At 36.4% G+C, this 57,671-nt stretch carries 47 protein-coding genes, 2 pseudogenes and 1 riboswitch (2 of these 50 cut by a window edge); of the genes and pseudogenes, 2 read left to right on the forward strand and 47 right to left on the reverse strand.

Annotated elements, in window-relative coordinates:
* A protein-coding gene (locus B5P42_RS27450) for a dynamin family protein (protein ID WP_113735717.1) crosses the window boundary here: on the reverse strand, positions 1 to 669 show its beginning. The gene continues 2,115 nt to the left of window position 1, outside the view; the window shows 669 of its 2,784 coding nt (coding positions 1-669); the start codon lies at positions 667 to 669; its stop codon lies off the left edge, out of view.
* Positions 670 to 1,154: 485 nt separating this feature from the next.
* On the opposite strand from B5P42_RS27450, the gene B5P42_RS27455 reads away from it, so the two are divergent.
* Positions 1,155 to 1,340: a hypothetical protein gene (locus B5P42_RS27455; RefSeq protein ID WP_000461142.1), complete on the forward strand. Its 186-nt coding sequence runs from the start codon at positions 1,155 to 1,157 to the stop codon at positions 1,338 to 1,340.
* 525 nt (positions 1,341 to 1,865) lie between these two features.
* Here B5P42_RS27455 and B5P42_RS27460 read toward each other — a convergent pair.
* The 34 genes and pseudogenes from B5P42_RS27460 to spoVFB form a co-directional block, all read right to left on the reverse strand.
* Entirely contained in the window at positions 1,866 to 2,852 is a 987-nt protein-coding gene (locus tag B5P42_RS27460; RefSeq protein ID WP_002185086.1) for a choloylglycine hydrolase family protein, read from the reverse strand.
* 342 nt (positions 2,853 to 3,194) lie between these two features.
* Positions 3,195 to 5,138, reverse strand: a complete 1,944-nt coding sequence (gene mutL / locus B5P42_RS27465; RefSeq protein ID WP_113735718.1) for a DNA mismatch repair endonuclease MutL — start codon at positions 5,136 to 5,138, stop codon at positions 3,195 to 3,197.
* Between the two features lie 8 nt (positions 5,139 to 5,146).
* Positions 5,147 to 7,819 carry a DNA mismatch repair protein MutS gene (gene mutS / locus B5P42_RS27470; protein WP_113735719.1) on the reverse strand — a complete coding sequence of 891 codons (2,673 nt, stop codon included), beginning with the start codon at positions 7,817 to 7,819 and terminating at the stop codon, positions 5,147 to 5,149.
* 180 nt (positions 7,820 to 7,999) lie between these two features.
* Entirely contained in the window at positions 8,000 to 8,542 is a 543-nt protein-coding gene (gene cotE, locus B5P42_RS27475; protein ID WP_002014610.1) for an outer spore coat protein CotE, read from the reverse strand.
* Positions 8,543 to 8,669: 127 nt separating this feature from the next.
* The gene (locus B5P42_RS27480; RefSeq protein ID WP_002033698.1) at positions 8,670 to 9,101 is read right to left on the reverse strand and encodes a YlbF/YmcA family competence regulator; all 432 of its coding nucleotides are present in this window, start codon (positions 9,099 to 9,101) and stop codon (positions 8,670 to 8,672) included.
* A 3-nt stretch (positions 9,102 to 9,104) separates the two neighbouring features.
* Entirely contained in the window at positions 9,105 to 10,634 is a 1,530-nt protein-coding gene (gene miaB / locus B5P42_RS27485; protein WP_113735720.1) for a tRNA (N6-isopentenyl adenosine(37)-C2)-methylthiotransferase MiaB, read from the reverse strand.
* A 434-nt stretch (positions 10,635 to 11,068) separates the two neighbouring features.
* Positions 11,069 to 11,935, reverse strand: coding sequence for a 2-oxoacid:ferredoxin oxidoreductase subunit beta (locus B5P42_RS27490; protein WP_002088040.1), 867 nt, complete (start codon positions 11,933 to 11,935; stop codon positions 11,069 to 11,071).
* Positions 11,922 to 13,679, reverse strand: coding sequence for a 2-oxoacid:acceptor oxidoreductase subunit alpha (locus tag B5P42_RS27495; protein WP_060751724.1), 1,758 nt, complete (start codon positions 13,677 to 13,679; stop codon positions 11,922 to 11,924). Before B5P42_RS27495 ends, B5P42_RS27490 begins: the two co-directional genes overlap by 14 nt.
* 227 nt (positions 13,680 to 13,906) lie before the next feature.
* Positions 13,907 to 14,830 (reverse strand): dipeptidase, encoded by a 924-nt coding sequence (locus B5P42_RS27500; protein ID WP_113735721.1) that lies wholly within the window; start codon positions 14,828 to 14,830, stop codon positions 13,907 to 13,909.
* 59 nt (positions 14,831 to 14,889) lie between these two features.
* Entirely contained in the window at positions 14,890 to 15,150 is a 261-nt protein-coding gene (gene spoVS / locus B5P42_RS27505) for a stage V sporulation protein SpoVS (protein ID WP_000404341.1), read from the reverse strand.
* 149 nt (positions 15,151 to 15,299) lie between these two features.
* A complete protein-coding gene (locus tag B5P42_RS27510) occupies positions 15,300 to 16,094 on the reverse strand; it encodes a TIGR00282 family metallophosphoesterase (protein ID WP_002014601.1) in 795 nt (264 codons plus the stop codon).
* Positions 16,095 to 16,273: 179 nt separating this feature from the next.
* Positions 16,274 to 17,839, reverse strand: coding sequence for a ribonuclease Y (rny, locus tag B5P42_RS27515; RefSeq protein ID WP_002014600.1), 1,566 nt, complete (start codon positions 17,837 to 17,839; stop codon positions 16,274 to 16,276).
* Positions 17,840 to 18,321: 482 nt separating this feature from the next.
* Positions 18,322 to 19,353, reverse strand: a complete 1,032-nt coding sequence (gene recA, locus B5P42_RS27520) for a recombinase RecA (protein ID WP_002014599.1) — start codon at positions 19,351 to 19,353, stop codon at positions 18,322 to 18,324.
* Positions 19,354 to 19,495: 142 nt separating this feature from the next.
* Positions 19,496 to 20,734 (reverse strand): competence/damage-inducible protein A, encoded by a 1,239-nt coding sequence (locus B5P42_RS27525; protein ID WP_113735722.1) that lies wholly within the window; start codon positions 20,732 to 20,734, stop codon positions 19,496 to 19,498.
* Between the two features lie 20 nt (positions 20,735 to 20,754).
* Positions 20,755 to 21,333, reverse strand: a complete 579-nt coding sequence (gene pgsA / locus B5P42_RS27530) for a CDP-diacylglycerol--glycerol-3-phosphate 3-phosphatidyltransferase (RefSeq protein WP_002014596.1) — start codon at positions 21,331 to 21,333, stop codon at positions 20,755 to 20,757.
* 63 nt (positions 21,334 to 21,396) lie between these two features.
* Positions 21,397 to 22,308: a helix-turn-helix domain-containing protein gene (locus tag B5P42_RS27535; RefSeq protein ID WP_113735723.1), complete on the reverse strand. Its 912-nt coding sequence runs from the start codon at positions 22,306 to 22,308 to the stop codon at positions 21,397 to 21,399.
* Between the two features lie 21 nt (positions 22,309 to 22,329).
* The gene (locus B5P42_RS27540; protein WP_000574107.1) at positions 22,330 to 23,115 is read right to left on the reverse strand and encodes a DUF3388 domain-containing protein; all 786 of its coding nucleotides are present in this window, start codon (positions 23,113 to 23,115) and stop codon (positions 22,330 to 22,332) included.
* A 139-nt stretch (positions 23,116 to 23,254) separates the two neighbouring features.
* Complete coding sequence (locus B5P42_RS27545) at positions 23,255 to 23,503, reverse strand: DUF3243 domain-containing protein (protein ID WP_000114449.1); 249 nt, start codon at positions 23,501 to 23,503, stop codon at positions 23,255 to 23,257.
* A 76-nt stretch (positions 23,504 to 23,579) separates the two neighbouring features.
* Complete coding sequence (gene ymfI / locus B5P42_RS27550) at positions 23,580 to 24,293, reverse strand: elongation factor P 5-aminopentanone reductase (protein ID WP_002014593.1); 714 nt, start codon at positions 24,291 to 24,293, stop codon at positions 23,580 to 23,582.
* A gap of 117 nt (positions 24,294 to 24,410) precedes the next feature.
* Positions 24,411 to 25,697, reverse strand: coding sequence for an EF-P 5-aminopentanol modification-associated protein YfmH (yfmH, locus tag B5P42_RS27555; RefSeq protein WP_044442924.1), 1,287 nt, complete (start codon positions 25,695 to 25,697; stop codon positions 24,411 to 24,413).
* Positions 25,698 to 26,972: an EF-P 5-aminopentanol modification-associated protein YfmF gene (gene yfmF, locus B5P42_RS27560; protein ID WP_002033691.1), complete on the reverse strand. Its 1,275-nt coding sequence runs from the start codon at positions 26,970 to 26,972 to the stop codon at positions 25,698 to 25,700.
* Between the two features lie 210 nt (positions 26,973 to 27,182).
* Positions 27,183 to 28,142 (reverse strand): ABC transporter permease, encoded by a 960-nt coding sequence (locus B5P42_RS27565; protein WP_113735724.1) that lies wholly within the window; start codon positions 28,140 to 28,142, stop codon positions 27,183 to 27,185.
* Positions 28,143 to 29,201 (reverse strand): ABC transporter permease, encoded by a 1,059-nt coding sequence (locus tag B5P42_RS27570; protein ID WP_002190491.1) that lies wholly within the window; start codon positions 29,199 to 29,201, stop codon positions 28,143 to 28,145. It lies immediately after the preceding gene.
* Positions 29,194 to 30,726 (reverse strand): ABC transporter ATP-binding protein, encoded by a 1,533-nt coding sequence (locus tag B5P42_RS27575; protein WP_002142848.1) that lies wholly within the window; start codon positions 30,724 to 30,726, stop codon positions 29,194 to 29,196. Before B5P42_RS27575 ends, B5P42_RS27570 begins: the two co-directional genes overlap by 8 nt.
* Positions 30,727 to 30,838: 112 nt before the next feature.
* Positions 30,839 to 31,915 carry a BMP family lipoprotein gene (locus tag B5P42_RS27580; protein ID WP_002190493.1) on the reverse strand — a complete coding sequence of 359 codons (1,077 nt, stop codon included), beginning with the start codon at positions 31,913 to 31,915 and terminating at the stop codon, positions 30,839 to 30,841.
* Positions 31,916 to 32,005: 90 nt separating this feature from the next.
* Complete coding sequence (locus B5P42_RS27585) at positions 32,006 to 32,731, reverse strand: GntR family transcriptional regulator (RefSeq protein WP_002088063.1); 726 nt, start codon at positions 32,729 to 32,731, stop codon at positions 32,006 to 32,008.
* Between the two features lie 233 nt (positions 32,732 to 32,964).
* Positions 32,965 to 33,066: riboswitch (purine riboswitch) on the reverse strand.
* A gap of 203 nt (positions 33,067 to 33,269) precedes the next feature.
* Positions 33,270 to 35,654 carry a DNA translocase FtsK gene (locus B5P42_RS27595; RefSeq protein WP_113735725.1) on the reverse strand — a complete coding sequence of 795 codons (2,385 nt, stop codon included), beginning with the start codon at positions 35,652 to 35,654 and terminating at the stop codon, positions 33,270 to 33,272.
* Between the two features lie 214 nt (positions 35,655 to 35,868).
* Positions 35,869 to 36,072, reverse strand: a complete 204-nt coding sequence (locus tag B5P42_RS27600) for a YlzJ-like family protein (RefSeq protein ID WP_002088064.1) — start codon at positions 36,070 to 36,072, stop codon at positions 35,869 to 35,871.
* Positions 36,069 to 36,818, reverse strand: a complete 750-nt coding sequence (gene tepA, locus B5P42_RS27605; protein ID WP_002014582.1) for a translocation-enhancing protein TepA — start codon at positions 36,816 to 36,818, stop codon at positions 36,069 to 36,071. The genes B5P42_RS27600 and tepA overlap by 4 nt, the downstream gene beginning before the upstream one ends.
* 102 nt (positions 36,819 to 36,920) lie before the next feature.
* Positions 36,921 to 38,591 carry a ribonuclease J gene (locus B5P42_RS27610; protein WP_002014581.1) on the reverse strand — a complete coding sequence of 557 codons (1,671 nt, stop codon included), beginning with the start codon at positions 38,589 to 38,591 and terminating at the stop codon, positions 36,921 to 36,923.
* Positions 38,592 to 39,199: 608 nt separating this feature from the next.
* Complete coding sequence (gene dapA, locus B5P42_RS27615) at positions 39,200 to 40,078, reverse strand: 4-hydroxy-tetrahydrodipicolinate synthase (protein ID WP_002014579.1); 879 nt, start codon at positions 40,076 to 40,078, stop codon at positions 39,200 to 39,202.
* A gap of 11 nt (positions 40,079 to 40,089) precedes the next feature.
* A complete protein-coding gene (dapG, locus tag B5P42_RS27620; protein ID WP_113735726.1) occupies positions 40,090 to 41,322 on the reverse strand; it encodes an aspartate kinase in 1,233 nt (410 codons plus the stop codon).
* A gap of 23 nt (positions 41,323 to 41,345) precedes the next feature.
* Positions 41,346 to 42,392 (reverse strand): aspartate-semialdehyde dehydrogenase, encoded by a 1,047-nt coding sequence (gene asd, locus B5P42_RS27625; protein ID WP_002014577.1) that lies wholly within the window; start codon positions 42,390 to 42,392, stop codon positions 41,346 to 41,348.
* Positions 42,393 to 42,541: 149 nt separating this feature from the next.
* Positions 42,542 to 42,730: pseudogene (gene spoVFB, locus B5P42_RS27630) on the reverse strand (dipicolinate synthase subunit B); the annotation flags it as partial.
* 191 nt (positions 42,731 to 42,921) lie between these two features.
* On the opposite strand from spoVFB, the gene B5P42_RS27635 reads away from it, so the two are divergent.
* Positions 42,922 to 43,641: an excalibur calcium-binding domain-containing protein gene (locus B5P42_RS27635; protein WP_113735727.1), complete on the forward strand. Its 720-nt coding sequence runs from the start codon at positions 42,922 to 42,924 to the stop codon at positions 43,639 to 43,641.
* A 460-nt stretch (positions 43,642 to 44,101) separates the two neighbouring features.
* Here B5P42_RS27635 and B5P42_RS27640 read toward each other — a convergent pair whose 3' ends face one another.
* The 12 genes and pseudogenes from B5P42_RS27640 to B5P42_RS27695 form a co-directional block, all read right to left on the reverse strand.
* A complete protein-coding gene (locus B5P42_RS27640; protein ID WP_113735728.1) occupies positions 44,102 to 44,908 on the reverse strand; it encodes a GH25 family lysozyme in 807 nt (268 codons plus the stop codon).
* On the reverse strand, positions 44,908 to 45,333 hold the full coding sequence (locus tag B5P42_RS27645; protein ID WP_113735729.1) for a phage holin family protein: 426 nt from the start codon (positions 45,331 to 45,333) through the stop codon (positions 44,908 to 44,910). The genes B5P42_RS27640 and B5P42_RS27645 overlap by 1 nt, the downstream gene beginning before the upstream one ends.
* Before the next feature lie 75 nt (positions 45,334 to 45,408).
* A complete protein-coding gene (locus B5P42_RS27650; RefSeq protein WP_113735730.1) occupies positions 45,409 to 45,633 on the reverse strand; it encodes a hypothetical protein in 225 nt (74 codons plus the stop codon).
* Positions 45,634 to 45,760: 127 nt separating this feature from the next.
* Positions 45,761 to 46,117 carry a hypothetical protein gene (locus B5P42_RS27655; RefSeq protein ID WP_113735749.1) on the reverse strand — a complete coding sequence of 119 codons (357 nt, stop codon included), beginning with the start codon at positions 46,115 to 46,117 and terminating at the stop codon, positions 45,761 to 45,763.
* Positions 46,118 to 46,154: 37 nt separating this feature from the next.
* Positions 46,155 to 50,513, reverse strand: a complete 4,359-nt coding sequence (locus B5P42_RS27660; RefSeq protein WP_113735731.1) for a phage tail spike protein — start codon at positions 50,511 to 50,513, stop codon at positions 46,155 to 46,157.
* Entirely contained in the window at positions 50,510 to 51,967 is a 1,458-nt protein-coding gene (locus B5P42_RS27665; RefSeq protein ID WP_113735732.1) for a distal tail protein Dit, read from the reverse strand. The genes B5P42_RS27660 and B5P42_RS27665 overlap by 4 nt, the downstream gene beginning before the upstream one ends.
* A 41-nt stretch (positions 51,968 to 52,008) precedes the next feature.
* Positions 52,009 to 54,405: a phage tail protein gene (locus B5P42_RS27670; protein WP_113735733.1), complete on the reverse strand. Its 2,397-nt coding sequence runs from the start codon at positions 54,403 to 54,405 to the stop codon at positions 52,009 to 52,011.
* A gap of 264 nt (positions 54,406 to 54,669) precedes the next feature.
* Positions 54,670 to 55,900, reverse strand: a pseudogene (locus tag B5P42_RS27675) (hypothetical protein).
* Between the two features lie 232 nt (positions 55,901 to 56,132).
* Positions 56,133 to 56,495: a hypothetical protein gene (locus tag B5P42_RS27680; RefSeq protein WP_113735734.1), complete on the reverse strand. Its 363-nt coding sequence runs from the start codon at positions 56,493 to 56,495 to the stop codon at positions 56,133 to 56,135.
* Positions 56,496 to 56,499: 4 nt separating this feature from the next.
* A complete protein-coding gene (locus B5P42_RS27685) occupies positions 56,500 to 57,093 on the reverse strand; it encodes a major tail protein (protein ID WP_113735735.1) in 594 nt (197 codons plus the stop codon).
* Positions 57,094 to 57,426 carry a hypothetical protein gene (locus B5P42_RS27690; RefSeq protein WP_113735736.1) on the reverse strand — a complete coding sequence of 111 codons (333 nt, stop codon included), beginning with the start codon at positions 57,424 to 57,426 and terminating at the stop codon, positions 57,094 to 57,096.
* Positions 57,423 to 57,671: the 3' portion of an HK97 gp10 family phage protein gene (locus B5P42_RS27695; RefSeq protein ID WP_113735737.1), read on the reverse strand. It continues 96 nt past the right edge of the window; only the last 249 of its 345 coding nucleotides appear in the window; its start codon lies beyond the right edge, outside the window; the stop codon is at positions 57,423 to 57,425. The genes B5P42_RS27690 and B5P42_RS27695 overlap by 4 nt, the downstream gene beginning before the upstream one ends.

The raw sequence follows: 57,671 nt of genomic DNA on the forward strand, positions 1-57,671 counted from the left end.
TGATGAAACAATTTGCGTAAATTGTACTTGATCTACATTATTTAATGTAACTAATACTTTATAAAAATAGTCTGGTGAAATATTTTTAGTAAATCCTTTATCGATATATTCTTTTAGAACCTCAAACCACGGATAAGATTCTGTTCGAATTAACTCGTTCACAGCAAGCTCTACTGCACTATCAAAATCTTGCTGTTCTTCATAAAAGGAACGGGCAATTGTTGTGACGTTTGGATAATCGGGATTTAAAGAAACCGCTTCTTTTATAACAGCGAAAGCTGAATCAAAATTATTTTGCTCGATGTAAAGAGACAGTAATTGCAGTACAATTTCAGTCATAAGTGTTTTGTTATCAGTAGTAATGGAAGTATACACATTTTCAGCAACTGATAATTGGTTAAGTTCGAAGTAAGCATCCGCAATATTTTTTTGTGCCCATGGTGCTAGTTCATTACTAACTTTCTCCCATTTAAAAATAGCTGCTTCAAAATCTTGATGGTGATAATAAAATTCACCTTGTGCAAAACGAATATAAGATCCATCAGAAATCTCATTTTTTTCTTCGTTTACATAAGCTTCTCCAAGTACTTGAAGAGGTGGGTGTGTTTCATTCTCCATTAGGAATGTTTCATAATACATCTTTTTTATTAATTGTTTTTCTAATCTCATTTTTTCCCCCACTATATCTCAAAATACATTTTTTGAGATATGTCAATACTTTTTTGTATGTATGCTTTTTATCTTAACAAAGAATTCCTTTTGAAAAATTTCATTTTCCTTTCATTTTTCAAGTAAGATTGAATTTTTATGAGAAAAGTTTCAGTTTTTTTTCAATTCCCTTTCAGTTGTGAAACAACATTAAATGTTCCTAATAACCTAATAACACTATAATATTCCACATTATATTATCAGGAAAACTATATATATATTACATTATAAAAACAATCTATAACGAATATATATGCAAGATTCCCTTCGCTAATAAATAAAAGAAATCCTTATAATATATTTCTCACATTGTTTTCCTTTGAAATATTTCAGTAGTTACGTAATTAAATTCCATTAACCTATATAAATAACTAGTCCAAAAAAAATCTATATGCATATCATGTTATAGTAAAGAATTCAGGAAATCCTAAAAAGGAGGCATTTTCATGTTTGAAGATAAATCTAAAATAAATTACCCATATGAATTTACTGAAACTACAACAGTCCCTCTAAAAAACCCCATCAATAAAACTTTCAAAAACGGCTCTGGTACACATAACTTCCCAATTAAAAAGCATTATAAAGAGCAGGTTTTATATACTGAAAAAATTAATAATAATAAAAATAAATAACCGTATAGATCCTTATAACAATTAACCAAATAAGAATCTATATTTGGCCATGCATAGTTATGTGTTTAATAATGTAGAAATCCTTATTATACAATTTACGTACCTTTAAAAAGTGCTGATATACGGCGCTTTTTTATACATAGATAATAGAAGCACAAAAAAGGTATGGATATTTTCCACACCTTTTTTGTGCTTTGCTATTTATAAATGGAGTAGTACGTCCATGTTTATTTTACCTAATAGCACTTTAATGGGCCTTCTAGAAGAAATAAAAGCTAGTTTAATGAAAAAATAAGTTTCTTAGCCAATGCCCCTGCCCCTACCAGCAGAATTTTACTGGTAGGAGTCATTGGATTGAATTTATATAATACCTTGAATATTTTGCGTCTATTTTTTCTTAAGGGGTATTTATTCGGGTTACTTATTAGATTATCAATTATATTCCTTCCGATTCCTACTTTTTATAGGTCATTATTGCTCTATTATATATATTTGAAAATTTACTAAGCGTTGTTTCAAAGCTACTTAGTTTTCATAAAATATTTTTTGTTTCCGTTGGAACGGATAGGCTTTAATCTCATCTGTATCTAAATTTTCATGAAATAAATGAATGGCTATAATTTGTCTACAATCGTAAGTATGATAATAATATGTTCCGGACTCCATACACATTACGCTTGTATAAATGGTATTATCTAATGCACCTTCTTCTGTTATTACTCCGCCTTTAGGAACCTCGCAATTTGATAAGATATGAAAAAGGGCCGATACTCCCTCTTCTTCACTATCTATACCTTGAATGTTTTGTTTGCCATATGCTGCTCGCACAAACCTTGATGGCGGGGTGAAATCCCCTGGAAGTCCCATTGAACCTGAGCCCTGACCAAAAGCACTTAATGGTACATTACTCCACTCTGTTGGCGCGAATGGCTGCGATTTAAGGCCAATATATTGTCTTAAATTTTGTAAATGCCAACTAAACTCCGGACTATTCGTCATCACTCCTAGTGGGTTGTCATACATTTTTAATCCTTCATTTGTTGGCTCCAGTACAATGCAATCTCCCCATTTATCCGCTAAAATCCAATGGAGTGGCGGCGTAAGTCCTAAATCCGGTAATGGTATATCCAAAAAGGTAATGCTATCTACAGATTTCTTTAACTCTTTGACAGAATTGAATTGTGTGAGACTCCAAGTCACAAAATCAAATGGAGCCAAATTCGTTTTGTTATTATCTATACTTTTACTATAAGTAGCGAATCCTGGAAAATAGAGTGTTGCACATGTCATACCTGCTTCATTTACTCCGTCCGCCATAATGACCCTTCCTTGATGATTAATCCCCATTCCGACCGTAGCATGTTTCGTATTAATGATTTCACCAGTTATATTATTCCACTGGTAATGTCGAGGAATGATTATTACTTCTTGATTCAAATCTAATGTAAAATCCATCGTTCTTGCAAAAAGGTGCTGACCGTTTTTTGTCTGTAATGTCAAACTAGTACACATAAAGAACACCCCATTTTATGGTTTTATATACACTTTACATAATTCTGATAAATCTGTAAATTAAAACCCCTTTCCTTACAAAAAAATGAGAAAGCACATATAAATTACAAATAGGTTATCTCTAGTTTATAAATGAATTTTTAAAATATAGTTGCAAAAGAATTATATTAAAAAGGAGCGACTTGTTACTATCGCTCCTTTTTATTTCTCTCAATATTTTATTAAAATAACTGTAGAGAACATTGCTATTACATATTTATTTTAACACATATAAATAATACTAGGCACTTTCAAACCGTTTCAAATAACTAGGAACGAACTTTTTCTCTTTGGACATTAATCCTACATAACCCTCTTAAACATCTTCTCCAACTCATAAGTAGAATGATGCACCAGAATCGGTCTTCCATGCGGACATGTATATGGGTTTGTTGTTGTACGCAGTTCTTCAAGTAAAGCGAATATTTGATCGTTCGTTAAATATTGATTTGCTTTAATCGATGCTTTACAGCTCATCATAATAGCTGCTTCTTCACGTAATTTTTTAATATCAACTTTTTTTAGTTTGACGACTTGCTCCATCATCTCATCAATGATTTCTGTTTCTTGTCCTTTCGGGAACCACGTTGGATGCGAACGAACGATAAAGGATTGATGGCCAAACTGCTCTAAAAATAGTCCGACTTTTTTTAATTCTTCTAACTGCTCTTCGACACGTAAAAATTCGGTAAGAGATAAATCGATGCGGTACGGTACAAGTAATTCTTGTACTTCTTGCGTAACTCGTCCCACTTTATCACGGAAATATTCATAATTGATGCGCTCCTGCGCAGCATGCTGATCAATCATATATAGCCCGTTATCATTTTGAGCGAAAATATATGTTCCGTGCATCTGTCCAATTGGATAAAGCGGCGGTAAGTCATTACCGTTCATTTCAATCTCTTCTATCTCCCCGACTTCTTCTTCCAATTCCTCTAATTCAAAATCGTCATCGTTGCTAGTCCGTTCCTTTTCCTCTCGAACCGTTTCTTCTATTACCGGCTTAGAGGATGGCTGCCAGCTTTGCTCTTCTCTTACGAGTGACTGTGGTGGTTGCCATTCTTGCTTCGGCGGTTGCCACAGTTGTGCTGGTTGTTTTACAGTCGTTGTTTCTTCTTGTTTCTCATCCATTCCTGTTGGTAAAACGATGTTAGGCATAGATGATTCTCTCGGTTTTGTATGCTCAAACTTGAACTGTTCTTGCACACTTTCATCTTTTTCTTTTTTCTTCGTTGTTACACCCGCATCTGGAATGAGTTGTATTTTTTTGAATGCAGCTTGCAATGTTTCTTCGATAAGCTTTAGCAATTCTTGTTCTTTACTAAAGCGTACTTCTAATTTTGCTGGATGTACGTTGACATCAACAAGCATTGGATCCATTTCAATTGATAAGAAGCCGATTGGGTATCGTCCGATTGGCAATAACGTATGATATCCTTGCTGAATTGCTTTCATTAATACGAAATTTCGAACGTAACGGCCATTTACAATCGTTGACATATAGTTACGCGACGCTCTCGTTACTTCTGGTAATGTTACATAACCTTTAATTGTAAAGTCTAGAGACTCAGCTTCAATCGGAATAAGCTTCTTCGCAACTTGAATGCTGTAAATCGATGCAAGTACTTGTCTTACATCACCGTTTCCTGATGTATGAAGCAATTTCTTTTCATTATGAAACAGTTTTAACGATACTTCTGGATGAGACATTGCAATACGATACACGATATCTGTAATGTTCCCAAGCTCTGTATGAATAGTTTTCATATATTTAAGACGCGCTGGTGTATTAAAGAATAAGTTTTGTACTGTAATATCTGTTCCTTTTCGGCTCGCCGTTTTCTCTTGTTTTATAATGTCTCCACCTTTAATAATAAGGTGTGTACCAGGCGCATCACCTGTGCTTGTGATTAATTCTAATTCACTTACAGAAGCAATACTCGGCAGGGCCTCTCCGCGGAAACCGAGCGTTCTTATACGAAATAAATCATTTTCATCTTTAATTTTACTCGTTGCGTGTCGTTCAAATGCAACGATACAATCTTCTTCAGCAATACCATCTCCATTATCGATGATGCGAATCTTCGATAATCCAGCTTCTTCTAAGTGGATTTCAATAGATGTACTATTCGCATCGATGGAATTTTCCACGAGTTCTTTTACAACTGAGGCAGGGCGCTCTACTACTTCCCCTGCCGCAATTAAGTTAGATAGTTGATCATCGAGTTTGCGAATTTTCCCCATCTACTTACTCATCCTTTCTTTAACTTTTTCTGCAAGCGATACAGTTCGTTCATCGCCTCTAAAGGTGTCATATCAAGTAAATCAATTTTTTTAATTTGCGCAAGTACTGCCGTTTCTTTTGCATCTAGAACTGACTTGTCTTGTTTTTTCGAAGACTGTTCTCCACCAAAGAATGATAATTGCGATTCTTCCTCAGTCTCTACTTTCGTCTCTTGTATTTCTGCTGGTTCTTCTTTTACAACAACTGGTTCTGGGGCGACTTCTGGCACTTTCACTTCTACTCGTTTCGGAATAACAATTTCTTCCTGTCCTTCTAGTTGTGCTAACACTTCTTTCGCGCGAGCGATTAAGCTCTCTGGAAGCTCGGCAAGTTGAGCAACGTGAATTCCGTAACTTTTATCAGCCGCTCCATCTTGAATTTTATGAAGGAAAACTACTTTTCCATTCTCTTCAATTGCTGAAACATGTACATTCTTTAGTTGGTCTAAACTTTCTTCTAACACTGTTAATTCATGATAATGTGTAGAGAATAATGTTTTCGCACCAATTTGGTCATGAATATGTTCAATGATTGCTTGCGCAAGTGCCATACCATCATACGTAGATGTACCGCGTCCAATTTCATCGAATAAAATTAAACTTCTCTCTGATGCATTTGCAATTGCATTTTTCGCTTCTAACATTTCAACCATAAATGTACTTTGACCTGAGATTAAATCATCCGCTGCACCAATTCTCGTAAAGATTTGATCGAAGACAGGTAATACTGCTTCTGTCGCTGGTACAAAACAACCAATTTGTGACATAACAGTAACAAGTGCTAATTGTCTCATATACGTACTTTTACCAGACATGTTCGGTCCTGTAATTAAAAAGACATCCATCTTCTCCGGCATAATACAATCATTCGGTACATACAATTTCCCGTTCAATACTTTTTCAACGACAGGATGACGACCATCTTTAATAAAGATTTCGCGCTTATTTGTTAAAACAGGTTTTACAAACTGCTCTTCTTCACTAACTGTCGCAAAGCTTTGCAGTACATCTAGTTCACTAATTACTTTCGCTAAATGCTGTAATTTCGGAATGAATACTTTGACTTCTTCGCGAAGTGCTGTAAATAAATCGTATTCTAATTGTACAATTTTCTCTTCTGCTTCTAAGATTAATGTTTCTTTTTCTTTTAATTCATCTGTTATGAAACGTTCAGCATTAGCAAGCGTTTGTTTACGCTCATAGCGCCCTCCTGGAAGTGCTGCAAGATTAGCCTTCGTCACTTCAATATAGTAGCCGAAAATACGGTTGTACCCGATTTTTAACGATTTAACTCCTGTAATATCACGCTCTCGTTTTTCAAGCTCAGCGATCCACGTTTTCCCGTTTTTACTAACGTAACGATATTGATCAAGCTTGTCATTATAACCGTCTTTAATAATATCTCCATCTTTAATAGAAAGCGGTGGGTTTTCTTGAATACTTCTTCCTAGTAATTCAGTTAAGCTCTCACATGGATCCGCACCTTGAATTAACCTTGCTGCATAAGCATTATCTAACAGACTAATCGCTTCTAAAATAGCTGGTACTTGCAGTAAAGAACGTCTTAATTGTAATAAGTCCCGTGCATTTACATTACCAAATGCAACTTTCCCTGCTAAACGCTCTAAATCATATACTTCTTTTAACTTTTCTTTTAAATCTTCACGTAAGAAGTAATCATTTACAAACGTTTCAACCATTTCTAAACGCTCTTCAACTTTTTCTTTCTGGATAAGTGGACGTTCCATCCACTGTTTTAACATACGCCCACCCATAGCCGTTTTTGTTTTGTCTAATAGCCATAATAATGAGCCTGTCTTTTCCTTCGTGCGAAGAGTCTCTGTTAACTCTAAATTACGTTTTGAATGCACATCAATTTTCATAAATTGATTCGTGTAATAAATTTCTACTGGTTGCAAGTGATCTAACGAACGTTTTTGTGTTCTTATCACATAGTTAAATAAGCGTCCAATTGCTTTAATTAATTTTGCTTGGGAAACACTTTTCACAAGATGTTCTAATCCTTCTGGAATAGTTGTTGCATCTTCATACGAAATCGTCATTTTTAATGTTTCAGTTAACTTATTTAATTCATCTTTTGAAAATGTAGAATCTACAACAATTTCTTTTGAACCAGTCGCATACACTTCTAATAAAATATCTTCTACTGAACCAGTTAATAACGTCACTGTATTTTGTCCAGTCGTTAAGTCATTACAAGCTAGCGCATAAGATCCATCTTCGAAATGTGTTAATGCTGCTAAGAAGTTATTCTCCTTCTCGTCTATTGTACGCCCTTCCATCATCGTTCCTGGCGTAATTAGTTGTACTACTTCACGACGTACTACACCTTTAGCTGTTTTTGGGTCTTCCACTTGCTCACAAACAGCTACTTTATATCCTTTTTCAACAAGTTGTTCAATATAATTTTTAGCTGCATGATGCGGTACACCACACATCGGTATACGTTCACTACTACCACCATCTCGGCTCGTTAATGTAATTTCAAGTTCATGAGCTGCTTTAACCGCATCTTCAAAGAACATTTCATAAAAATCACCTAATCGGAAAAATAAAAAGGCATCTTGATAGTCTGCCTTAACCTTTAAGTATTGCTGTATCATAGGGGTATATTGCGTCATGTCTTTCCTCCATAATTCTTACATAATAATCTATATTCATATATGTCACACTTCACGGACATCCATATCTCCTATTCCAGGAGTCTTTCCTCATTATAGCACATTTCATAAGGAATCATGTTCATGCAGAACCACTTATGTACTGTAAAAAGCTAGGAAGAACTTCTCCCTAGCTTTCTCTTACTCTTCTTCTGCATCGACGATAAAGTTCGGATCTAATTCTTCAAACTCATCATCATCGACTTGGAAATCCTCGTCTGATTCTACGCAACCTTCAGGATTTACACTTACACAAATTTTCGTTTCCCCAACTACTTCTGTTACAAATTCACGTTCTACCGTCACAACAATTTTATTACCATTTGGCGATACAAGAGCTTCTAAACAATTTGGCGGCTGAATTACACGAGCGATAATTTCTAAATCGTCACCAGAGAAGTTTTTATCACGATACCCAATACTTACTTCATCATTGTAGTTAACACGTTCTGTTACAACTTCAGTCTTTGTGTTTCCATCAAATGAATACCAAGTGTTTACATCATAGAAACCTTCAATTTCCACATGTTTTCCATTCTTTCTCGCTTCGTACGAATGGTTAATTACCCAGCACCCTAAAATACTTGTTGGCTCATTATTCGATTCACATGTATGCGTTGACTTTGTATACTTACGTCCTTTTCCAACCACTGCTTTTGTAATAATCTCTCTAAATTCGGACATTCGTAACCCTCCTCAATCACTATTCACTTAATCATATGCGTGACAATAGCGGAATGTGTCATTCTTTTTTTTGAGAAGAATTTCCGATATAACCCACTAAAAAAAGAGATGTCAATAAGACATCTCTTTAACAACCACAATTTCCTTTTTTACTTTCTACTGCTGCACCAGTTTCACCCTTCAACACATCGCCGCCAGTTGAAACTAATATCTCATCTGTTACATTGTTAGAAATGGTACTAGCAACTAGCTGTAGTAAGTCATTTACATACGTTTGTGAAGATTTAAACTCCTGTACAACTGGGATATTATCTAACTTATCTTGAAGTGCATCAATTTCAGCTTCTACTTTTTTCAAAGCTTCCCATTTCCCATAATGTTGCAAGTTTACTGCTTGTTTTTGCAAAGCTTTTATTTCATCAATTGCTCGCTTTACATTTTCATTTTTATGAATTTGTGCTTCTGCTCGCTTAAAGAAATCGACTTCTTCTGTTTCAGAGATCATTTTCGCTAATTCTTTCGCTTGCTCAACAATTTCATCTTTCGTATATACTTTCATCTATTATTTCACCTCAATCGGCTCCTTAACCAATTCCCCGTTAAGAGACCAAGTTTTTGCTTCCGTTATTTTTACTTTCACAAGCTGACCAATTAAAGATTTTGAAGCAACAAAGTTTACAAGTTTATTCGTACGTGTATATCCCGCAAGTACTTCAGGATTATTCTTACTTTCTCCCTCAACTAATACTTCTACAATTTGACCTATATAACGCTTATTCTTATTAACTGCATATTCATTCACTAGTGTATTTAAGCGTTGCAATCGCTCTTTCTTCACTTCCATCGGAACATTATCTTTCATTTTTGCAGCTGGTGTACCTTCACGCGGAGAATAAATAAATGTAAATGCCGTATCAAATCCTACTTCACGATATAACGACATCGTCTCTTCAAACTGCTCATCCGTTTCATTTGGGAAACCAACGATAATATCAGTCGTTAGCACTGCATTCGGAATTGTTTCTTTAATTTTTCGTACAAGCTCTAAATAGTGTTCTCGCGAATATTTACGCGCCATAATTTTAAGCATATCTGTACTACCAGATTGAACCGGTAAGTGGATATGTTCTACTAGGTTACCACCTTTTCCAAGAACATCAATTAAATGATTGTCAAAATCACGTGGATGGCTTGTTGTAAAACGAATACGCGCGATATCGATTTTACGAAGTTCATCCATTAAATCGCCAAGACCATATTGTATATCTTCAAAGTCTTTACCGTATGCGTTTACGTTTTGTCCAAGTAACGTAATTTCTTTATAACCGTTCGCAGCTAAATGGCGAATTTCTTTAATAATATCTTCTGGACGTCTGCTGCGCTCTTTTCCGCGTGTATACGGTACAATACAATATGTACAAAACTTATCACAGCCATACATAATATTTACCCAAGCTTTAATATCACCACGACGTACTTTCGGAAGGTTTTCAATTACATCCCCTTCTTTTGACCAAACTTCAACTACCGTCTCTTTTGAGAACATTGCGTCCTTTAGGATATACGGTAATCTATGAATATTGTGTGTACCAAACACCATATCTACATGCTGATTTTTTTGCATAATTTTATTTACAACAGATTCCTCTTGAGACATACAACCACATACACCAATTATAAGATCCGGATTTCTTCGCTTTAATGATTTTAAATGACCAAGTTCACCGAACACTTTATTTTCAGCATTTTCACGAATTGCACAAGTATTTAATAAAATTACATCTGCCTCTTCAGTTGAAAAGGTTGGCTCATATCCAAGTGTTGTAAAAATCCCAGCCATTACTTCTGTATCATGCTCATTCATTTGACAGCCATATGTACGAATGTAAAACTTTCTTCCTGCGCCAAAATCGCGAAACTCTTCAGGTAGGCCAAAATCTCTTTCAATTTTAACTTCTTCTTTCCCACGCTTTTTCGCCAATTTCAAGGAAGGTGGTTGGTATACACTTTCAAAGTATTTACTATAATCTTTCTCTTCTTTTTTCGTAGAGGAATTTGCTTGTCGACTTGCTAATCGTTGTTGCTCGTTCATCGGTAATCTCCTTTCACCCTTAACTATACACACACTCTGTAGTCCATTTTAATGCGCTTAGACCCATCTCAATGATGTTAGATAGCATGAGAGATAACTTGCCCTTTGAAACTTGAGTAATCGATCTAATCATCCGTAAGAATGAAGTCTTCCCCACACAAATAGACATTCCCTTTTTTTTTATTTCATCTTGTCCTACCCAAAAGCATATTGCTTTATCCCTATACACATTATCATAGTATAGAGCCTTTAGCCAACTTTAACGAAGAAGGCTTCTTATCCTATATTTCATTTCACAGTTATTGAACATGCTATTTTTATACAACGATTTATATATTATTTTATCATTCTGAATTTTCCAAGTAAACAAATCTATTAATTATTTTTATTCACTCAAAAAGAAGGTTACCAAGCGGCAACCTTCTCTCCGATCATTACATAAATTCAGCAACAAGCTCATCAAACATTTTCTGATCCATATTCAAATCAGCTTGCACTAAAGGTTTTTCACTATAGTCTTTTACAAGCTCTTGGTAAGAAGGCTGCTTTGTGTTTTGATAAATTAAACCTGTTACTAACCCGTTCTTTTCCATTAATGTTTGCATAGCCATCATGCGGTTAGATGGATCATATCCTTCTACTGTACTTAGTTTCGTTAAATTCTCTTTAAACCAATCATAAGTATTTACTTTATTATAAGTAACGCATGGACTAAATACATTAATTAATGAAAAGCCTTTATGGTTAATACCAGCTTCAATAATTTGCGTTAATTCTTTTAAATCACTTGAAAAGCTTTGCGCCACAAATGTCGCACCAGCTGTTAAAGCCATTTCCATAACATTTAGTGATGGTTCAATTGAACCTTGTGGTGTACTTTTCGTTTTAAATCCAGCTTCACTACGTGGTGAAGTTTGACCTTTTGTTAATCCGTAAATTTGGTTATCCATTACGATGTACGTAATATCAATGTTACGACGAATAGAATGGATTGTATGTCCCATACCAATCGCAAAACCATCACCGTCACCACCGGATGCAATAACTGTTAAATCACGATTTGCCATTTTCACACCTTGTGCAATCGGAAGAGCACGTCCGTGAATACTATGCAAACCATATGAATTAATATACCCTGAAATACGACCGGAACAGCCGATACCAGAAATAACAGCTAGCTCATCTGGATTTAAACCAACGTTAGCTGCCGCACGCTGAATCGCAGCCTGCACCGAGAAGTCTCCGCAACCTGGGCACCAGTTTGGTTTTACACTGTTACGAAAGTCCTTAAATGTTGCCATTTAATACAACCCCTTTTTTACATTCGTTGTAAATCTCTTTCGGCAAGAATGGATTTCCATCGTATTTTAAAAGACTAGAAATTTTCTCACCATTGCCAAGATTCATTTTCATAATGTTAGCAAGCTGACCAGTTGCATTGTTTTCTACTACTACAACACGCTTCGCTTTTTTCACAAGTGGATCGATTTCAGCTGTTGGGAACGGATGAATTAAACGTACATGGGCATGGTTTACTTTCATTCCTTCTTGTTCTAAACGCTGCATTGCCTCTTCGATCGCACCACGAGTTGAGTTAAAGCCTACTAACAATACGTCTGCGTCATCATGCTTAGCATTTTTGTAAATAGGGGTATTAAACTGTAAATTCGCCATTTTACGGAAACGTTTGTCCATTTGATCTTTACGATTTAACGCTGATTCAGATGGTTTACCCGTTTCATCATGTTCTACACCTGTAACATGGTGAATACCATTTTTCATACCAGGTAAAACACGTGGTGAAATCCCATCTTCTGTTACTTCATAACGCTTGAAGTATGCTTTATTTTCACGTTCTGGTAATTCTACTTCTAAATCAAGCTTACCACGACGAATTTCCACTTTATCTAACTTAAGTGGTTCTACTGTTTGCTTTCCTAAAGAAAGCTGTAAATCTGTTAAGAAAATAACAGGCACTTGATATTCTTCTGCTAAGTTAAACGCTTCTACAATATCATAGAAAGCTTCTTCAACTGTACTTGGCGCCATTACGATTTTTGGAATTTCACCATGTGTTCCGTAAATCATAGCCATTAAGTCAGACTGCTCTTGTTTTGTTGGTAAGCCCGTACTTGGACCACCGCGTTGTGTATCAATGATAACTAGCGGTGTTTCAGTAATACCTGCTAAACCAATTGCTTCCATCATTAAAGAAAGACCAGGACCAGCAGATGCTGTTAATGTACGAACACCAGCGTAGTTTGCACCGATCGCCATTGTACAAGCTGCGATTTCATCCTCAGTTTGGATTACTGTTCCGCCAACTTTCGGTAACTTTTTAATTAAGTATTCCATAATTTCAGATGCAGGTGTGATTGGATATGCAGACATAAAGCGAGCACCACCAGCTACTGCACCAAATGCGATTGCGTCGTTTCCAATCATAAACATGCGTTTCTTACCATCAGCTTTTTCAAGCTGCATCATGTTTACTTTCTCACCAAGCAATTCTTTCATGTATTGAGAGCCGCGTTTAATTGCTGCCATATTCTTTTGAACGACTTGCTCTCCTTTACGACCAAAGATTTCTTCAACAACCTCTAAATAAGCTGTTTCGTCTAATCCTAATACCGCACTTGACGCTCCAACAGCAACCATGTTTTTCATTAATGATGTGCCTAATTCTGAAGCAATATCTGTAAACGGTATCACATATAAATTCACATCTGTATTATCAGGTATAGTTGGATTGAATTTCGCATCCGCAACTACAATTCCGCCTGGACGTAGTTCGTGGAAGTTAAAATCAATTGTTTCTTGATCAAAAGCAATTAAAATATCTAAGTCATCTGAGATCGCACGTACTTCTGTTGTACTTACGCGAATTTTATTATTTGTATGGCCGCCTTTAATACGTGATGAGAAGTGGCGGTAACCGTATAGGTAATATCCTAATCGGTTTAATGCTATACAGAAGATTTCCCCTGTACTTTCAATTCCTTCACCTTGTTGGCCTCCAACTTTCCATGAAAGTTGACTAATCATCTCCTACACCCCTTTTGGCTGCATTCATTGTAGTGTATTTTTTTACAGTATTAGTTTAGCATTTTTTATGCAAATAAACTACAACGGACGCAAATTATGCCTCTTCTGATTTCCCTTAATCTTTAGTATAATGCTATTTCGTTTACCATTCTAGTATTAGGTCTTAAAAAAATCAATAAATCCAAGTGAATTTATTGATTTTTTTCTGAATTTTTAAAACATAATCTTTAGAACGTTATACAGTCAACAAAATTTTTATACAAAAATCGCTCTACAGTTGATTCACTATACTTTTTACACAGTTGATTAATTATACTTTCATAATCCCTATATGCCTCTACACCTACAACCGTTTCTAAAATCCCATCAAAATCAGAACCAAACCCTATATTTTTTTCTCCACCTAATGAACAAATATATTCCACATGCCTTAATATATCTGCTATATTCGCTTGTCTTTCATTCGTTAAAAACTGTGGTACGAAAGTAATACCAATAATGCTATTTTTCTTTATAAGAGCTCTTATTTGTTCATCGGTTAAATTTCGTGGATGCCCACAAAGTTGATAACAGTTTGAGTGAGATGCAATCGGATTTTGTGCAATTTCAATAACATCCCAAAAGCTTCTTTCATTTAAGTGAGACACATCGGTCCATAAATGTAACGTATTAAGTTCTTGTACAACTTGTCTACCAAATGTAGTTAAACCTACTCCACGTGCCTCTAGCGCTCCATCAGCTAACAGATTGGCATAGTTCCATGTCAATCCAAAAGAACGTACACCTAAGCGATAAAACAAACGTAATTTCATCGCTTCGTTTCCAATCGCTTCGCATCCTTCTAATGTTAATAATACTCCAATCTCATCCTGTTTTAGCATGTTAATATCGTTTTTTGTCTGAATAAACTTCATTCCTGGTAGCGATAGAATTTCATTATGAAAAATATCTATCATTTGCAGCGCAACTTCAAAACGCTTTTCATACGCTACTGTTTCTGGTATATATATAGCAAAGCATTGTATACTTCCTTTTCTTTTCATTAATTGTTCAAATGTAATATGTAATTGTGAATCGTTTTGAAAGTCTTTTTTTCCCTTTGCACTCCATAACTGAAAGAGTACATCGCAATGTGCATCAAAAATTTTCATTTTCATTCCTCCATTACAAAAACAACCTGTTTGCATACATGCAAACAGGTTGTTTCAACTTAACGAGGTTCTACAATTAATTTTATCGCTGTACGCTCTTCACCATCAATCATAATATCTGTAAACGCTGGGATACAAATCAAGTCCAAACCGCTAGGCGCTACAAATCCTCTTGCAATTGCTACTGCCTTTACCGCTTGGTTCAATGCACCTGCACCAATAGCTTGAATTTCTGCTGTTCCGCGTTCGCGAATAACACCTGCAAGTGCACCAGCTACAGAATTAGGGACCGACGTTGCTTTAACTTTTAATATTTCCATTCCGCGTTTCCTCCTCGTTTCTATAAAAAGTAATAGCAATTATTTCACTTTAACTTATATTCACGAGGAATGGCACGTATTCCTGCTAAATTTCTGTAATTTTTCTAAAAAATTAAAATATAACGAATTCTCTAACTTTTCGTTAAAAATCAGTCAAAAAATGGCTGGTCATCATTAATTAAAATGCGCTCAATTTTCTTTGCTTTCCCTGTATTAGGATCCACATCAATTAACACTGCACTTAATTGTGTTCTACCATTCGTCACTTCAAAACGCACTGGTAAGTTCGTTAAAAACTTCTTCAATACCGCTTCGCGATCCATACCTAAAATCCCATCATATGGGCCTGTCATACCAACATCTGTAATATAAGCTGTTCCGCTTGGTAAAATACGATTATCAGCTGTAGGAACGTGTGTATGTGTACCTACTACCGCTGTAGCACGACCGTCTACATACCAACCTAACGCCTGCTTCTCACTTGTTGTTTCAGCATGAAAATCAACAAAGATAATGTTTGTACGTTTTTTTGCAATACTGATTAACTCATCCACTTTACGGAATGGACAATCAATTGGAGGAAGGAAAGTACGTCCTTGTAAGTTAATAACTGCAACTTCTGTTCCATTACAATTTACAAAGATAAGCCCTTTTCCTGGCGTTCCTTCCGGGAAGTTAGCTGGTCTTGCAAGATATTTTGCATCATCGATAAATTCAAATACTTCACGGTTATCCCAAGCGTGGTTTCCAAGCGTAACCGCTTGTGCCCCGCACTCTAAAAAGTTTCGATATATTTTCTCCGTAATTCCACGTCCACCCGCAGCATTTTCTCCATTAATAATTGTTACTGTCGGTGTATATTTCTTCTTTAATGCCGGTACGTACTGTTGAATCATGTCTCTACCAGGAGATCCTACTACATCCCCAACAAATAATATTCTCATATGTCTTACCCTTTCTATGTACTACATTTTTTATTACCATACTATAACCTTAAAGCTATTTCCTTACAACAGTTACAATTTATCTATTATAAGTTTCTTTCACTTGCATACTGCTCATAAATAATTTTCTTTATTTTACCCAATTCCAACACAAAAAAATAAAGTGGTGTTTCACCACTTTATTTTGCGTATTCCACTGCACGTGTTTCACGAATAACAGTTACTTTAATATGTCCTGGATAATCCAGTTCATTTTCAATACGTTTTCGAATATCACGAGCTAAACGATGAGCTTCTAAATCATCAATTGTATCTGGTTTTACCAGAATACGAACTTCACGTCCTGCTTGAATTGCGAAAGATTTTTCTACGCCTTCATAAGACTCTGAAATTTCTTCTAACTTTTCAAGACGACGAATGTAATTCTCAAGCGTTTCACTACGAGCTCCCGGTCTTGCAGCTGATAATGCATCTGCTGCAGCAACTAGAACTGCAATGATAGAAGTTGGTTCTGTGTCACCATGGTGAGATGCGATACTGTTTATTACAACAGGATGCTCTTTATATTTCGTTGCGAGTTCAACACCAATTTCAACGTGGCTACCTTCTACTTCATGATCGATTGCTTTTCCGATATCATGTAATAGACCAGCACGTCTTGCTAGTTTTTCATCCTCACCAAGCTCCGCTGCCATAAGTCCAGTTAAGTATGCAACTTCCATAGAGTGTTTTAAGACGTTTTGTCCGTAACTTGTACGGTATTTTAAACGACCTAAAATTTTAATTAAATCTGGATGTAAGCCATGAACACCCACTTCAAACGTTGTTTGCTCTCCGACTTCACGAATATACTCGTCCACTTCACGTCTTGATTTTTCGACCATCTCTTCAATACGCGCTGGGTGAATACGTCCGTCCTGTACTAGTTTATCAAGAGCGATACGAGCTGTTTCACGACGAATCGGGTCAAATCCAGATAGAATTACAGCTTCTGGTGTATCATCGATAATAAGGTCAATACCTGTTAACGTTTCTAACGTACGAATGTTACGACCTTCACGTCCGATAATACGTCCCTTCATTTCGTCATTTGGAAGATTTACAACCGAAACGGTTGTTTCAGCAACATGATCAGCTGCACATCTTTGCATTGCAAGAGATAAAATCTCTTTTGCCTTCTTATCCGCTTCTTCTTTCGCGCGAACTTCACTTTCTTTTACCATAACGGCAATTTCATGAGAAACTTCACTTTCCACTTTACCAAGAATAATTGCTTTCGCTTGTTCGCGGGTCAGATTGGAAATGCGCTCTAATTCTGTTTGTTGCTTTTGAACTAACTCTCCAACTTTGCTTTCCAACTCTTCAATCTGTTGTTGTTTCGCTACAAGAGATTCCTCTTTCTTTTCTAACTGTCGCTCGCGGTTATCGAGCGTTTCGTCTTTACGATCAAGGTTCTCTTCTTTTTGCATTAAACGATTTTCTTGTTTTTGTAATTCGCTTCTACGGTCACGAATTTCTAATTCAGCTTCTGTACGAAGTGTATGAATTTCATCCTTTGCTTCTAAAAGCGCTTCTTTCTTAAGTGCTTCAGCATCACGATTCGCTTCGTCTAGAATACGTTTTGCTTCATTAGCTGCACCATTAATCTTCGCTTCAGCAATAGACTTTCGAACAAAAAAGCCAACAACTGCACCGACTGTTGCAAGCAAAATGGAGATGAGTATCCAAACTGTACTACTACTCATGATTTCACCTCCCCTTGCTATGAATGAAAAAAGACTGTCGCATGTACATTGAATTACAACGTACAGCAAAGACCGTCGTCCCGCTTTTTTAAGGGACTTTCTTCATTTCACAATTAAAATGTCATATTATTATTTCGGCAAGATTTAAGTCTTACTCCGAATATTACTTCTCTTCTTGAGAAGAGTATGTCGTATATAAGAAAAAATATACATTCTCATTGTATCTATCGCAATTTTCATTGTCAAGCGTTGTCTACTTTTACTTTCTTTACCTTAAGCCCTGAATCTTATATGGATTTAAAAAACAGACAGCATATTATCCTGGAAAACCTTAGAAAATCCCAATTCATTCACTTAAAATATATGAATATTCCCCTTTACACATAGCCTTTTGGATAGAATAAATATTTTATCTCCAGATATATATAACGCTTTCATAGTGGATTAAAAAATAAAAGACACGGGACCGTGTCTTTTATTTTTTAATCTTGACGAGTTGAATCTTCCGTGTCTTCAACACCAGAGTTTTCACCAATTCCGTGATGTTCACGAACAAAGAAGGCAATTTCTTCTCTTAAATCCGTATTCTCTTTTAAGAATTGCTTCGAATTTTCACGACCTTGTCCTAAGCGTTCTTCATTATAAGAGTACCAAGCACCGCTCTTTTGAACGATATCAAGTTCAGAAGCCATATCTAAGATTTCACCTTCTCTTGAAATACCTTCTCCGTACATAATATCAACTTCAGCAACACGGAATGGCGGTGCTACTTTATTTTTAACTACTTTTACTTTCGTTTTATTACCAACAATATCGTTACCTTGCTTTAACTGCTCAGCACGACGTACTTCAAGACGGACAGTTGAATAGAATTTCAACGCACGACCACCTGGAGTTGTTTCTGGGTTCCCGAACATAACCCCAACTTTTTCACGAATTTGGTTGATAAAGATTGCGATTGTTTTTGATTTGTTGATTGCACCTGAAAGTTTACGAAGTGCTTGTGACATTAAACGTGCTTGTAAACCAACGTGAGAGTCACCCATGTCCCCTTCGATCTCAGCTTTCGGTACAAGAGCTGCCACAGAGTCAATTACGATAATATCAACCGCTCCACTTCGTACAAGTGCTTCTGCGATTTCTAGTCCTTGCTCCCCTGTATCAGGCTGTGATAATAGTAATTCATCTATGTTAACACCTAATTTTTGTGCATATACAGGATCCATTGCATGCTCCGCATCAATGAACGCTGCTTGTCCACCTTGACGCTGTACTTCCGCGATTGCGTGTAATGAAACTGTTGTTTTACCTGAACTTTCAGGTCCATAAATTTCAATAACACGGCCACGTGGGTATCCGCCTACCCCTAGTGCCACATCAAGTGCTAAAGAACCACTTGAAATTGTAGAAATTCTACGCTCCGCTTGTTCTCCTAATTTCATAATTGAACCTTTACCGAATTGCTTCTCTATTTGTTTTAACGCCATATCTAATGCCGCTTGACGATCGCTCATTCAAAATTCCTCCTTAACTAAATTGCTAATCTTATTATACCTATTTTCAATTCAATTTGCCAACAAAAAACGAACATTTATTCGTTTTTTTATTTTATATCGAATAAAACTAGGTTTTCCAACAAAAAAAACTAGAAGAAATTTATATCTCTTCTAGCTTTTTAAATAAATGATAAAATCCATATTTTGTAGAGCGTTCTCTAATTTGTTGACGACTTCCACTTAAATTAAGCGAGAAGACTACAGCTGGTTCATCTTTAATCACCAATCCAATAAATACGGTTCCTGGTTCTTTATGCTCTGAAGCATCCGGTCCTGCCACCCCAGTGAAACTAATTCCGATATCTGCTTTTAACAGTTCCTTTACATTTTCAGCAAGATAGCGAGCACACTGTTTACTAACCGCGCCATCAGTACGTAACACTTCTTCAGGTACATGTAAAATTTGTTGCTTCACATCATTTTGATAACAAATGACACCGCCTTTAAATACAGACGAAACACCAGCATTTTCTGTTACTTGATTTCCAAAAAGACCACCTGTTAAACTTTCTGCACACGCTAAAGTTAACCCTTTTTCCTTCAATATCCTTATTGCCTTGTAATGAAGGAAATCTTGGTCATATCCGTAGAAAAATTCTCCTACTCTTTCTAAAATCAAATCTTCCACATGCTGAATCAGTTTCTCCGCCTCATCAGCATCATGATGTTTGGCAGTTAAACGTAATGTCACTTCTCCATCATTTGCCAGTGGTGCAATGGTTGGGTTCGTTTGTCCATCAATTAAATCTTGAACTTTCACATCTAATTGAGATTCCCCAATACCAAAAAAACGAAGAACACGAGAATAAATATTTTCCCCCGTTGTAAACTTACATAAAAAAGGCTCTACGTAACTTATATACATCGGCTTCATTTCTTTTGGTGGTCCTGGTAATAAAATATAAACTTTTCCGTTCGTATTTAATCCCATACCAGGCGCCATACCGTGATCATTCGCAAATACAGTCGATCCATTTAAAACGAGCGCCTGCTTTTTATTATTCTCCGTAAATTCACGGCCTGTACGCTTAAAATAATCACTTATCGATGTTAATGCCTTTTCATCATACACAAGCTCTTCATCTAAACTAGACGCTATTGTTTCTTTCGTTAAATCATCTTTTGTCGGTCCTAATCCACCTGTAAAAATGAGCATATCAGCTCGTTCTTCAGCCAATTCAATTGCCTTCTGTAATCGCTTGTTATTATCCCCAACAACAGTATGGTAGTACACGTTAATTCCGATTGAAGCTAACTTTTCAGATAAAAACTGGGCATTTGTATTTGCAATTTGTCCAAGTAATAATTCCGTTCCAACCGCAATAATTTCAGCATTCATCCCAATTCCCCCATAAACTTCTATTTTGAGTTTACAAAAGCATCTTTATTTTTCCAGAAATAATCCCATCCTGAAATAACGGTAAAGAATAATGCAATCCATATGAAAATATCTGCAACTGGAATATGAAGTAGATTTAACGGTACATCATGTAATAAGTATGCTGCAATCGCAATAATTTGTGTCCATGTCTTAATTTTCCCTAGCTGATTTGCTGCAACTACTTCTCCTGTCCCAGCAAGTACAAGGCGTAAACCTGTTACTGCAAACTCACGGCTTATAATTACAATAACGATCCAAGCAGGTACATATTGCATTTCTACCAATGTGATAAGTGCTGCCGAAACAAGTAATTTATCTGCTAACGGGTCAAGGAATTTCCCTAAATTCGTTACAAGATTATACTTTCTTGCATAATGTCCATCAATCCAATCTGTAGCCGAAGCAATAATAAAGATAAGTGCCCCTACTAAATGTTGAATTGGTAACTCTACATCACCAATTATAAATGAGCCCCACTCAAAGGGCGCTAACATAATTACCATAAAAATTGGAATTAAGAAGATTCTAGATATTGTAATTTTATTTGGTAAATTCACAGCTATTCCTCCATCATGTCAAAAACATTTGTTCATTGAAAAAAGTCATCGAAGCGATGACTGTTATTGCGCAGCTTGCCCTATCCCTTGGTTTTTAATCAAGAATTTCTGATGATAATTCTCTTCCGGATTCAATGGGAATGTAACGACTTGGCCATTCAATTTAAATTCAACATTCGGTGCACTTCCTATGTTAAGGTTTACCTCTTTCGCTGTTGATAAATCATATTTTTGGGTCTGGCCTGCCTGTAAAGTACCGCTAAAGATATCATTTCCTGCCTCATTTTTAATACCTATATAACTTGCGTCTTTTGTTGTAATTTCCAATTCTAACGCTTTATTATTATGAATTTCCAAAGTAGATGTTATCTTATCGGTTCCAACTAACTTAATTTCATTCTCACCAGCTGGCTGTCCTTTTTGTTCCTCTTTCTTTGGCTCTTCTTTTTTTGGTTCTTCTTTCTTTGGTTCTTCCGCTTTCGCTTCATCTTTCTTCGTATCTAACGGAGAATTTTTTGCTTTTTGAACCTCAATTTTCTCACTTTGAGCATTTGGAACTTGCCTATCATCTTTTCCAGTTAACGCTTGAATAACAAACCAGACTACCACTCCAAACGCGATTACTAACAACGCAATCAAAATTTTGGGCATATGATCCGCAATTGGCCATGATGAAGATTTTTGCATTGTTTCTTGTGTTTTTTGTCCAGTTGATACTTGTGGAACTTCACGTTTTTCAGACTGTGGTATCGTACTCTGATATTCCACAAGCAGTTCCTCTCCATTTAATCCAACAGCATCTGCATATTGTTTAATGAATGCACGCGCATAAAAAGCTCCTGGCAACACATCATAATTGCCTTCTTCAATCGCTACTAAATGGCGTTTTTGAATTTTTGTAATCTCATGCAGCTGATCAATAGATAAGCCTTTCGCTTCTCTTGCTTCTGTCAGCTTTTGTCCTAATTCCGTCACTACTAACACCTCAATATTTCTTTAAAAGTCGAACATAGAGAAATTGTTTTGCGTACCTTGCTCAATTTCATCTACTAAATTATATTGAATTTCTTCATCATAATCGTTACGCAATTCGATAATATAATCAAAATCATCCAATGTGTATTCTGACTGACTCACAAACACATCCGGATGTTCCACAACTTTCGTTGCAGGCAATCTCATGATTTCACGAACGAGCTGCCAGTGTCTTTCATTTGCACGCTTTGTCGACACAATTCCATCTAGTATGAAAATATTATCGTCGCTATACTCATCTTCAATCAATTGGCTACGAACAGTTTGCTTAATGAGCGTAGATGATACGAATAACCATCTCTTATTTGCACAAACACTTGCGGCAACAATAGATTCTGTTTTTCCGACACGAGGCATTCCTCGTATCCCAATTAATTTATGACCTTCTTTTTTCATTATCTCCGCCATAAAGTCTACAAGCAATCCTAATTCATCACGCACAAATCGAAATGTTTTCTTATCATCTGCATCTCGTTGTATGTACCTACCATGTCTAACTGCTAGCTTATCTCTAAGCTTTGGCGGACGATATTTCGTTACCGTTATATTATCCATCGTATTTAAAATTGATTCAAGTCTAGAGATTTGTTCTTGATTATCACACATAAGCAAAAGTCCACGTCGTGCATTATCTACACCATTAATTGTGACAATATTGATGCCAAGCATACCGATTAACGAAGAAACGTCACCAAGTAAGCCAGGTCGGTTTTTATGTATTTCATATTCAAAATACCATTCAATCATCCAAGATCACTCCCCTACGCTTACTTTACACCTACGTACTATATTATATGATTTCGCCTTAATAGGGAAGCTAAATGTATAATCTATTCCTCCTAATTACTATACAAAAAAAGTAGAGAGGAGAAGCTCCTCTCTACTTTTACTTATGTTGTACAAACTTCACCATTAAATTTGCAATTGTATGTTGCTCTTGTTCATCAGCAACTTTCCAAAGCTCCGACAATAATTTTTCTTGATCGTTGCGCGCTTCTACTTCATTTGCTAAATAATCACCAACACGAAATGCCATATCTGATACGGCACCACCATCAAGCCCTTTTCCCCCCGCTTGTTCTAAACGTTCTCCTAAAAAGCTCTTCCACTGATCAAAATTATCTAACACTGACATGTTTAAGCACCTCACTATTTTAGTAATAGAATCATGCTTAATTTGTACAATTTCTTGTTTTTTATGTAAGAATTTTTTAGCAATGCCAACCGCCATTCACTCCGATAATTTGCCCCGTAATATAAGAAGCTCCTGGCGAAACGAGGAAGGAGACTGTTTTTGCTACCTCTTCGGGTAGTCCTATTCTACCTAATGGAATATCTTCAGCAATTTCATTTTTATCATCTTCTGAAAATACATTTAACATTTCTGTTTCGATCGCACCTGGCGCTACCGCATTAACGCGCAATCCACTTAGAGAAACTTCTTTCGCTAAAGCCTTCACATATGAATTTTGTGCACCTTTCACCATTGAATACAGCACCTCGCAAGACGCTCCTATTTGCCCCCAAATGGATGAAATAACAACAACATTACCACTTCTCCGCCCGATCATCGGTGGAAGCGCCATCGATAAAAGTCTATATACACTCTTCACTTGAAGCTCCACCATATAATCTAATTCTTCATTCGTAACATCTGTTACTAATCCAAATATACTCTTTCCAGCTGCGTATACAATAACATCAATAGGATGTTCTATTTGTCCCCACAATTTCTCTGCTCCATCGATAGAAGCTAAATTTGCTTGCACAGGAATCACTGCATCAAACTCCTTTTGTAACCCCCTTATCTTCTCTTCGCTTTTATTGTAATGAATATAGACTGTATAACCATCCTCGATTAACTGCTTCGAAATAGCAGAGCCAATCCCTCCGCTTCCTCCAGTTACTAATGCATACTTTTTCATAAATTCCCTCTCTTATCTTTTTATGTATAAATAAATAATACCCTCATCTTACCATTTGGCAATAACCAAACGTTAGATGAGGGATATAGATACTGCATTTTTTATTCACATATTACTTCATTTTTTTGGTAACACTTGGCAGACACTCATTTTCTCTTCAATTAATAATGTTTTTGCTGCTTGTTGTAGGTCTTGAACAGTTAATCCTTCTAACACTGTAAGAGCATCAAATAAACTAGATTCATTAAACGCATATCGTGTAAACTGATTTGCAATATATTCAGGTGAATTCAACGATCGTAAAAATCCGCCAATTTTCTTTTTCTTCACCCGTTCCAGCGCAGTCTCATCTAACTGATCATAATTCGTTTGTAGTAAAATACCTTTTAATCGCTCTGCCAATTCATCAGGGTGCTTCGTATCTCCACCAACCATTGCAAAACCGAAGTTATTTTCTTCTGTATAGTCATACGAGAACGAATCATCAATAAGACCTTCATTATATAAAGATTCGTAATGAACTGACCCTTTTCCAAATAAATAATCTAAAAGTAATGTAAGTGCAATTTCTTGTTTTAACAGAGCTTGCCCTTTTTCTTTTAAATTCGTTGCTTTAATACCAACTAAACATTTTGGAGTTTGAACAGGCATTGAAATAATCTTTTTCTTTTCATTTACTTCTTCTGGTTCCTCTTCAAAAGAGCGAACAATTTCTGGTTGATTTTCGTAATCTTTTTTCGCTTGATTTTCACGAACTAAATCCATTGTTTTTTCAGGATCAATCGCTCCAACAACAAATAATAACATGTTGCTCGGATGGTAAAAAGTCTCATAACATTCATACAGTAGGTCTTTTGTAATCTTACTAATAGAATCAATCGTCCCTGCAATATCAATTTTAATTGGATGTTTCACAAACAAACTATCGATTAACCCAAAGTATAAACGCCAGTCTGGGTTATCTTGGTACATTTGAATTTCTTGACCGATAATACCTTTTTCTTTTTCAACCGTTTTTTCAGAGAAATACGGTTCTTGTACAAAGTCTAACAACGTATTTAAATTTCTCTCTACATTTGATGTACAGGAAAAGAGATAAGCGGTTCTTGTAAAAGATGTAAAAGCGTTCGCTGAAGCACCTTGTTTACTAAACAATTGAAACGCGTCATGATCCTCTTTTTCAAACAATTTATGCTCAAGGAAATGAGCAATTCCATCTGGTACACGAGTCATGTCTTCTTTTCCAAGCGGTACAAATGTATTATCAACAGAACCGTACTTCGTCGTAAATGTTGCAAATGTTTTGTTGAAGCCTTGTTTCGGTAAGATATATACGTCTAATCCATTCGGAAGTTTTTCATAATATAGCGTCTCTTTTAATTGCTCATACACAATTTTCTCCATTTATTCTCCCTCCGTTCCATGTAAAAAGTAAATTGTATCTAGTTCAATATTATTAGCAACTTTCACAATCTCTTCTTTCGTCACGCTTTCTATGCCCGTTAGCCATTCTTCAACTGGACGCGTACGCTCTGAAATCACCCCGTGATAAAGCATTTCAACAAAACCACGTGGTGTATCAATTGCCTCTAAGATTTGATTTTGAATTACACTTTTCGTTTGCTGAATCTCTTCCTCTGAAAAATCACCACTTTGCATTGCTTTCATCTGTTCTTTAATAATTTCAACAGCTTTTTCAAAGTTCTTCGCTTCAATTCCAGACATAACGAAGAGCAAACCTTTATGACTTTCAAATCTCGATGCTGCATAGTACGCTAAACTATTTTTTTCACGGACATTTACGAATAACTTCGAATGAGAAAACCCTCCAAATAATCCGTTAAACAATTGTAATGCAAAATAATCTTCATCTTTATACGTAATGAATGTGCGATAGCCGATATTTAATTTACTTTGCTTTAGTTCTTGTTTTTCAACAATTTCTTTTTCTTCATTATTTCGTTTATGAAGAAGTACATTTCTCTCTTTCATAGCGCGAGGTGAAATCGAAAAATACTTATTTACAAGCTCCACAGCATCTTCTGAAATATCACCAATGATATATAAATCCATTTCATCTTCAGCTAACACTTTTTGATAATATTGATATAAACTTTCATTTGTAATAGAAGCAACACTTTCTTTTTTTCCATTTGCACTTAAGCGATATGGTTCTACTTTGCACATTTCTGCAATTAAACGCTCATTTGCATAACGCATTTTATCATCATAAGTAGCTTCAATTCGTTGCAAGAGTGCTCGTTTCTCACTTTCTACAATAGAAGATAGAAAACCGTCCCCTTCTGTCGCTGGATGTAGAACAATATCAGATAACATAGAAAGCGCTTTTTCAAATAACGGTGGTGCATCGCGTAAATATGTTTCATTTGCAATGTCTACATAAATAGAGATGATATGGTCTTCCCCTTTTTTACTTACATCTACCGCTAAAGAAGATCCATATAATTCTTCTAAATATTGACGAAGACGAATTACAGAAGGCAGTTTTTCTGTCGCACTTTGCAATACGTACGGCAATAGGGCACGCTCTGTCACCGTCTCCTCATTTAAAGGTGCTTTAAAACGAAATACAAAGGTATTTGTTTTAAATTTATCAGTCGGAATAATATGTACTCGCAAGCCACCTAATTCATGCAGTTGCTGCTCCATTAGTTTCATTAATAGCCCTCCTTTACGTATGTAGGAATATTCCTCTTCAATATACAGTTTTTAGAAATAAAAAATCAACTTTTCTTCCTTATTATGCTTACATTTGAGTCTTTCTAAAAACTTTAATATGTAAGGAACATAGTAAAATTCCGTATTAAATATATTCTATGTAAAAAAGCCCGCACTAATGTGCGAGCTTTTTTTATACTTTCTAAATACTCATCGTTTTCCTTTTTCATAAGGCGTTCCGAGTGCTTTCGGAGCTTCAGATCGGCCTACAAAACCAACAAGTGCTAATATTGTAAATACATACGGTAATATCGTTAAGAATACACTTGGAATTTCTTTCAATACAGGAATTGTACCACCTGTTATCCCAAGTGATTGAGCAAATCCGAAGAACAGTGCGGCTCCAAGAGCACCAAGTGGATTCCATTTACCAAAGATCATAGCTGCTAGTGCTAAGAAACCTTGTCCAGTAATTGTAGCACCTGAGAAGTTACCAGAAATCGACATTGCGAAGACCGCACCACCCACTCCTGCAAACATTCCAGATATACAAACTGCAATATAACGCATTTTATATACATTAATCCCCATCGTATCTGCTGCCATTGGATGTTCACCAACAGCACGAAGACGAAGACCGAACGGTGTTTTATAAATAATGTACCAAACAACAAATGCTAAAATAATGGCAATATACGACGTTATTGGTACGTTTGAGAAAAATATTTTTCCGATAACTGGAATATCTGATAGACCTGGAACATCGATTTTTTCAATACGGTATTGAATAAAATCTGTCTGCCCTTTATCAAAAATCTTCTTAATCGCAAATACTGTTAAACCAAGAGATAAGAAGTTAATCGCTACACCACTTACAACCTGATCAGCACGGAACGTAATAGATGCTACCGCGTGAAGTAATGCAAATAATCCACCACCAATTGCCGCAAATAGTAATGCAATCCATGGAGTCATCGTTCCCCAAGTATCACCCATTAATAAGGTTGTAACAATCCCAACAAATGCACCAAATAGCATTAGTCCTTCTAACGCAATATTTACAACACCTGATCGTTCACTAAATACACCACCTAATGCTGTAAAAATTAAAGGTGCTGATGTATATAACGTACCTGTCACAAGAATGGCTAATATATCTAAAAAGCTCATTTATTTCCCCTCCTTGCTCATACGTGTAAGCGCCCATCTTAAAACATAACTACATGCAACAAAGAAGATAATACATGCAATAATTACGTTAATAAGTTCTGATGGTACATCTGCCTCAAAGTTCATTTGAGGGGAAGCACTTTTCAAACCACCAAATAACAATGCTGAAAGGATAATACCAAATGGATTATTTCCTCCAAGAAGCGCTACGGCAATTCCGTCAAATCCAATCCCTGTAAATGAAGACATTGCTGTCATGCTTTGGAATGTTCCTAACCCTTCCATTGCTCCACCAATCCCAGCAAATGCACCAGCAATTGTCATGGAGAATACTACATTACGAGAAACCTTCATACCTGCATATTGAGAAGCATGTTGATTAAATCCTACTGACTTTAATTCATAACCTAGAGTTGTTCGATCTAATAAGAACCACATTAAGATTGCTACTAAAATTGCAACAATAATTCCCCAGTGAAGACGTGAACCATCAGTTATTGCAGCTAACCAATCTGAAGATAAAGATGCACTCGCTTTAATATCGTATGTTTTATCATTGCCCTCATGTAAAAAGCGTTTAATTATGTCATACGTTACATATAACGCGATATAGTTCATCATTATTGTTACAATAACTTCATTAACCTTAAACTTCCCTTTTAAATAACCAGGAATAAAGCCCCATATTCCACCCACCATTGCTGCAAATAAAATAGATAATGGAATATGAAGAAACGCTGGTAGTGAGACCGCATAACCGAACCAAACTGCCGCAAGCCAACCAACTAATAGTTGACCCTCTACCCCGATATTAAATAAACCTGTACGAAATGCAAACGCCACCGATAATCCAGCAAGAATAAGTGGTATCATAGTGCGAAGTGTCTCACCAATCGCACTAGCACTGCCGAACATACCTGTCCAAAGCGCACTATAACCAACAATTGGATCATAGCCACTAACCAGCATTACAATCGCTCCAACAATTAAACCAAAAATAACGGATAGTACTGGGACTAAAATATTTATCGTTCGCTCTGTTAAAAGTTTTTTAGCCATTTGTACCCACCTGCTCTTTCTCTGTTCCTCCAGCCATTAGCAAACCAAGCTGTTGTTCATTTGTGCCTTTCGCATTCACAATTGCTACAATTTTCCCTTCATAGATAACTGCAACCCGATCACTCACATTTAAAATTTCTTCTAATTCTAAAGATAAAAGAAGAACCGCTTTCCCATTATCTCTCTGCTCGATTAATTTTTTATGAATAAATTCAATTGCACCTACATCTAAACCACGTGTTGGCTGTGCTGCAATTAATAAATCCGGATTACGATCTACTTCACGTGCAATAATAGCTTTCTGCTGATTCCCACCAGATAGAGCACGCGCTAATGTTTGTTCGCTAGGTGTACGTACATCGAACTGTTCAATAAGTGCCTTCGCTTTCCCTGTGATTTTGCTAAAGTTTAAAATCCCCTTCTTTGAAAATGGATTTTTATAGTACGTTTGCAAAACTATATTGTCTCTAACAGAAAAATCAAGAACTAGTCCGTGCTTATGACGATCTTCTGGAATATGACCAATTCCTTCTTCTGTAATTCTTCGAACAGGCCAATTCGTTATTTCTTTCCCTTTAATTGCAATAGAACCTGACTCAACTTTTCGTAAACCAGTAATTGCTTCTATTAATTCGCTTTGTCCATTTCCATCGATTCCTGCAATACCAACAATTTCCCCCGCACGAACAGTTAAGTCAAGGCCTTTTACAGCAGGCAGTTGGCGTGCATCGTGAACAACAAGATTTGCAATAGAAAGTACCTCTTCTTTGGGCGTAGCGTCTATTTTTTCTGTTTTAAAATTCACTTGACGTCCGACCATTAATTCTGCAAGTTTATGTTCATCCGTATTTGCAACGTCAACAGTTCCAATCCCTTTTCCTTTGCGAATAATTGTACAACGATCGCAAACTTCCATAATTTCTTTCAATTTATGAGTAATAAGAATGATAGATTTTCCTTCTTGCACAAGCTTTTTCATAATTTGAATCAATTCATGAATTTCTTGTGGTGTTAACACTGCAGTCGGTTCATCAAATATTAAAATTTCCGCTCCACGGTAAAGTGTTTTTAAAATTTCAACACGCTGTTGCATACCAACAGAAATATCCTGTATTTTCGCGTATGGATCTACAGCTAAACCATATTGTTCAGACAACTTTTGAATCTCTTTAGCAGCTTCTTCAACAGCTATTTTCCCTTTTTTCTTCGGTTCATTACCGAGAATGATATTCTCTGTAACTGTAAAATTATGAACAAGCATAAAATGTTGATGGACCATCCCAATACCAAGATCATTCGCAATATTCGGATTTGTAATTTTTACAGGTGTTCCTTTAATTTTAATTTCACCCTGTTCTGGCTGATACAAACCGAATAGTACATTCATCAATGTTGATTTCCCTGCACCATTTTCTCCAAGTAAAGCATGTATTTCTCCCTGTTTTACTTGCAGCGTAATATCATCATTCGCTACAATGCCTGGGAATACTTTCGTAATATTATTCATCTCAATTACGTATTCCATTTCGTTCCTCCTTTTAACAGGGAACATTCCCCTATTAACTTATTAAGCAATTTGGAAGTTTTATACATACAAAGGTTAGTTCTAAGAACTAACCTTTGCTATTTCTCTATCTTTATTTTTTTAGAGAAGCTTCATATTCTTTATATTCTTTATCTGTAGCTGGTACTTTAATTTCTCCAGCTGTAATTTTCTTTTCAAATTCTTCTACTTTTGTTAAAATCTCAGGGTTAACTTTTTTCACGTTATCAGTTGTTTTTGCAATACCAACACCGTCATCTTTTAAGCCAAACGCTTCAATTTTACCACCTTTTAATTTTCCATCTTTCGCTTCTTTTGCTACTTTTTGTACAGCGATATCAACACGTTTTACCATTGAAGTTAATGTTACGTTTTCAGGCATACCTTCTTGATTTTGGTCACGGTCAACACCGATTACCCAAACGTTTTCACCTTTTTTCTTACGGTTTTTCGCTTCAGTGAATACACCGTTACCTGTACCACCAGCAGCATGATAAATAACATCTACGCCTTGACCATACATTGCTGACGCAAGAACTGTACCTTTTTCAGGCTTATCGAATGCTTCAGCATATTCAGATACGATTTCAATATTTGGATTCACTGCCTTAGCACCAGCTTTAAATCCATTCTCGAATTTACTAATTAAATCACTCTTCATTCCACCAACAAATCCTACTTTATTCGATTTTGTTGACATAGCTGCCACCGCACCTACAAGGAATGACCCTTCATGATCTTTAAATGTAATACTTGTTACGTTTGGTGCATCTACAACAGTATCAACAATTGCAAATTGTTGTTTTGGAGATTCTTTTGCTACTTCTTTAATTGCTCCCTCTAATTTATACCCAATACCGAAAGCTAAATCATACTTATCTTTTGAAAATTTCTTTAAGTTCGGAATATAATCCGCTTCTTTTTCAGATTGAAGATAACGATAATTTGTCTTCTCTTTTAATCCATTATCTTTACCAAACTGTTGTAATCCTTCCCAAGAAGATTGGTTAAATGATTTGTCATCAACGCCCCCAACATCTGTAACCATACCAACCTTAAACTCTTTATCCCCTTTTTTGTCACTATCCGCTTTATCCGAGTTACCACATGCACCTAACACTGTACTTGCTGCTAACGTTAACGATAATAAAAGACCTGTTTTTTTCTTCATACTAGAAACCCCTCCTGAAATGTTTTGTCTAATGATTCATACGCTGCTGTCCCTTACTTCTTGCTGTCACCTCCCTAAAAAGGAACTTCCCTACATACGTTTTCTTAATACGTGGAAGCTAAACTTATCAGCTCTAAAGTAATTAATAGAATATAAGATTGGCTCATCATTTTGATCATAGTGCATTTGTTTTAAAACTAGCAGTGCCGTTTCAGGTTCACATTCTAAAATCGGTGAAATTTTCGGGTGATAACCAATCGGTTCAATGTGAGCAACTGCGTATGTGATACGCTTGTGCGTATTATTATGTATTACTGTAAGCAGCGATTCCTCATTGTATCCCGATAAATCTGGTAATATCTCTTTTGCCAGTTTATCAATGCAATATACAACTGGTTCCCCATCCGCTGTACGAACACGTTCAATCATTACTGCGCTAAAAGCATCTTCACAATTAAATTTCTCTTTTTCTTCTTCTGTTAAAGTTGTTGTAGATGATGATAAAAAGATTGTTCCTGGTGTTTTCCCCACACTAGAAATCATATCTGTAATACTAGAAAGTTGCTCTATTCCAGAAGAAAATAACGGCTTCGCATTTACAAATGTCCCTACACCATGTCTACGAATAACAACATTTTCTTCTTCTAAAATACGTAGTGCTTCCCTTAAAGTTGCCCTACTTACACCAAGTTCTTTCGCTAGATCAAACTCTGAAGGTAACTTTTGTTTTTCTTTGTAAGCCCCATCTTTAATTTTTCCTTTGATGTGATCAATCACCCGCAAATATAGGTGACGACTATCGGATTTTACTGACATAAGACTCCCCCGCATTTCAATTATTCGACCTCTGATGTAAGACTTCTTTTCTCTTTTTTCAACTTACAACATAGTATAAATTACTAAATACTAAAAATAAGCGTAATTATCGAATAAATATTAATAATTTTTCAAGATGAAATTTTCACACTTTATTCCATAAAAAAAACTTTGTACCATAAACATTTCTCATATAGAGAAAAAGTTCGGCACAAAGATTCCTTACATCCTTTGTTACACACTTTTCCCCTCATAGTCTAGCAATTCATGGTTGCCAGGTAGAAACTTATGGACCTTATCTCCAAGATTATATGAGGCAGTGATTCTTTTCGAAGTAATCTTACCACTTGCTCCCATATGTGTCAACAGAATTCAACATTTTTCTACATTAAATATCGAACGTTTTGAAAACCAAAACGATAAGCATTCGTATTCTAAAGGACCCTTAAAGATGTAAGCCCTTTCTTCGTCAATGACTATAGTATATAACAAAAACAGCATATAAAAAAGCCTAATTGTAAAAACAATTAGGCTTTTTTTAAGAACTTTTTTCTTGCACATCTTTAATGAGTACTCCCCTTGGTTTACTACCTTCATAAGGACCTACTACACCATTCATTTCCATGGCATCAATTAAACGAGCTGCTCGCGTATATCCTACTCTAAATCTACGTTGTAACATAGAAACAGATGCTGTTTGCATTTCTACTACAAGCTGAACCGCTTCATCGTATAATTCATCTTCTACTTCCTGCTTTGTTTCAGGAACATCTTGTGGAATCATATCCTCTTGATATTGCGCTTTTTGCTGGGCAATAACAGATTCTACGACTCTCTCAACTTCATCATCTGATAAAAACGCCCCTTGTACACGAACAGGTTTCGATGCACCAATTGGTATGAATAACATATCTCCACGACCTAGCAACTTTTCTGCACCACCACCGTCAAGAATCGTTCGAGAATCTATTTGGGAAGATACAGCAAATGCAATACGCGATGGAATATTCGCTTTAATAACACCTGTGATAACATCAACTGACGGGCGCTGAGTCGCAATAATTAAATGAATACCAGCAGCACGTGCCATTTGCGCTAAACGCATAATCGCATCTTCTACATCCGAAGAAGCAACCATCATTAAATCAGCTAACTCGTCCACAATCACTACAATATATGGTAATTCAGGTTGTTTCGCTTCCGATTGGCTATTATGTTCTTTAATATAATCATTATATCCTTCAATGTTACGCGTACCGCTATGCGCGAATAATTCATAACGACGCTCCATTTCACTCACAACTTTCTTCAAAGCCTGTGATGCTTTTTTCGGATCAGTTACGACTGGTGTTAATAAGTGCGGAACACCGTTATATACATTTAACTCTACCATTTTCGGATCAATCATCATTAATTTTACTTCATGCGGTTTTGCACGCATTAAAATACTTACAATAATTCCATTAATACATACACTCTTTCCACTACCAGTCGCACCAGCTACTAATAAATGGGGCATTTTATTTAAACGTGCCAATACAGCCTCTCCTGTAACATCACGTCCAAGACCGATTAATAACTTCTCTTCTGGGTGGTTATTCGCCTTTGAATCAAGAACTTCTCTCAGCGTTACCATAGAAACTTCTGAATTCGGAACCTCAATCCCTACAGCTGATTTCCCGGGAATAGGTGCTTCAATACGAATGTCTTTCGCTGCTAAAGCAAGCGCTAAATCATCACTTAAACTAACAATTTTACTTACCTTTACTCCCATATCAGGATACACTTCATATTTCGTAACTGCAGGACCTCTATGTACTTTTGTTACTTTCGCTTTCACACCAAAACTTTGGAATGTACGTTCCAATTTACGAGCATTTTCATAAATTTCCGCATTTTCATTTGTAACTTGCTTATTTTTGGGAAACTTTAATATATCAAGCGAAGGAAGCTTATAATCTTTATTTTCCACATTAGAAAATTGCATAGGAGGTGCTTTCGTTTCACCTTCTAGCGATTCAACGATTTTTTCTCCTCGTTTCTTGTGAGGTTGTTCTTCTGGCGCAGGCGGAACTGCCTCTTCAATAAACGGAGGAGTGATTAAATCATTTTCTTCTATCTGCTTTTCCGTCTCTTCACGTACTGGATAATTCTCAGTAAAATTCGAAATAATTGGTGGACCAATTTCTATTTCTTCTACTGGCTCAATAGCTTCTTCTTGTTCAGCAACACGTTCATGCCTCTTGCTTCTTGTTGTTTTTTTCTTTTCAGTTTGCTCGGCGACCCTTTGAGATTTCCAATCTTTATAATCCCCTTGCATTACTTGAAACTGACTTCTAAGAATTCTCCCTACCGGAGCAAGTACTTCTCCAATATGTTTATTTGTTATACAAAGTATTCCAAGAATAACTAAAATAATTCCAATGATATATGCCCCTACTTCGTCAAATAAGAAGTAGCACGTTGCGAACATCAGTGCACCGAACATACCACCACCTAAATGAACACTATCCGGGCCTTTTTTCATTTCAAGGAAAAAGTAATCTTTTGTACTAACAATTACAGAAGTATTTTGCACAGCTCCATCTTTCGTAAGCAGGTTAAATAATGTAATATGACTAAACATTAATATTGCTAGTACAATTAAATAAACACCTATTAGCCGTTTATTTAAAAGGTTGGGCCATCCCCGCTTTATTACAAACGCAACAGATAAAGCTATTACACCTAACACACCAATTATGTACCACTCACCAAAGAAGAAGCGAAAAAATAACACAAACGATTTCCCTACAACACCTAGCTGTAAAATCGTAATAATCGAAAGTGCAAAAAGAGTCAACCCGACGATTTCATAATACAAAGTTGGCTTTATCGTACGTCTTGCCTTAGCCTTCGTCCCTCTTTGCTTTTGTTTTGCCATTTCTTCACCTCGTGTTCTAAAAATTAAGTACAACTTTCTTATAAAAAAGCTCTACTTACATGTCTTTCTCTCTATTTTTCAGGTCTTTATATCTTCTATTTTTACACTTCTTGTAAAATGTTAAATAAACAGAAGAAAGCAGCCTACTCATGGCTGCTCAACCGTCTTGTTTTTTATATTATACCATAGCTCCTAAACAAAATCCTTCTTTTTGCTAAAAGGTAATTTTCTGTCCAGGCTCAAACTCTAGGTAGTGAGACGGATTCGTACTTAATACACGTACAATAGAGTAACATTGATTATCCTCCTCAGAAACCACTAATTCCACGCCATTTATATTCACAACTTTTTGGCTTTCGCATTGTGAATAATCGGCCGGATACACAAGTTGCTCTGGCATAATTGTATATAAAATCATTGTAGCATTGTCCCTTCTGTACTATTATCCTTGCGTTCATCAATTAATTCGTTTAATTTTCGAAGTGCGCTACCAATACCACCGACACCATCTATAAGACCATATTTCACTGCATCTCCACCTATTACATTCGTCCCAATATCTCGCGTCAAATTCCCTTTTGCAAACATAAGCTCTTTAAAACGATCTTCCGTTACTTTCGAATGCTTTGTCACAAATCGAATGACTCTTTCTTGCATTTTATCCAAATACTCAAATGTTTGTGGCACACCTATAACAAGACCTGTTAAACGAATCGGATGAATTGTCATCGTCGCTGTTTCGGCAATAAATGAATAATCAGTTGAGACCGCGATCGGTACACCGATTGAATGCCCTCCTCCTAAAACAAGAGATACAGTTGGTTTTGAAAGCGAAGCCACCATTTCAGAAATCGCTAATCCAGCTTCAACGTCACCCCCAACTGTATTTAATATTAACAGTAAACCTTCAATTTTTGGATTTTGTTCAATCGCGACAATTTGCGGAATGATGTGTTCATATTTTGTTGTTTTATTTTGTGGTGGCAACTGAATATGACCTTCCACCTGCCCAACAATTGTTAAGCAATGAATACGCGATTCATTCATTTGTGGTACATTTGTCTGTCCAAGTTGCTGAATTTTCTCCACTATAGAAGCCTCTTTTGGAACTTCTTTCGGCTCAGCTTCTTTTTCTTCATTTGTATAACGATCACGTTCTGTCATATCGCATCCCCTTTCACTCGTATATAACTATTATTTCTTAAGTTATGAATTTCATTCGATAGGGTTAAAAAAGAAAAAGATCACCTGTAAAGGTGACCTTCTTTATACTTCCATAATAATCGGTAAAATCATTGGCTTTCTCTTCGTTTCTTCGTACAAGAACTGCCCTAATAATTCACGAATATTTTGTTTCAACATAGACCATTCAATTGTATATTCTTTAATTGATTGTTCAACAATCATACGTACAATATCTGTGGATCGTTCGATTAATGCTTCTGATTCACGAACATATACAAAGCCGCGTGAAATAATTTCTGGACCAGAGATTATTTTCTTTTCATCCTTACCAAGTGTTACAACAACAACTAAAATTCCATCTTGAGATAACATCTTTCTATCTCGAAGAACGATGTTACCGACGTCACCTACACCTAATCCATCAATTAAAACATTACCAGCTTGCACTTTACCAGCTAATTTTGCTTCATCGTCACCAAAAGCAATTACATCGCCTTTTTCTACGATAAAGATATTCTCTCTCGCAATACCTACATCTTCCGCTAAATACGCATGTGCTTTTTGCATACGGAACTCACCATGTACGGGTACAAAATACTTCGGCTTCATTAAATTTATCATCAGCTTTAATTCTTCTTGGCTACCATGACCTGAAACGTGAACTTTTCTTTCACCGTAATAAATAACCTCAGCACCAGATCTAAATAACAAGTCAATAATTTTTGATACAGATACTTCATTTCCTGGAATTGGAGAAGCTGCAATAATAACAGTATCACCTTTACGAATTGAAATTTGTTTATGAGCTTGTTTCGCCATTCTAGAAAGGGCTGCCATCGGTTCCCCTTGACTACCAGTCGTTAAGATAGCTACCTTTTTTTCCGGGAAATTGTCTATTTCTTGTAATGAAATAACCATACCTTCTGGAACATCTAAATAACCAAGACGTCTTGCAATATCTACCACTTTCACCATGCTACGTCCTACTACCGCCACTTTCCTTCCAGTTTCAGCAGCTGCATCAAACACTTGTTGAATACGATGTACATTGGAGGCAAATGAAGCAACAATAATACGCCCTTCTGAACTATAGAATACTTTAGAAATCTCTATACCAACTTCTTTTTCCGAACCTGTATAACCAGGACGTTCAGCGTTTGTACTATCAGATAACAAGCAAAGTACGCCTTCATTTCCAATTTGCGCCATTTTCCCAAGATCTGCTCCACTATTTCCGATTGGAGTTTGATCAAATTTAAAGTCTCCTGTATATACTACAGCACCTTTTGATGTATGGAAACAAACACCCACAGAATCCGGAATACTATGTGTCGTTCCGAAGAATGACACATTTGTTGAATTAAACTCTACTGTTGAATTCGAGTCAATTGTTTTTAAGTCTACACGGCCTAACATTCCTGCTTCGCCAAGCTTTTCTTGTATAAGTCCTACCGTTAATTTCGTCGCATATACTGGAATAGATAATTTACGAAGCACATAAACAATTCCACCAATATGATCTTCATGACCATGGGTAATAAATAGTCCTTTTACTCGCTCTTGATTTTCTACTAAATATGTAATGTCAGGAATAACAATATCAATCCCAAACATTTCATCTCCCGGGAACATCAATCCGGCATCTACAATAAAGATTTCAGAATCAATTTCAACACAGTACATGTTTTTTCCGATTTCACCTACTCCGCCAAGAGCAAATACTTTAACAGACTCATTCTCTTTTCTCTTCATGTTGTTGCCTGGTTTAAAAATCTTGCAAACACTGATTTCACTAAAATTGCAGAGACACCAGGGGAAACTCTACAACCACCATATATTCACCGTCCAAGACGAATGTCCTTACCGTTATGCGATATCATGTCCTTGTTAATTTTTTAAACCAGGTTTCACCTCTCTTTCATTATATAAATCAAATATCTTATTCGATATGATATGAAAATTTCATTAAATCGTAATTTTTACCAATTTTGCTAAGCATACCCGTACTAAGCTACTTAGCCATATTATAACTGATACAAGAAATAGAACACAAGTTAAATTATGCGAAAGACAAGAGAAGACACTAAAATGAGATTATAATTTAAGAGGGCAAAATTCATATCAGTTTTACTATTTTCCCTACGTAATAAGAGTTTGATGGAAAAATATTTATGTAAATTCTTTACATAAACATGAAACGATATTCACTAAAAAAATCTTATCTCTGTAATCAGTTTCTTACTAATTCTCCCCCCTGCCATCCCCTTCTTATTACAGCCTATTAACTATAGCTAATTTTCATCACTTACATATAGTTAGTCAAAATAAAAATGACCTAGTTTCACACTAGGTCATTTTTATTAACGAGGAATAGATTGCATTACGGATTGTAACGTTATTCTTTCTTCTTCCGTTAATGGAAGAAGTGGCAAACGTACAGAACCTACATCTAATCCCACCATTTGTAATGCTGTTTTTACTGGTGTTGGGCTCGGCGCCATAAATAGTGCATCCGTTACTTTTACTAGTAATTGATGTAATTTCTGCGCTTTTTTGAACTCTCCAGCTTGGAATGCAGCAATCATTTCTTGCATTTCATTCCCGATAACATGAGATGCTACAGAAACAATACCTTTTGCTCCAATTGCCATAGCTGGTAATGTTAAACCATCATCACCGCTGTATACTGCAAAGTCGTCCGCTGTTTTTTCAATGATTTCTGTCATTGTTAATACATCGCCGCCTGCATCTTTAATCGCAACAATGTTTTCTATTTCTGATAAACGAACAACTGTATCAACGGAGATTTGTACAATAGATCGTCCTGGAACATTATATAGCATTACCGGAAGCGGAGTGCTTTCAGCGATTGTTTTAAAGTGCTGGTACATCCCTTCTTGACTCGGTTTATTATAATACGGTGCCACTAGCATAACTGCATCAACACCAACTTCAGTTGCCTTTTTTGTTAAATCGACAGAAGCATGCGTATTATTGCTACCTGTTCCAGCGATGACGGGCACCCTTTTATCGACAACAGATACGACATGGCGATATAACGCTACTTTTTCTTCTGATGTTAATGTAGGAGATTCTCCAGTCGTCCCTCCTACCACGATTGCTGTTGTACCGTTATCAATTAAATAATTTACCAATTTCGTTGTCTTTGCAAAATCGATATTACCATTTTTATCAAACGGTGTTACCATCGCGGTTGCAATTGTCCCAAAATCTATCATGATCTCACTCCTTATTGTTCCAGTTGCTTTTCTTTTGAAAGCTCAAATGCACTATGTAATGCATTCACAGCCTCCACTAAATCGGCTTCTTTTACAAGAACCCAAATTGTCGTATGACTATCTGCTGATTGCAGAATTTGAATACCTTTTTCCGCTAAAGCTGTGACAATTTTCGCTGTAACTCCTGGAATACCTGCCATTCCAGCACCAACGATAGAAACCTTCGCACAATGCTCTGTCACCACTGGATCATATCCAAGTTGCTTTAAAACCTCAACTGCACGCGCTGATACACTATCCTTTACTGTGTAAGCTACACCGGTAGGAGAAATGTTAATTAAGTCCACACTAATCCCTTCATTAGCCATTTCTTTAAACACGTGTTGTTGTAAATCATATGCAGTTTCTTTTGCAAGCACTTTAATTTGCGTTACGTTTGACACATGGGCAATCCCTGTAACAGGACGTTCTTCTACATCCTGCCCTTTTGTAGCACCATCATATGCCGCAATAAGCGTACCTTCACTATCAGAATACGTAGAACGTACACGAAGTGGTACTTTTGCATGCATCGCAATTTCAACCGCACGCGGATGAACAACTTTCGCACCCTGATAAGCCATGTTACAAATCTCGTTATATGTTACAGTTTGAAGATGACGTGCATCTTTTACGATACAAGGATCCGCAGTCATAACACCTTCAACATCTGTGAAGATATCGATATATTCAGCATGAAGCGCAACACCTAATGCTGAAGCTGAGGTATCACTACCTCCGCGTCCAAGTGTTGTCGTATCTCCATTTTTCGTTTGACCTTGGAATCCAGTCACGACGATAACATCTACATTTTGTAACTCTTCATGTATACGATCGCAATTCATTTCAATAATCTTAGCATTCGTAAAGTCATTATTCGTTACAAAACCAGCTTGCGCACCATTTAATGCTGCTGCTTTTATACCATTCTCATTCAACATGTTAGAGAAAACAATTGCTGAGATTAATTCTCCGCATGATAATAATAAATCTTGCTCACGTTTAGAAATATTAGATTCCTCTTGATTTACAAGACTTAATAACGTATCAGTTGCATACGGTTCACCTTTACGGCCCATTGCTGATACGACAGTAACTACTTTATAACCAGCAGCTAACGATTTTTTTATATGGTGAAGCGCATGCTTGCGCCCATTGTCATCACGTACTGACGTACCACCAAATTTTTGAACAATAATTTTCATATTTTGCACCTTCTCTTAGCCGTTTACACTAATTGTAATTTTACTAAGCGCTCTGCAATTTGAACAGAATTCCATGCAGCGCCTTTTAATAAGTTATCAGATACGACCCAAAGGTGGAATCCTTTATCATTATTTAAATCTTTACGGATTCTTCCAACGAATACTTCATTTTTACCTACTGCAGTAGCTGGCATTGGATATAACTGCTCTGCTGGATTATCTTGCAGTACAATACCTTCTGCATTTGCAAGTAAGTTTTTCATTTCTTCTACTGTTACGCCTTCTTTATCTACTTCAATGTACACAGACTCGGAATGACCCGATACAACTGGTAAACGTACACATGTCGCAGCTACTTCTAATTCAGGCATATGCATAATTTTTTTCGTTTCATTAATCATTTTCATTTCTTCGAATGTAAATCCATTATCTTGGAATTTATCAATCTGTGGAATAGCATTAAAAGCGATTTGGAAATGCTTTTCGTCACCTGATACAGGTAAAACATTCGCCTTTACTTCTTCGCCATTTAAGATTGCTTGTGATTGTTCATGAAGTTCTTCAATAGCTGCCGCACCAGCACCTGATACAGCTTGATATGTGGAAACGATTACTCGTTTTAAACCATATTGCTGGCGAACTGGCTCAAGAGCTACTACCATTTGAATTGTAGAACAGTTTGGATTTGCAATAATACCATTATGTTCTTTTAAATCATTTTCATTTACTTCAGGTACAACAAGTGGCACGTTTTCTGTCATACGGAATGCACTTGTATTATCAACAACAATTGCACCGCGCTTTGCTGCTTCTGGCGCTAATTGTTTCGATACAGATCCACCTGCACTAAATAGTGCAATATCTACTCCTTCAAAACTTTCAGGAGTTGCCTCTTGAACTGTAAATTCTTCGCCTTTAAATACAAGTTTCTTACCTGCAGATCGTTTAGATGAAAGTAACGTTAACTTCCCAATTGGAAATTCTCGTTTCTCTAAAGTATTTAACATTTGTTCACCAACTGCGCCGGTTGCTCCAACTACAGCGACATGAAAAGTTTTTTGCTTTTCCATCACTATGCCCCTTTCTAGATACCAATCCTTCTATAACTTAGAATTAGAAGGAGCTTACAATGCCCCCTCTAATCTTAATAACGTTAATTTTATCATATTCTACAGTAAGAATGATGGTTTCAACAAAAATTGTACGTTTTTTTCGTTTTTTAATTCATATATCTGAATTTTTCTACAACAACAGGTTGTAATTGTTTTCCTTGTAGCGCTTCCAATACTGTATCTTCAAGTAACTCCATACGAGCTACCATTGAGTTCGGTTTTTTCTCTGGTGCATCTTGGCCAAATGGTACGAAGTAGATGTCTTTTGTAGCCATTAGGCGCATGAGGTTGACGCCAACAGGGTGATAACAAAAGAGGGATTTTTTAATTTCTTCTATTATATATGTAAATCATGATCAGTTAAATTGTTATGATTTTATATGAAAGAAAAAATTTCTAAGCATATATTTTATTATTTCATAAACAATCCTAACATCTCTAAAGTTTGATATAATAATATTATTATATCATCTAGGAGGTTTTTTATTTGTTTACTGCATTAACATTTTTATTTTTACTATTATCAGTGCTAGCAATAATTGCATTGATTATAGGCCTAATTAAACCAGGGAAAGTAATTCGTTTTGGCAACAAAAAAACAAGAGGTCTAGTTATATTAATTTTCTTACCATTATTATTCATTTCGTTTATTTTAACAGGTGTATTTGCTGATAAATCAATGACTCCAGAGCAACGAGCTGCAATTGATAAAAAAAGAGCTGATGAGAAAGTATTAAAAGAAAAACAAGAGCAAGAGAAGAGTGAAAAAGAAAAAGATAAGAAAGCTGAAGAGCAAGAGAAAAAAGAGAAGGAAAAAGAAGAGCAGGAAATAAAAGCTAAAGAAGAGAAAAAGGCTGCTGAAGAAACACGTAGACAAGAAGAAGCTCAAAAACAAGAGGAGCAACGCAAACTCGAGGAAGCTCAAAAACAAGAGGAACAACGTAAACTTGAGGAAGCTCAAAAGCAAGAGGAACAACGTAAACTTGAGGAAGCTCAAAAACAAGAGGAACAACGTAAACTTGAGGAAGCTCAAAAACAACAGGAATCAACTAGTAAATCTACCATTAATAACAGCGGTGCTAGTGAAAGTTTCTCAAATTGTACAGAATTACGTAAAAAATATCCGAATGGAGTACCATCTTCTCATCCAGCATACAGCGCTAAGTTAGATCGTGATAAAGACGGATTTGCTTGCGAAAAAAAATAATCTAATACAATTGCATCGTTACAACAGATAGAGAAATTAAAGCAAGCTGAAGCTAATTCTGGAAACAAATTAATCCTAAAAAGAACAGGTACTAAATTCTACAGTAAAAATATAACTAGTACATAAAAAGTAGGTGTTTAAATTAAAAAGAAATTCTACCTTTATGAAAGTCACTCGTTCAATATTTAACGCATTTCGTTTGTTGAGTAAAATCATAAATCCAATATTAAAGGCATTAACTAAAAGTAAATTTTAAATTTCATAAAAATAAAAATCCCCTTCTGCATATGAGTGCAAAAGGGGATTTTTTCAAATTAATCTATTCGTTCTACAGATACTGGTTCATAGATAAATAAGAAACGGTACCTTTACACTAACATCTATAAAGATGAAAATCAACATATAAATACCTACCTATAGAATCAGGTAACATTTTTATTCATAAAACTATTCTTTTGTATTATTTCAAATACTCGTACCACCAGTTTCTTTCGTCCATCCAAGCTGTAATTTTATCAAGTTCACCATTTGGCAAAACTTCAGTTTGTAAATATGCTAAACCAGTTAATGGATCAGAGACAACTTTCCCTTTTGTTCCACGCTCATTCATAGCGTTTACGACTTCCTGGACCAATGAAATGCCAAAACCACCAGATTTAACATATTGATAGCCAACATTAGCAATAGCTTGTTCTGGCTGTTTCTCTTCTGTAAACCAAGCTAACGATTTATTACCAATTAATTGGTTCAAGTCACACTTCCCAATACCGGGGACATTTCCTGTTTCAGTGTATTGCCAAATATCACATGGATATGCTGGCTTATTCCCTCCGTAGCGTGGAATCCATACAAAATCACATTTCACATTTGCCATACCGAATGGAGCATACATATGGTGGCCAACATATAAACCAACTTTTTTAGCACCTAATCGGCGTAATTCATTGATAAATGCTTGTGTACCAGCTCGCATATCATTCATTGTTTTAACTTCAACATCCGCTACCCAGACTGTCGCATTCTTATCACCGCGATTCCAGAAATCACGAGCTTCTACTTTTGCATCTTCTATAGAAACAAAACGACAGAATGCATAGTTACCAAACGGAACGTCATGCTGCTTCATAGCTTGTACATAGCCTTTATACAATGGATCTACATAATTTGAACCATCTTGTACACGAGCGATGATGAAATCAACGTATTGTTTTGCTATAGGCCAGTCAATGTCACCATTCCATTTTGAAATATCAATAATATGTCCCATTACTTAACATCTCCTTTTCTATCTTCTTGTTTTTGTTTACCACCTAAAATCTCAACTGCATTTGTTAAAGCCTGTGGAAGTGGAATACCCATTCGTCCAGCGTTTTCTAAAAGCGAAAGAAGCTCATTCCCGACAAAGAAAAAGATTGTTGCTTCACGAATCGCGCTATTTGTTCCCACAACCGCATCTGCTTGAGTAGCTGCTCCGACCAAAAGAAAAAGCACCACCTTTTTGGCGATGCCTTTGAAACCAACTTTACTTTTTAATTCTCCGTTATATCCTGCTGCAATCATGCCTGTTAGATAATCAATAACTGCCATCGTTACTAAGATTTTCAATGTTGCATCCCATCCTCCCAAGAAATACCCACAAAAGCCACCAAATGTAGCAATAAATGCTTTCATTAATACATCAATACGATCCATCTTTCCATCTCCTTATTTATAATAAAAAAGAGAGACGCTTGTCCCTCTCTCAATAAGTACCTTTATTTTAAGATATTAAATCATCCCTTTTAATATTAAACCCAAAACTGACATAGTGATTGCGCTAATAATAATTCGTAAAATCCAAGTTGTATTCAAGCTAATCTTTTCTAATTGCTTATTAATTGTAGAAATGTCTTTCTCATTAATCGTTGTACGAGTTTCTAAATTTCGAATATCTCGCATAATTTCTTTTTGTTCTGCTTTTAGACTGTCGATTTTTGCATATACGTCTTCCATACATTCACATCCTTTTTAAATCTTAATAGGACAATCTCTACATAATATGAGACAACCTTATTCATGGTGAATGCATCACAGGAATTTTCATACAAAAGCCGTATTTTGTTCAAAATAAAAAGACCAGCTATTGCTGCTCCTGCTCTATTAGCGTTGTATTTTCATTTGTTGTTGGCAATTCTTGCGACGGATAATTACCTGTCAGCGATGTGTAACAATCTAAACAAATATTCTTTTTCGCAAATCCCATATCTAATTCATATAGACGTGCTCCACGTTTACATATTTCACACAACGTAGCAATTCGAAGTTTTATTGTCCCATCCATCTCCCTCCAAACTTCAACCTTACTAATACCTTTTGGAATTCCTGCATTATTTAACATATCCATAGGTATTTGAATAAAAACTCCTGTCTCCGTTCGTTTTGCATCTACCAATCTTCCCATAAAAGGAAAGGCGTCACCCTCTTGTAAGGGCATCATAGGAATATTAGATTGAGTCACTTTTTCTTTCTCCTTTCTATCCAAGTGCATTAAAGTGCCAACCGTTTGAGTTATTAACATAAAAACCTGTACCACGACTTCCGTCTGTAAAACGGACATGCCCCCAGCTTTGAAATGCATTTCCACCAAGATTAACACCTTGTGTTGCTCGTATATTAGTAAAGAACTTAACTTCTTTTTCTGTTGATACATCAAACGTTTGACCATCAGGTGCCGGACCTATGTTGTTATTTACACCGCCTACTGCAATACTATTAAATGGTTGAATACCAGCGGCTCTTTCTGCTGCTGCTCGATCCCAGTTATACATAGATGCATATTTACCACTGTATAGTGTTACACCTGATACACATATTGCTGTCCCTGCACTTATTTGTCCATTGCCAGAATAGACTTTAATAACAAGCGCATGCTCTTGTGGAATGTAGTTTTTAGGCACTGTAAACGTGAATGAATATCTTCTAATTTCACCATAGAAAATAGATGGCTCCGGGAAGTCCATTTTTTGTTCATTCCAAATGTCATAGGAAACATTATCCCTAAACTTCACACAACATACGTGTAATCGAGGCTTTGCTGTCTTACGCACACCATTTATCATAGACGTTCTAAAGTGAGCAGATAATGTATATTCGTTTCCTGGATGTATCCCATTGTTAACCACCGCTTCTGGATAGTTGTACATATCTACCCTTGCTGCATTAACCATTTGTTCGTAATCAAATACATGTGTATTTTTTTCTATAACTACATTGCCCTGTGACTTCCAAGCAAGACCATATCCGCCTTCAAAACCATAGTAATCTGCATGTCCAATATTTTTCTTTCCAACACTAGAAAAATCGGGATCTGCTATTAAGTTTCGTCTTGATACTGCTGTTGTTTTTGTTCCCCATTCGTCCTGGAATAAGAAGTCTAGCATTTTAACAGTTACACCATTTTTATCAATGGTAATTTTATCACCATTAACGTTAATGATATTCGTATCTATACCTTTTGCTGTTAACCATTTCACCATTGTATCTGCATTGATATTTACCTTTGAAACATCTATTACTAATTTTTCTGATGAAAAGTTAATAGCTGCGATGATATTCCCTTTTTTAACTTCTGCAAGGATTCCTTCATCAAGAACTTTAAGCTTAGAACCCGTTTCTTTTACATAAGCGGCGTAAGTCTCATTTATAAAGGTTTCTTGTTTCTTCGAGGTTAATTCGATGCCGTCTGCTGTAGCTTTTATTCCCCTCTCAAGGTCCGTTACTTTTTTATTGTAATTCTCAGTTACTACTCTATCGGCTATATCATCTAGTATCTTATCAACATCATTTTGATCTTTCGGATGTAACCAAAATTCACTTGCTATAGTCCCACGTTGCAGCATAGGTGCAGCACACCACAAACGCCCATTTCTTGTAACATAATAACGCCATCTTACAAACGATGCATTAGCAGGTGCTTTGTCTGTGCATACAGCACGAACCCACGTATTATTTACAACCTTGACATTCGTTCTAGTTGTTTTAATACGAGTTTTTTTGTCAGCAGTCCACCACTCAATTTCAATAAATGCACCCCCACTATCAATAGGTGTTTTCCCGTCAGTATTGAAATAACCTGATGCAACAAAGTCCTCATTAACTTGACACTCGATAAATTGACTTGTTAGGCCCCACCAACGATCTTGAGTCTGTCCAGTAACGGTAATTGAGAATGTATTCATACCTTTGTATTTCAGATTTGTATCGACAGAACCAACAGCCCCGTTACCAGTATTCCAAAACCAGTATTTTTGTCCTAACTTAAAATCAGCATCACGCACCTCATTGACAGTACCTAAACCACCTACATACTCCTCAACATCTTTCTTTTGTATTGTTAGCTCCAATGCTTCAGAATGTTGCTTTATCGTTGCGTTAGCTTGAGTTATTGTTTTCCCTTGATCAGTTTGTGTTTCTTGTAATTTTTTAACGCTTTGATTGAATCCTTCTGCATTCTTTTCTACAGTGTTAACCCGTTCAGTGAAATCACCTTGTGCTTTTTCTACTTTTTTAATAGTTTCTGTAGTACCTTCCACACTTTTGATAATCTCATTTGTTTTCTTGGTGAATTCATCCGTTGTTACTTGGTCTTCCGGAGCAGGCATCCATTCAGTTGCTTTATTACCTATTTCTATTTGGAAATTACTAATTTTCAGAGTACCTACCAAACCATCACAACGCATGTTTACACCAAGAAACGCTGCTGTACCTGTAGGGATTGAAGCAACGCGGGAATATCTACCCTTTTGATTCGTAGAACTAAAGGTAACAGCACCTGTAAACCCTGGATAGGGATTACTTCCCTGCATGTACATCTTACCCGCTGGTGCATTACCGATAACCTCCCAGTCAAAGGACACCATAAACTCCTTGCCGTCCATAATGTCGCGGGAATCACCTGCTGCAAATCTGTAAATAGTTGCTGATTGGTTATTAATATTAGTACCAACCATAACAGTCGGAATAGTTGTACCTACTACAACGTTACGCCCACCTATTTTGGTATTAGCAATTTTCTTTTCTACGCTCTCTAACTTCTCACTGATTTCCCCAGCTTTTTCTGTAATTTCAGTTGAGGTTTTCTTTAGATCATTTGTTGTTTGCTGCACCTCAGAGATTATCTTTTTCGTACCTTCAGAAGTTTCTACTACTGTATTTAATTTTTCAGTGATTTCACCGTTTTTTTTTGTTAACGCTTCAATATTTTTAGTAAAACCTTCGTTTGTCTGCTGCATACTAGTAACTTTTTTATCTATTTCACCCTGTTCATTTTTCAGACTAGAAATAGTTCTCGTGACTTCTTTAAGGTTCTCCGTTACTTTGTTATATTGCCCTGATACTTCTTTTTGAGCATCTTCCACTTTTTGATTTAATTCTTTTTTTGTGGCTGCGATATCTTTATTCACTTGCTCCAGAGTATCTTTCTTTACTGCTTCCACATCAGGAATCAGCAATTCCCATCCGTTACCGTTCCACACTTTTAAAATACCAGGCTTACCATTACTAATATCACGCCAAATTGTTTTACCAGCTTCTAATCCTGTGGTTGGTGCTGTTTTACTTTCAATAATAGTAGTTTGATAGTTCTTCAAATTTTCTTGTACTTTTTCAGCAAGTTTCTTTGCGGCTTCAGATTCTTTTTGAGCATTGTTAGCTTGTTCAGCAGTCTCTTTAACCAACTCATCTAGCTGATCTAGAATTTCTTGTTTATTCCCAAGAGAAGCTAAGACTTTATTATAGAGCTTACGCAATTCTTCATTTGGATCAACAATCTCACTATAATCACCAAACACATATTTATCTTGCGAAGGATCTGTATGTGATTCATCACCAACGATTGCCCTTGCTTCAAGATATAACTTAGGTGTGAAGCCTGTATCCTTTATTCGAATCGTATCCCCTTCATTTATCAACTCATGAGCTAGTCCAAATACACGACCAATACTTTGTGCATTTACTTCATAAGAAACAGATGTATTAACACGTTTCTTTAGCTCTGTTTTCATAAGAGTCATTAAACGTTCTGGAGTTATATCTTGTTCTGTTTCTGGCGTATAAAAGCCGAATTTATGTTGCCCTTTTTCATTCCAGCGCTGGAACGCATCGCTATCTACGATGTACGGCAAACCATTATTAATACTCTCAACTGTAATTATCTTATCTCCTTCACCTTTAACGAATCCCATAAGCGCTGTACAGATATTTTGAGAGTTTTCAATACGTTTGATTCCCATTAAATCTTTACCAAGAGTTACTTCTTTACCTATTTCTCGACCACGTTTCTTAACCATGTCCACATAACGACCAACGAATTGATTACCAACAACTTCAGCACGATACACAATCTCCAAATCAAAAAGAGAAGCGATATCCTTTAAAAATTTAAGCGGGTCGATAGGTTCATTGATAGTCATTGTATGAAAACCAGAGTATTCTGTACGACCTCGTTTCCACTTTGTCCCTTTTAAAGCTATGTCAATAAACTCATTGACCGTTTTCCCTTCAATTCGTTGAGGATTGATAACACCTGCTTTTGCTAATAAAATCCATTCACCAGATGCATAAGTAATTACGGATCTATCATTAGAAACTTTTTCAGCTTCAGTAATTACATACGGGACAATAACACCGCTACGCACCTCTTTTAACACTAAGTTTTGTTGCATGAGTGTAGCTGCCTGTTCTGTACCATTAGCCGTTGTAAAATCAAACTTATCAATATTGTTCTTGATTTCCCAATGACGTTTATCATCCCAATAATCTTTAGATTGAATAACGGAAACGATTTGTTCTGTTTGAAAATCGACAACATGAAGTGTTCCGTTAGGTGTTCTCATCTAAATCTCTCCCTGTATATTACCTTTGCTTTTCCAACGTTTGAAGGCATAACTTCTAGTGTGTTTGAACCTTTATTAACAACCGGATAATCACTAAATATATCTTTTAGATTAATAGCACTCTTACCATTTATAGTTACCAGGCTTCTCTCTGTATCAATGGATACTTTATCTCCAACATCAAAGATATAAGGAGGATTGCTTTGTGTATTCATGTTAACTTTCCAAATTTTCAAGTCATCAATGGACATTTGCGAACAAAACATGTTGTTTGAAAACTGAGAAATACTGATTTGAACTTGAGCGACTTTATTCATATTGACATTACCTTCGTCTATCCAAACTACAAACCGTTCCGCGTCATCAATTTCCGTACCTAATATAAATTTAGAAATATATGCTTCCCATCTGTTCCCTGTTCTTGCAAGCCATAAGCGACCTCTGAAGTTAGACCAAGTATCTGGATGATCTCCATGCTCGTTGATAAAAACTTGCCCACCCGGCTTTTTATTATTCCCTACACTAGCAAATCCACTATTTTGTTCCGCTTCCCATTGAACATCCGACATAGATATACGGGCCACATAATCACTATTTTCATCGAGAAGACCTATTTCCACACGTCCCATTTGATCCCAATGATGACTATTAATTTGTACATAAGCTTGCATGATGAAATCCTGTAATGGTCCTTGTGGAATATTTTTTTTGGCTATACAACCATGCCACCCTTTTACTGCAGGTTCGCCCAGATATTCAGCCATAAAACGATATCCGTCTGTTTTAAACTTTCCTCCACCTGTCATATCCTCTGTTTTAGCTACATTCGTCCATCCTACAGTGGTGGACATTTCATCCCACAATACACGCTGATTCCTTTCAACAGGAATTTGATCAGCTTTAAGCGGATATCCAATGCGAAAATAATTCGTTCCATTCCATACATCAAGAAATGTGGAAGGCTTCGTTACTTCAACTTCTATAATCGGATTGGATTCCACACTTCCTTTGTTTTGAACATTTGCTATTAATCCGCGTCCATCCATTTCAAATTCTACCGTTCGAGTAGGTCCTAATTTATAAGGCATAGGACAAGTAAACTTCAAAGTACCTTTACCTAATGTAACGAAATCATCAAGATTAAAATCTTCATCAATAACAGCTATATACGTTCTATCAGGAGTTGCATCAAAAACTAGCTCGACCGCTTCTTCTGTAATTAACCAAGCTGATATTTCTTCCTTTAACGTTTCTAAATTCGTTTTATCTGGAACAATAATTCCTACAGGTACAGGAAGTGGACGAGGGTCCGTTTCTGTACCTAATAATCTTGCACCTGGATATCCAGGTGTTTTTAAAAAATTTCGCTTTAGAGGTGCCCATGTCGGTGGACTCCATCCCTTTTCTATTTGAATAAAGTCTTTACGTATTTTGTTAAATGTAAAAGAACTCATGTTAACACCTCATTTCGTTTAAAAATAAAAGAGACTCAAACTTAAAAGTCTGAATCTCTCTGTGCTTCTCTTTCTTGATATTCAGTTGTATATCTATAAGTACCACGTGCCACGTCTCGTCCTTCTAAACTAACAGGTACTTCAACTACTAAATCTCCTCCGAGCATCGGAATTACTCCATTACCGCCAGATGTTCCTGACGAATAATTAAACACTTGATTTGCAACACTAGCTGTCATTGCTTGCCTACTGTTTGACATACTTCCGTATACACCACTCATAACGCTCTTTAAGCCTGATAACTGACTCATAGAATTAGCCATCATACGGCTCATATCGCCCATTAATTGATTCATAGTTCCAGTGATGCCAAGCGATCTCTCTTTCGAAGATAACGGAGTAACTGTAATTGAATTACCTCTTTTCGTAAACATCTCAGGTCCTTTTTCTCCAGTAATAAATGAGCCATCCCCTACAGGTTTTCCACCTTTAGCAAGCATAGGAACATGCGGAATAGTCGGAGCACTAACACCTGGTATATTATTCAATAATTCTGCTGGCGTGTTAAAACCATCTATAAATTTATTTATGATACGAATAATTCCATTAATCGCTGTTTTAATACCGCTTTTAATTCCATCCCATACACCTAATACAGCCGATTTCATTCCTTCAAACGCTCCACTAACAGCATTTGTTACCCAACGAACAGGAGTCATAATAGCTTCTTTTAGTCCATCCCAAACCGAAGATGCTGTTGATTTTATCCCTTCCCAAATGCTCGAAAGTGTGGACTTAATACTATTCCAGATACTACTGCTTGTACTACTAATCATATTCCAAACAGTTGAAATAGCTTCCTTGATGTTATTGAATACAGAACTTGCTGTGGAAACAATTGAATTCCATAAGCTAGAAAGGTAGCTTTTAATCGCATTCCATACCGCACTTGTAGTGGAACTAATCGTGTTCCATACATTCACAATCCAGTTTTTTATTGCATCAAAAATTGGTGTTACAATAGCGACTAATCCATTCCAGCATGCTTGCAAGAAATTCTTCACTGCATTCCACACAGCCATTGTTGCGGAACTAATTGTATCCCAAACAGTAATGATCCAAGACTTGATTTGTTCAAAAATCGGCATGACAAATGCTACAAGCCCATTCCAACAGGAAACTAAGAAATTCTTAATCGTTTCCCATACAAAACTTGTAGTAGAGCTAATGGTATTCCAACATTCAGAAATAAAATTCTTGATACTTTCAAATATTGGTGTAGCAAAGTATAAAATAGCTGTCCAAATCGCCTGTAAGTATTGTGTAATGAAATTCCATACCGTTTGAATCACTGTTGAAATGCCATTCCAAATCATTGCAAAGAAATCAGCTATTCCTTGTAAAATCGGTGTTATAAAAGCAACTATCCCATTCCAGGTGCTAATGAAAAACTCACTAATCGCTGTCCACACTTCAGAAGTGGTTTGGCTGATACTATTCCAAACTCCTGATAATGTTTCAACTACCCCATTCCAAATACCGGTCAAATACTCCACGATGGAATTCCATGTTTCCGTAGTAGTTTCAACAATAGAATTCCATGTTTCAGATAGGGACTCCATTATTCCATTCCATAGTTCTGCTAAAAACTCTTTAATTGAATTCCAAGCAGAAGCGGTAGATTCGCTAATACTTTCCCATGTTTCTGTTGCCCATTGGGATATGCCGTCCCATATTCCTATTAGGAATTCTGTAATTGAATTCCATACCTCGATGGTCCATTTTTGGATATCGTCCCAATTTTTATAAATTGCAATTCCTAGAGCTGCTATAGCGGCTATGATAAGAGGAACAACAGCAACAATCGCAGCCGCTATTCCTGCTCCGACACCAAACAGGCCCATGATCGCCATAACTATAGGAGCAAGTGCCATAACCGCACCAGAAATAACCCCGATAGCTACTGCTATAGCCGCTAATGTTGCTGCTAATTCCGGATTGTCAGAAATCCATTCTGCAAATTTAGAAACAAGATCTGCTACCACTAATAAAACTGGTTCAAGAGCCATTTTTAAATCTTCCATGGCTTTTTGAAACTTAACAGCTGGACTTGCATCTATTTTAGAAGTTGCTCCATGTAAATCTTCTACTCCTTTTTTCAAATCAACTTGCTTACCTTCTGCCTTTAGAATCGTATCGATAATTTTCTTTCCTTGGTCTTCCCAAAGGGTACCGAACATCTTCGTGCCAAGCGCATTTCTGTCTGTCGCATTTTCAACACCAGCTAAAGCCTTGGTTGCTTCAAGCATCGCTTTTTGTCCATTTTCACCACCGCCAGCAATTGCTTGTCCCCATTTTTCAAATTGATCGGCTGAAATCTTTGTTTTATCTAAAACCGCTTGCATGGACTTATCTACACCGGCACCAAACTCAGCCATTTTGATACGGCCTTCTTTAACACCCGATATGTTCAACAGGATTCGCAACATCCTGTCAGTTCTCTTATGAACTTCTGTATATCACTATACAGACCAGACTATATCATCATCTTTATATAAGATGCTCCCCATTTCGGATGTCATTTGCTTACACCCTACGCTTTTCAGCTAGTCGTTGCACGTTCCTAAATTAAAGGCTTCGCTCAGTATTGTCTCTTTTGAGAGTTCCACTGAATTAAAGGAGTTTTCTATGAATGTCGCCACTCATAGGGACAATTTTTTATCCAATAGATTGTCTATATTCCAACTTTTCGTGTCTACACCAGCTGACATAATTCCTTGAACTTCTTTAGCTGTAAATCCAGCTTGAACCATTTGGTCACCATATTCAGCAATAATGTCTAATTGTTCAGGTGGAAAACCTGTTTTTAATAACGTGTTAACTAATCCTAAAGCTTCTTCATTAGTAATCCCTAATGTGGCACCAATCTCATTTGTTTCCTGTATAAGCTCATTAAAATCAATACCTGCATAACTTGAGGCAATCGTTGCCGCTCCTTTAACTACAGCAGCATTCGTTTCATCAGAAGCATCCTTTTCGAACGCCCTCTAAGGCTTCTTCTGCATCCACACCATAAGTAGTTACGCCCCTTACAGCTTCTTCTACTGACTTTTTCGAAGACTCCGGAACATCAAAAGTGATATCAATCTTTGTTTTTAATTTAGACATGTCCATTGCTTGCTCAACTGCACTTGCAATACCGCCACCCGCTGCCATACCACCTAAGACATTTTCTAGTCCTATTTTAAGTCCTTCAAACTTTTCCTCTGTTCTTCCGGCTTCTTGTTGTAAATCTCTTAACTCATTTCGTACTTGTTGTATGGAGTTTCCAGCATCCACAGAGCGAAGTGCACGTTGTAATTTTTCTATATCTGTTTCTGCTCCTAAAGCTTCACGACCAATAAGACCAATTGCCTGTTCTAACTGGCGACTTGTAGCCGATCCACTTTTAATTGCATTTACAAGACGATTACCTAATGCTCCTGCAAAGTCATCAACACTTTTTCCTGTAGCACTAAATAAGGTTTCTAATTGCCTGGTCGAGCTTGCTACACTTTCTTGCTCAGCTTTCATGTTTCCAAGCTTATTTTTCAACCCATCAAGTGATCCTTGTGTAAATTCAACTTCACGCCTAAACGCACGATACTGTTCTTCTGAAACTTTTCCGTTTTGGAATTGCGCTTGAACTTGTTGCTCAGCTGCCTTCAATTTATCTAGCTTTTGTGTTGTGTTATCAATTTGTTGAGTAAGTAACTGCTGTTTTTGGGCTAATGCTTCAATATTACCTGGATCAAATTTTAGCAACCGTTCAACATCTTTTAGTTCTTTAGCCAAAGAATCGCTTTGTTTATTAACATCTTTCAAAGCATTTTGAAGCCCTGTAGTTTCTCCGTCAATAGAGATAGTAATCCCTTTAATTCTTCCTCCTGCCATATGTTCACCCCTCTTCCTTAGAAAGCATTAAAGTCCTTTTGAGTTGCTTTTCTTACTTTTTCTTTCTTTGGATTTTCCATCTCAGCGAATTCAGCAATATAATCAAAACAATCACCAATAGTCATTTCTTCTAAATCACCATGTGATAATTTCGCTTTATAACAAAGAGCAAGGAACGTATCGGTTGTTAACTCTTCATCACCGAAAGTCCCTTGCTCTTCATTAGTTTTCTTTATTTTTTTTTTGCTCCCATCGTACTTTGGATCAGATCCATGATTTCTGGAATAATTTCAGAAATAGGGAATTCATCAAATCCATCTAACCATGTAATCGGATCAGCGATTTCTGGGTTTGCTGTTTTTGCATATAACCAAACTAAATCATAAATAACCTCAAAATCCACTTTACTTAAATCAGCATTTGCTAAATCAATAGTAGGTTGTGAACCATCTTGAGGTGTAATTGGTGAAATGATTCCTAATCCAAACATATCCGCAAATAAATCACGTCTAAATTGCGCTTTATACTTTTTAACTGTTGCTGCTGTACCTTTTAATCGAACCTGTTTACCGTCTATAGTAATCGTCTTTTCCATCTGCTTACGCTCCTTTTGGTGCTGCTGGTGTTTTTACATACACTTTTTTGTACCAATCGTTATAAAGTGCTTGTGTTGTTTTGGCAGTCGTTTTCGTTTTAACCATTGGTCTTCCACCAGGCACTAAAACAATTGGGCTAGAAACAAACTTCAGTTCATTTGTATTTGGTTCAGCAGAACTTGTTTTTGTTTTAGATGCAATCGTTGGACGACTTGCTGAACAGTTATACATAACATGACGGGTTGCGTTCACATCACCATCAAACTCAAATAGTAATGCGAATGGTTTTCCTTTTGCATCAGCCAATTCATTTAATACGCCATCCGTTTCGTCTAATTCCTCACCAAGTGCATCAATAGCAAATTGCTCTGGGATAGTAGCAATACTTAATGTTCCATCGTAACCTTGGTTATTACTTGCCGCGTAATAAAGCATGTCATCTGCATAAAATTCAATTAAATCACCGCGTGGCTCAAAAGTCAGTTCAACTCCACCAGGTAATGGAATCGGTGTCCCGAATTTAACTAAAAAATCCTTAGTATCTAATGGTACATAATGTACATTTTTCAAACCGAATGTTACCTTGTTTTCATTCATTTATATCAACCTCGTTTCGTATATTTTTTGATACATTTTTTCAGATTCAATAATCCCCTCGTTTGGCGAATCATAAGGAATCTCATAATCATCTAGAACTTGTTCTAGCTTGGCTTCCACAACTAAATCCTTTTTAGTTGTATAAAGCTCTATATTTAAATCATTTATCTTGTGATATACCTTGTTATCAGCCATTAAATTTGCTGAACCGTCCACAAGAAAACAAATATAAGGTGGCGCTGGAACCGGATTACTTGGCGTTGCTGTGAAATGCGAATAAGCCACAGGATAACCTGTAGCTTCAAGGACTTTTATTAATTCACCTAATGTCATTTTTGAATCGCCCTTTCGATACGTCTTGGCAATTCTTCAATTACATACTCTTCAACTGGACGAATATGCACTTGCGCTGGAACTCGACCACCACCAACTTTGGCATGTCCATTTTCTAAAAGATGTGTTAATTGCCCCTTTGTATTATGAATGACAACGTTCTTCCCATCTTTTTTCTTACGCCACCCTTTACGGTAACCACCTGTTTTTTTAGGCTTAGCTTGCTTTAATTTACTTACAGCAAT

It is taken from the genome of Bacillus sp. SRB_331 (genome assembly GCF_003264175.1).
GTDB lineage: Bacteria > Bacillota > Bacilli > Bacillales > Bacillaceae_G > Bacillus_A > Bacillus_A mycoides.

What these genes read in the sequence shown, in the direction of transcription:
- B5P42_RS27455 (WP_000461142.1), top strand. Translation starts at nt 1,155, where the DNA reads ATGTTTGAAGATAAATCTAAAATAAATTACCCATATGAATTTACTGAA.
- B5P42_RS27460 (WP_002185086.1), bottom strand. Translation starts at nt 2,852, where the DNA reads ATGTGTACTAGTTTGACATTACAGACAAAAAACGGTCAGCACCTTTTT.
- mutL (WP_113735718.1), bottom strand. Translation starts at nt 5,138, where the DNA reads ATGGGGAAAATTCGCAAACTCGATGATCAACTATCTAACTTAATTGCG.
- mutS (WP_113735719.1), bottom strand. Translation starts at nt 7,819, where the DNA reads ATGACGCAATATACCCCTATGATACAGCAATACTTAAAGGTTAAGGCA.
- cotE (WP_002014610.1), bottom strand. Translation starts at nt 8,542, where the DNA reads ATGTCCGAATTTAGAGAGATTATTACAAAAGCAGTGGTTGGAAAAGGA.
- B5P42_RS27480 (WP_002033698.1), bottom strand. Translation starts at nt 9,101, where the DNA reads ATGAAAGTATATACGAAAGATGAAATTGTTGAGCAAGCGAAAGAATTA.
- miaB (WP_113735720.1), bottom strand. Translation starts at nt 10,634, where the DNA reads ATGAACGAGCAACAACGATTAGCAAGTCGACAAGCAAATTCCTCTACG.
- B5P42_RS27490 (WP_002088040.1), bottom strand. Translation starts at nt 11,935, where the DNA reads ATGGCAACATTTAAGGACTTTCGTAACAGTGTAAAACCAAACTGGTGC.
- B5P42_RS27495 (WP_060751724.1), bottom strand. Translation starts at nt 13,679, where the DNA reads ATGATTAGTCAACTTTCATGGAAAGTTGGAGGCCAACAAGGTGAAGGA.
- B5P42_RS27500 (WP_113735721.1), bottom strand. Translation starts at nt 14,830, where the DNA reads ATGAAAATTTTTGATGCACATTGCGATGTACTCTTTCAGTTATGGAGT.
- spoVS (WP_000404341.1), bottom strand. Translation starts at nt 15,150, where the DNA reads ATGGAAATATTAAAAGTTAAAGCAACGTCGGTCCCTAATTCTGTAGCT.
- B5P42_RS27510 (WP_002014601.1), bottom strand. Translation starts at nt 16,094, where the DNA reads ATGAGAATATTATTTGTTGGGGATGTAGTAGGATCTCCTGGTAGAGAC.
- rny (WP_002014600.1), bottom strand. Translation starts at nt 17,839, where the DNA reads ATGAGTAGTAGTACAGTTTGGATACTCATCTCCATTTTGCTTGCAACA.
- recA (WP_002014599.1), bottom strand. Translation starts at nt 19,353, where the DNA reads ATGAGCGATCGTCAAGCGGCATTAGATATGGCGTTAAAACAAATAGAG.
- B5P42_RS27525 (WP_113735722.1), bottom strand. Translation starts at nt 20,734, where the DNA reads ATGAATGCTGAAATTATTGCGGTTGGAACGGAATTATTACTTGGACAA.
- B5P42_RS27540 (WP_000574107.1), bottom strand. Translation starts at nt 23,115, where the DNA reads ATGATTGAATGGTATTTTGAATATGAAATACATAAAAACCGACCTGGC.
- B5P42_RS27545 (WP_000114449.1), bottom strand. Translation starts at nt 23,503, where the DNA reads ATGTCAGTGTTAGATAATTTTGATCAGTGGAAGAGCTTTTTAGGAGAA.
- ymfI (WP_002014593.1), bottom strand. Translation starts at nt 24,293, where the DNA reads ATGAAAAAGTATGCATTAGTAACTGGAGGAAGCGGAGGGATTGGCTCT.
- yfmH (WP_044442924.1), bottom strand. Translation starts at nt 25,697, where the DNA reads ATGGAGAAAATTGTGTATGAGCAATTAAAAGAGACGCTATATTATGAA.
- yfmF (WP_002033691.1), bottom strand. Translation starts at nt 26,972, where the DNA reads ATGAAACTAATGGAGCAGCAACTGCATGAATTAGGTGGCTTGCGAGTA.
- B5P42_RS27565 (WP_113735724.1), bottom strand. Translation starts at nt 28,142, where the DNA reads ATGAGCTTTTTAGATATATTAGCCATTCTTGTGACAGGTACGTTATAT.
- B5P42_RS27570 (WP_002190491.1), bottom strand. Translation starts at nt 29,201, where the DNA reads ATGGCTAAAAAACTTTTAACAGAGCGAACGATAAATATTTTAGTCCCA.
- B5P42_RS27575 (WP_002142848.1), bottom strand. Translation starts at nt 30,726, where the DNA reads ATGGAATACGTAATTGAGATGAATAATATTACGAAAGTATTCCCAGGC.
- B5P42_RS27580 (WP_002190493.1), bottom strand. Translation starts at nt 31,915, where the DNA reads ATGAAGAAAAAAACAGGTCTTTTATTATCGTTAACGTTAGCAGCAAGT.
- B5P42_RS27585 (WP_002088063.1), bottom strand. Translation starts at nt 32,731, where the DNA reads ATGTCAGTAAAATCCGATAGTCGTCACCTATATTTGCGGGTGATTGAT.
- B5P42_RS27595 (WP_113735725.1), bottom strand. Translation starts at nt 35,654, where the DNA reads ATGGCAAAACAAAAGCAAAGAGGGACGAAGGCTAAGGCAAGACGTACG.
- B5P42_RS27600 (WP_002088064.1), bottom strand. Translation starts at nt 36,072, where the DNA reads ATGATTTTATATACAATTATGCCAGAGCAACTTGTGTATCCGGCCGAT.
- tepA (WP_002014582.1), bottom strand. Translation starts at nt 36,818, where the DNA reads ATGACAGAACGTGATCGTTATACAAATGAAGAAAAAGAAGCTGAGCCG.
- B5P42_RS27610 (WP_002014581.1), bottom strand. Translation starts at nt 38,591, where the DNA reads ATGAAGAGAAAAGAGAATGAGTCTGTTAAAGTATTTGCTCTTGGCGGA.
- dapA (WP_002014579.1), bottom strand. Translation starts at nt 40,078, where the DNA reads ATGATAGATTTTGGGACAATTGCAACCGCGATGGTAACACCGTTTGAT.
- dapG (WP_113735726.1), bottom strand. Translation starts at nt 41,322, where the DNA reads ATGAAAATTATTGTTCAAAAATTTGGTGGTACGTCAGTACGTGATGAC.
- asd (WP_002014577.1), bottom strand. Translation starts at nt 42,392, where the DNA reads ATGGAAAAGCAAAAAACTTTTCATGTCGCTGTAGTTGGAGCAACCGGC.
- B5P42_RS27640 (WP_113735728.1), bottom strand. Translation starts at nt 44,908, where the DNA reads ATGGGACATATTATTGATATTTCAAAATGGAATGGTGACATTGACTGG.
- B5P42_RS27645 (WP_113735729.1), bottom strand. Translation starts at nt 45,333, where the DNA reads ATGGATCGTATTGATGTATTAATGAAAGCATTTATTGCTACATTTGGT.
- B5P42_RS27650 (WP_113735730.1), bottom strand. Translation starts at nt 45,633, where the DNA reads ATGGAAGACGTATATGCAAAAATCGACAGTCTAAAAGCAGAACAAAAA.
- B5P42_RS27655 (WP_113735749.1), bottom strand. Translation starts at nt 46,117, where the DNA reads ATGATGCCCTTACAAGAGGGTGACGCCTTTCCTTTTATGGGAAGATTG.
- B5P42_RS27660 (WP_113735731.1), bottom strand. Translation starts at nt 50,513, where the DNA reads ATGAGAACACCTAACGGAACACTTCATGTTGTCGATTTTCAAACAGAA.
- B5P42_RS27665 (WP_113735732.1), bottom strand. Translation starts at nt 51,967, where the DNA reads ATGAGTTCTTTTACATTTAACAAAATACGTAAAGACTTTATTCAAATA.
- B5P42_RS27670 (WP_113735733.1), bottom strand. Translation starts at nt 54,405, where the DNA reads ATGGCTGAGTTTGGTGCCGGTGTAGATAAGTCCATGCAAGCGGTTTTA.
- B5P42_RS27680 (WP_113735734.1), bottom strand. Translation starts at nt 56,495, where the DNA reads ATGGAAAAGACGATTACTATAGACGGTAAACAGGTTCGATTAAAAGGT.
- B5P42_RS27685 (WP_113735735.1), bottom strand. Translation starts at nt 57,093, where the DNA reads ATGAATGAAAACAAGGTAACATTCGGTTTGAAAAATGTACATTATGTA.
- B5P42_RS27690 (WP_113735736.1), bottom strand. Translation starts at nt 57,426, where the DNA reads ATGACATTAGGTGAATTAATAAAAGTCCTTGAAGCTACAGGTTATCCT.